The 57,671-nt window shown below is 70.2% G+C and carries 50 protein-coding genes (1 of these 50 running past the window's edge); 33 read left to right on the forward strand and 17 right to left on the reverse strand.

All coding sequences use genetic code 11. The features are described from left to right. The 8 genes from ABD209_RS01795 to ABD209_RS01830 all read left to right on the forward strand — a co-directional run. The coding region (locus ABD209_RS01795) for a hypothetical protein (protein WP_344061248.1) at positions 1–405 on the forward strand (405 nt) is incomplete at its 5' end. Positions 406–1,110: 705 nt separating this feature from the next. Further along, the gene (locus ABD209_RS01800) at positions 1,111–2,565 is read left to right on the forward strand and encodes a cytochrome ubiquinol oxidase subunit I (RefSeq protein WP_344061251.1); all 1,455 of its coding nucleotides are present in this window, start codon (positions 1,111–1,113) and stop codon (positions 2,563–2,565) included. 15 nt (positions 2,566–2,580) lie between these two features. Continuing rightward, positions 2,581–3,630: a cytochrome d ubiquinol oxidase subunit II gene (gene cydB, locus ABD209_RS01805; RefSeq protein ID WP_344061253.1), complete on the forward strand. Its 1,050-nt coding sequence runs from the start codon at positions 2,581–2,583 to the stop codon at positions 3,628–3,630. A 16-nt stretch (positions 3,631–3,646) separates the two neighbouring features. After that, positions 3,647–7,321 carry a thiol reductant ABC exporter subunit CydD gene (cydD, locus tag ABD209_RS01810; protein WP_344061256.1) on the forward strand — a complete coding sequence of 1,225 codons (3,675 nt, stop codon included), beginning with the start codon at positions 3,647–3,649 and terminating at the stop codon, positions 7,319–7,321. 105 nt (positions 7,322–7,426) lie between these two features. Continuing rightward, complete coding sequence (locus ABD209_RS01815; RefSeq protein WP_344061259.1) at positions 7,427–7,921, forward strand: low molecular weight protein-tyrosine-phosphatase; 495 nt, start codon at positions 7,427–7,429, stop codon at positions 7,919–7,921. A 135-nt stretch (positions 7,922–8,056) separates the two neighbouring features. Beyond that, on the forward strand, positions 8,057–8,659 hold the full coding sequence (locus tag ABD209_RS01820; RefSeq protein WP_344061262.1) for a VOC family protein: 603 nt from the start codon (positions 8,057–8,059) through the stop codon (positions 8,657–8,659). Positions 8,660–8,807: 148 nt separating this feature from the next. Continuing rightward, positions 8,808–10,226: an adenylosuccinate lyase gene (gene purB, locus ABD209_RS01825; protein WP_344061265.1), complete on the forward strand. Its 1,419-nt coding sequence runs from the start codon at positions 8,808–8,810 to the stop codon at positions 10,224–10,226. Between the two features lie 130 nt (positions 10,227–10,356). Beyond that, positions 10,357–10,992, forward strand: a complete 636-nt coding sequence (locus tag ABD209_RS01830; protein WP_344061268.1) for a VOC family protein — start codon at positions 10,357–10,359, stop codon at positions 10,990–10,992. Between the two features lie 9 nt (positions 10,993–11,001). Here ABD209_RS01830 and ABD209_RS01835 read toward each other — a convergent pair whose 3' ends face one another. The 3 genes from ABD209_RS01835 to serS form a co-directional block, all read right to left on the reverse strand. Beyond that, positions 11,002–11,808: a TrmH family RNA methyltransferase gene (locus ABD209_RS01835; protein ID WP_344061270.1), complete on the reverse strand. Its 807-nt coding sequence runs from the start codon at positions 11,806–11,808 to the stop codon at positions 11,002–11,004. Beyond that, positions 11,802–12,626 (reverse strand): HAD family hydrolase, encoded by an 825-nt coding sequence (locus ABD209_RS01840; RefSeq protein ID WP_324386691.1) that lies wholly within the window; start codon positions 12,624–12,626, stop codon positions 11,802–11,804. The genes ABD209_RS01835 and ABD209_RS01840 overlap by 7 nt, the downstream gene beginning before the upstream one ends. A gap of 108 nt (positions 12,627–12,734) precedes the next feature. After that, positions 12,735–14,000, reverse strand: a complete 1,266-nt coding sequence (serS, locus tag ABD209_RS01845) for a serine--tRNA ligase (RefSeq protein WP_324386690.1) — start codon at positions 13,998–14,000, stop codon at positions 12,735–12,737. Positions 14,001–14,155: 155 nt separating this feature from the next. On the opposite strand from serS, the gene ABD209_RS01850 reads away from it, so the two are divergent. The 3 genes from ABD209_RS01850 to ABD209_RS01860 are packed head-to-tail and all read left to right on the forward strand — an operon-like array spanning position 14,156 to position 17,757. Beyond that, positions 14,156–14,734, forward strand: a complete 579-nt coding sequence (locus ABD209_RS01850) for an RNA polymerase sigma factor (RefSeq protein ID WP_344061275.1) — start codon at positions 14,156–14,158, stop codon at positions 14,732–14,734. Further along, positions 14,731–15,231, forward strand: coding sequence for a hypothetical protein (locus tag ABD209_RS01855; RefSeq protein WP_344061278.1), 501 nt, complete (start codon positions 14,731–14,733; stop codon positions 15,229–15,231). Before ABD209_RS01850 ends, ABD209_RS01855 begins: the two co-directional genes overlap by 4 nt. Positions 15,232–15,237: 6 nt before the next feature. After that, complete coding sequence (locus ABD209_RS01860) at positions 15,238–17,757, forward strand: CHAT domain-containing protein (protein WP_344061281.1); 2,520 nt, start codon at positions 15,238–15,240, stop codon at positions 17,755–17,757. A gap of 39 nt (positions 17,758–17,796) precedes the next feature. On the opposite strand, the gene ABD209_RS01865 is transcribed toward ABD209_RS01860, so the two are convergent. Both ABD209_RS01865 and ABD209_RS01870 read right to left on the reverse strand, forming a co-directional pair. Then, positions 17,797–18,456 carry a LysE family translocator gene (locus tag ABD209_RS01865; RefSeq protein ID WP_344061284.1) on the reverse strand — a complete coding sequence of 220 codons (660 nt, stop codon included), beginning with the start codon at positions 18,454–18,456 and terminating at the stop codon, positions 17,797–17,799. Beyond that, entirely contained in the window at positions 18,449–18,988 is a 540-nt protein-coding gene (locus ABD209_RS01870) for a DinB family protein (protein ID WP_425564527.1), read from the reverse strand. Before ABD209_RS01870 ends, ABD209_RS01865 begins: the two co-directional genes overlap by 8 nt. On the opposite strand from ABD209_RS01870, the gene ABD209_RS01875 reads away from it, so the two are divergent. Further along, on the forward strand, positions 18,972–20,321 hold the full coding sequence (locus ABD209_RS01875) for a diacylglycerol/lipid kinase family protein (protein ID WP_344061290.1): 1,350 nt from the start codon (positions 18,972–18,974) through the stop codon (positions 20,319–20,321). The genes ABD209_RS01870 and ABD209_RS01875 overlap by 17 nt on opposite strands. A gap of 92 nt (positions 20,322–20,413) precedes the next feature. Here the strand turns inward: ABD209_RS01875 and zwf are convergent, their stop codons facing one another. Beyond that, a complete protein-coding gene (zwf, locus tag ABD209_RS01880; RefSeq protein ID WP_344061293.1) occupies positions 20,414–21,841 on the reverse strand; it encodes a glucose-6-phosphate dehydrogenase in 1,428 nt (475 codons plus the stop codon). Between the two features lie 93 nt (positions 21,842–21,934). On the opposite strand from zwf, the gene ABD209_RS01885 reads away from it, so the two are divergent. Together ABD209_RS01885 and ABD209_RS01890 are read left to right on the forward strand one after the other, a co-directional pair. After that, positions 21,935–22,762, forward strand: coding sequence for a patatin-like phospholipase family protein (locus tag ABD209_RS01885; protein WP_344061296.1), 828 nt, complete (start codon positions 21,935–21,937; stop codon positions 22,760–22,762). Beyond that, entirely contained in the window at positions 22,759–23,748 is a 990-nt protein-coding gene (locus ABD209_RS01890; protein ID WP_344061299.1) for a 1-acyl-sn-glycerol-3-phosphate acyltransferase, read from the forward strand. Before ABD209_RS01885 ends, ABD209_RS01890 begins: the two co-directional genes overlap by 4 nt. A 231-nt stretch (positions 23,749–23,979) precedes the next feature. Here ABD209_RS01890 and ABD209_RS01895 read toward each other — a convergent pair whose 3' ends face one another. Further along, positions 23,980–25,386, reverse strand: a complete 1,407-nt coding sequence (locus ABD209_RS01895; RefSeq protein WP_344061302.1) for an IS1380 family transposase — start codon at positions 25,384–25,386, stop codon at positions 23,980–23,982. A 354-nt stretch (positions 25,387–25,740) separates the two neighbouring features. Between ABD209_RS01895 and ABD209_RS01900 the strand changes: the two genes are divergently transcribed. The 5 genes from ABD209_RS01900 to ABD209_RS01920 all read left to right on the forward strand — a co-directional run bounded on the left by ABD209_RS01900 (position 25,741) and on the right by ABD209_RS01920 (position 29,082). Beyond that, a complete protein-coding gene (locus ABD209_RS01900; protein ID WP_344061305.1) occupies positions 25,741–26,520 on the forward strand; it encodes a ParA family protein in 780 nt (259 codons plus the stop codon). 34 nt (positions 26,521–26,554) lie between these two features. Next, positions 26,555–27,613 (forward strand): NAD(P)-dependent alcohol dehydrogenase, encoded by a 1,059-nt coding sequence (locus tag ABD209_RS01905; RefSeq protein ID WP_344061308.1) that lies wholly within the window; start codon positions 26,555–26,557, stop codon positions 27,611–27,613. Positions 27,614–27,883: 270 nt separating this feature from the next. Further along, positions 27,884–28,195: a hypothetical protein gene (locus ABD209_RS01910; RefSeq protein ID WP_344061311.1), complete on the forward strand. Its 312-nt coding sequence runs from the start codon at positions 27,884–27,886 to the stop codon at positions 28,193–28,195. After that, positions 28,192–28,794 (forward strand): histidine kinase, encoded by a 603-nt coding sequence (locus tag ABD209_RS01915; protein ID WP_344061314.1) that lies wholly within the window; start codon positions 28,192–28,194, stop codon positions 28,792–28,794. The genes ABD209_RS01910 and ABD209_RS01915 overlap by 4 nt, the downstream gene beginning before the upstream one ends. A gap of 9 nt (positions 28,795–28,803) precedes the next feature. Next, entirely contained in the window at positions 28,804–29,082 is a 279-nt protein-coding gene (locus ABD209_RS01920) for an ATP-binding protein (RefSeq protein ID WP_344061317.1), read from the forward strand. Between the two features lie 76 nt (positions 29,083–29,158). Here the strand turns inward: ABD209_RS01920 and ABD209_RS01925 are convergent, their stop codons facing one another. After that, positions 29,159–30,646: a DEAD/DEAH box helicase gene (locus ABD209_RS01925; RefSeq protein ID WP_344061320.1), complete on the reverse strand. Its 1,488-nt coding sequence runs from the start codon at positions 30,644–30,646 to the stop codon at positions 29,159–29,161. 185 nt (positions 30,647–30,831) lie between these two features. Between ABD209_RS01925 and ABD209_RS01930 the strand changes: the two genes are divergently transcribed. Further along, positions 30,832–31,512 carry a ferritin-like fold-containing protein gene (locus ABD209_RS01930; protein ID WP_344061323.1) on the forward strand — a complete coding sequence of 227 codons (681 nt, stop codon included), beginning with the start codon at positions 30,832–30,834 and terminating at the stop codon, positions 31,510–31,512. Positions 31,513–31,582: 70 nt separating this feature from the next. Here the strand turns inward: ABD209_RS01930 and ABD209_RS01935 are convergent, their stop codons facing one another. The 3 genes from ABD209_RS01935 to ABD209_RS01945 form a co-directional block, all read right to left on the reverse strand. Next, on the reverse strand, positions 31,583–31,861 hold the full coding sequence (locus ABD209_RS01935; RefSeq protein WP_324388068.1) for a GlsB/YeaQ/YmgE family stress response membrane protein: 279 nt from the start codon (positions 31,859–31,861) through the stop codon (positions 31,583–31,585). Between the two features lie 172 nt (positions 31,862–32,033). Continuing rightward, positions 32,034–32,255: a DUF3107 domain-containing protein gene (locus ABD209_RS01940; protein WP_324388067.1), complete on the reverse strand. Its 222-nt coding sequence runs from the start codon at positions 32,253–32,255 to the stop codon at positions 32,034–32,036. A gap of 123 nt (positions 32,256–32,378) precedes the next feature. After that, positions 32,379–32,963 carry a TetR/AcrR family transcriptional regulator gene (locus tag ABD209_RS01945; protein ID WP_344061328.1) on the reverse strand — a complete coding sequence of 195 codons (585 nt, stop codon included), beginning with the start codon at positions 32,961–32,963 and terminating at the stop codon, positions 32,379–32,381. A gap of 121 nt (positions 32,964–33,084) precedes the next feature. On the opposite strand from ABD209_RS01945, the gene moeB reads away from it, so the two are divergent. Genes moeB through ABD209_RS01960 form a run of 3 tightly spaced genes read left to right on the forward strand, consistent with a single transcriptional unit; the run spans position 33,085 to position 41,068 of the window. After that, on the forward strand, positions 33,085–34,221 hold the full coding sequence (gene moeB, locus ABD209_RS01950) for a molybdopterin-synthase adenylyltransferase MoeB (RefSeq protein ID WP_344061331.1): 1,137 nt from the start codon (positions 33,085–33,087) through the stop codon (positions 34,219–34,221). Between the two features lie 59 nt (positions 34,222–34,280). Then, positions 34,281–37,451, forward strand: a complete 3,171-nt coding sequence (locus ABD209_RS01955; protein WP_344061334.1) for a PD-(D/E)XK nuclease family protein — start codon at positions 34,281–34,283, stop codon at positions 37,449–37,451. 5 nt (positions 37,452–37,456) lie between these two features. Next, on the forward strand, positions 37,457–41,068 hold the full coding sequence (locus ABD209_RS01960; RefSeq protein WP_344061336.1) for an ATP-dependent helicase: 3,612 nt from the start codon (positions 37,457–37,459) through the stop codon (positions 41,066–41,068). 69 nt (positions 41,069–41,137) lie between these two features. Here ABD209_RS01960 and ABD209_RS01965 read toward each other — a convergent pair whose 3' ends face one another. After that, a complete protein-coding gene (locus ABD209_RS01965) occupies positions 41,138–42,187 on the reverse strand; it encodes a phosphotransferase (protein ID WP_344061339.1) in 1,050 nt (349 codons plus the stop codon). Between the two features lie 122 nt (positions 42,188–42,309). Between ABD209_RS01965 and ABD209_RS01970 the strand changes: the two genes are divergently transcribed. Next, entirely contained in the window at positions 42,310–44,766 is a 2,457-nt protein-coding gene (locus tag ABD209_RS01970; protein ID WP_344061342.1) for a GcvT family protein, read from the forward strand. Between the two features lie 154 nt (positions 44,767–44,920). Here the strand turns inward: ABD209_RS01970 and ABD209_RS01975 are convergent, their stop codons facing one another. The 3 genes from ABD209_RS01975 to mce all read right to left on the reverse strand — a co-directional run bounded on the left by ABD209_RS01975 (position 44,921) and on the right by mce (position 48,253). After that, positions 44,921–46,249, reverse strand: coding sequence for an AI-2E family transporter (locus ABD209_RS01975; RefSeq protein WP_344061345.1), 1,329 nt, complete (start codon positions 46,247–46,249; stop codon positions 44,921–44,923). Positions 46,250–46,331: 82 nt separating this feature from the next. Next, positions 46,332–47,672: a crotonyl-CoA carboxylase/reductase gene (ccrA, locus tag ABD209_RS01980; RefSeq protein WP_344061496.1), complete on the reverse strand. Its 1,341-nt coding sequence runs from the start codon at positions 47,670–47,672 to the stop codon at positions 46,332–46,334. A 134-nt stretch (positions 47,673–47,806) separates the two neighbouring features. After that, complete coding sequence (mce, locus tag ABD209_RS01985) at positions 47,807–48,253, reverse strand: methylmalonyl-CoA epimerase (RefSeq protein ID WP_344061348.1); 447 nt, start codon at positions 48,251–48,253, stop codon at positions 47,807–47,809. 191 nt (positions 48,254–48,444) lie between these two features. On the opposite strand from mce, the gene ABD209_RS01990 reads away from it, so the two are divergent. The 4 genes from ABD209_RS01990 to meaB all read left to right on the forward strand — a co-directional run bounded on the left by ABD209_RS01990 (position 48,445) and on the right by meaB (position 51,348). Next, entirely contained in the window at positions 48,445–48,867 is a 423-nt protein-coding gene (locus tag ABD209_RS01990) for a hypothetical protein (protein WP_344061351.1), read from the forward strand. Positions 48,868–48,873: 6 nt separating this feature from the next. Then, positions 48,874–49,083: a helix-turn-helix transcriptional regulator gene (locus ABD209_RS01995; protein ID WP_324388702.1), complete on the forward strand. Its 210-nt coding sequence runs from the start codon at positions 48,874–48,876 to the stop codon at positions 49,081–49,083. 87 nt (positions 49,084–49,170) lie between these two features. Next, a complete protein-coding gene (locus ABD209_RS02000) occupies positions 49,171–50,367 on the forward strand; it encodes an acetyl-CoA C-acetyltransferase (RefSeq protein ID WP_344061356.1) in 1,197 nt (398 codons plus the stop codon). Positions 50,368–50,391: 24 nt separating this feature from the next. Next, positions 50,392–51,348, forward strand: a complete 957-nt coding sequence (gene meaB / locus ABD209_RS02005) for a methylmalonyl Co-A mutase-associated GTPase MeaB (RefSeq protein WP_344061359.1) — start codon at positions 50,392–50,394, stop codon at positions 51,346–51,348. Positions 51,349–51,506: 158 nt separating this feature from the next. Here the strand turns inward: meaB and ABD209_RS02010 are convergent, their stop codons facing one another. Further along, the gene (locus ABD209_RS02010; protein WP_344061362.1) at positions 51,507–52,505 is read right to left on the reverse strand and encodes a CorA family divalent cation transporter; all 999 of its coding nucleotides are present in this window, start codon (positions 52,503–52,505) and stop codon (positions 51,507–51,509) included. A 159-nt stretch (positions 52,506–52,664) separates the two neighbouring features. Between ABD209_RS02010 and ABD209_RS02015 the strand changes: the two genes are divergently transcribed. From ABD209_RS02015 to ABD209_RS02035, 5 genes are all read left to right on the forward strand, one after another. Further along, entirely contained in the window at positions 52,665–53,285 is a 621-nt protein-coding gene (locus ABD209_RS02015; protein ID WP_344061365.1) for a hypothetical protein, read from the forward strand. Then, positions 53,282–54,310 (forward strand): DUF8094 domain-containing protein, encoded by a 1,029-nt coding sequence (locus ABD209_RS02020; protein WP_344061368.1) that lies wholly within the window; start codon positions 53,282–53,284, stop codon positions 54,308–54,310. Before ABD209_RS02015 ends, ABD209_RS02020 begins: the two co-directional genes overlap by 4 nt. A 65-nt stretch (positions 54,311–54,375) precedes the next feature. Then, the gene (locus tag ABD209_RS02025) at positions 54,376–55,287 is read left to right on the forward strand and encodes a tetratricopeptide repeat protein (RefSeq protein WP_344061371.1); all 912 of its coding nucleotides are present in this window, start codon (positions 54,376–54,378) and stop codon (positions 55,285–55,287) included. Positions 55,288–55,362: 75 nt separating this feature from the next. Beyond that, positions 55,363–56,109 carry an esterase family protein gene (locus ABD209_RS02030; RefSeq protein WP_344061374.1) on the forward strand — a complete coding sequence of 249 codons (747 nt, stop codon included), beginning with the start codon at positions 55,363–55,365 and terminating at the stop codon, positions 56,107–56,109. A gap of 40 nt (positions 56,110–56,149) precedes the next feature. Continuing rightward, complete coding sequence (locus ABD209_RS02035) at positions 56,150–57,406, forward strand: ATP-grasp domain-containing protein (protein ID WP_344061377.1); 1,257 nt, start codon at positions 56,150–56,152, stop codon at positions 57,404–57,406. A gap of 100 nt (positions 57,407–57,506) precedes the next feature. On the opposite strand, the gene ABD209_RS02040 is transcribed toward ABD209_RS02035, so the two are convergent. After that, on the reverse strand, positions 57,507–57,671 hold the 3' portion of the coding sequence (locus tag ABD209_RS02040; RefSeq protein ID WP_344061380.1) for a TIGR01777 family oxidoreductase. It continues 726 nt past the right edge of the window; the window shows 165 of its 891 coding nt (coding positions 727–891); the start codon falls outside the window, past its right edge; its stop codon occupies positions 57,507–57,509.

Genomic DNA, 57,671 nt, shown 5'->3' on the forward strand with positions numbered 1-57,671 from the left:
GGGGACCCGGACACCGCCCGCCGCTTCTACACCGACGGCCTCGACATCGCCCGGGGGCTGGCCCAACGCGAACCCGGGAACACCGGCTACCAACGCGACCTCTCCATCAGCTACGAGCGACTGGCCGACCTCGCGTTGCGCGCCGACGACGGCGCAACCGCTGCGCAGGACGTTCAAGAAGCGTTGACGCGGCGCTTCAGTCTGGTCGAGCGCGAACCGAGCCGCGAGGACCTCCGGGTGGAACTCGCCTACACGCTCTTTCTCGCCAGTTTCCTCGGCTTCACGTTCGGGGACGATGCGAGATCCGCCAAGCAGGTGGTCGTGGAGTTGTTGGTTCCGTTCGACGACGCCGGTCGGCTCGGGCCGCGGGGGCGGCAGCTCCTCGCCTGGGCGCGCGGCGACTGAGTCAACGCTGACCGGCGGCGTTAGACCGCGACAACGGCGATCAGCTCATAGGCCTGGGTCGCCAGCGCACTGAGGTCGGCGGGGTGGGCCGCGACCACGGCCGCGAGAGCGAAGATGGCGCCGGCACGCCCCGTTGCGGTCCGCTGGTAGGCGGCTGCGCGAGCGGTCAGTTCGTCATCGACCTTGCGGGACTAGGCAGGCCCGCATTTGGCGCTCGGGGGAGAAGTCGCGCCGCGGATCACCAGTCAGGTACTCAGTCAGGACCACGGCAGGCACGTCCGTCGGCACAACGCCTGGCGCGCAAGCTCAATCAGTCGCCCTGGTGACCAGCCAGGCACTGACCCCCCTCGCGTCGAGGACAAGGGTCAAGACGGTTCGGTCGTGGCGAGGCCGGCGCCCGCCACCGCCGCATACCATCTCGGGCCGGGCGAGGCGTTCCGAATGGCGGTACGACGGATTCGATCGGACAAGTGATCCCGCCCACACCGGGCTACCGGTCGGTAACAGCGAGTACGCCGGCATACCACCACCGGTATGCCTGGTGATCAGCGCGAACATCGGTGGAAGCGCTACCAAGGCCGCTGACCTGCGCGTGGCTAGGTCACGCAGGTGGGCCTCAGCAAGCTATACCTTGCCTGAATTCACCCGGCCATGCGGCATACGGTCAATCGTCACTCATCGGACACGACGACCGGAGCTCAACTCATGGATGCCCTGGACCTGGCGCGATGGCAGTTCGCCATCACGACCGTCTACCACTTCCTCTTCGTGCCGATCACCATCGGCATGTCCGCGATCGTCGCCTACTTCCACATCCAGTGGGTGCGCACCAAGACGCCGGAATACCTACGCTTGGCGAAGTTCTTCGGCAAGCTGTTCACCATCAACTTCGCCCTCGGGCTGGTCACCGGCATCGTCCAGGAGTTCCAGTTCGGGATGAACTGGAGCGACTACAGCCGCTTCGTCGGCGACATCTTCGGCGCGCCGCTGGCCTTCGAGGCGTTGCTCGCGTTCTTCCTCGAGTCGACCTTCCTCGGCCTGTGGATCTTCGGCTGGGGCCGGCTGCCCGAGAAGCTGCACGCCCTGACCATGGTCGCCGTGCACATCGGCACGGTGCTGTCCGCCTACTTCATCCTCGCGGCCAACTCCTTCATGCAGAACCCGGTCGGCTACAAGTTCAACCCCGACTCGGGCCGCGCCGAGATGACCGACTTCCTCGCCGTGCTGACCAACAAGGTCCAGCTGGTGACCTTCCCGCACGTCATCACCTCCTGCTATATGACCGGCGGCGCCATGGTCATGGGCGTCTCGCTGTGGCTGATGCTGAAGAAGAAGCACGCGGCCGACCACTCGATGTATCGCAGGTCCGCGCGCATCGGCGCCTGGGTCTCGCTGGTCGCGAGCATCGGCGTGATGGTCACCGGCGACATCCAGGGCAAGATCATGACCGAGGTGCAGCCGATGAAAATGGCTGCGGCAGAGGCGCTTTACGAGACCAAGACCAATGCCGGCTTCTCGATCTTCACGATCGGCTCGCTCGACGGCTCGAAGGAGATCTTCTCCATCCGCATCCCGGGCCTGCTCTCCTTCCTCGCGACCGGCAACTTCCACGATCAGGTCGAGGGCATCAACCAGATCCGCCCGCAAGAGCAGGCGCTGGCCCAGAAGGTCACCGAGCGCTACGGCGCCGAGGTGGGCAAGCTGGCATACGACAAGACGTACACGCCGAATATCCCCGGCTCCTACTGGAGCTTCCGTCTGATGATCGGCCTCGGCGCCCTGTCCAGCCTGCTCTCGCTGATCACCCTCTGGGGCACCCGCAAGGACGCCAGCCCGGCGAGCAGGTGGTGGAAGCACATCGCGATCTGGAGCCCGCTGCTGCCGGTCTTCGCGATCAGCTTCGGCTGGATCTTCACCGAGATCGGCCGGCAGCCATGGATCGTCTACGGCGTGATGACGACGGCCAGCGGCGTCTCACCGTCGGTCTCGGCCGCCAATGTCTTCATCTCGATGGTCGTCTACACCCTGCTGTATGCCGCGCTCGCCGTCGTCGAGGTCAAGCTCTTCACCGACTACGTCAAGAAGGGTGCCGAGGCGGTCGAAGAACCCAAGTCGCCCGACGAGATGTCCGACGACAGCCAACTGCAGTTCGCGTACTGAGAAAGGAGAACTGACATGGACCTCGCAGTGATCTGGTTCCTTCTCATCGCCGTGCTGTGGACCGGCTATCTCGCCCTCGAAGGCTTCGACTTCGGCGTCGGCATGCTCCTGCCGATCCTCGGCAAGGGCCGTGACGCCGACGACACCGAGAAGCGTCGCCGCGTCATGATCAACACCATCGGCCCGGTCTGGGACGGCAACGAGGTGTGGATCCTCACCGCGGGTGGCGCGACCTTCGCCGCCTTCCCGCACTGGTATGCCACCTTGTTCAGCGGGTTCTACCTCCCCCTCCTGCTGATCCTCGTCGCGCTCATCGTGCGCAATATGGGCTTCGACTACCGCGGCAAGCGGGCGTCGGCGACCTGGAAGGCCCGTTGGGATCTCGCGATCATCGTCGGCTCCTTCGTCCCCGCGCTGCTGTGGGGTGTCGCGCTGACCAATGTGGTGCGCGGTGTGCCGATCGATGAGCACATGGAATACACCGGCAACCTGTTCACCCTGCTCAACCCGGTGGGCCTGCTCGGTGGCCTGACCTTCGTCGCCCTCTTCCTGACGCACGGCGCCTACTTCATCGCCCTGAAGACCGCCGGCCCGATCCGCGAGGACGCCCGCGCCTTCGCGACCAAGTCGGGGCTGGCCGCCGCCGGGCTCGCCGTCATCCTGCTGCTCGTCCTGGGCATCACCCGGGGCAGCATCTGGTCGTGGCTGACGACCGTTGTCGCGGCCGTCGCGCTCCTCGCGTCGATCGCCTCGAACCTGCGCGGCAAGGAGGGCTTCGCCTTCACCGGCACCTTCGTGACGATCGCGTTCGCGGTGGCGACGTACTTCTTCATGCTCTACCCGAACGTGATGCCGAGCTCGACCAAGGACGCCTGGTCGCTGACCATCCACAATGCGTCGAGCACCGACTACACCCTGAAGATCATGACGATCGCCGCCGTGGTCTTCACCCCCATCGTCCTGCTCTACCAGGGCTGGACCTACTGGGTCTTCCGCAAGCGGATCAGTGTGGAGCAGATCCCTGCTGCACAGGATCCGGGCCACGTGCCCGCCGCCGTCCGATAGGTCTGCCGGCGTCCTTGTGAAGCCCTTCGACCCCGAAGTCTTCTCCACCGTCCCCGAGACCCGCCGCCCCTTCGTGGCCTTGGGGGTGGTGGGGATCCTCCAAGGGGTCGCCACGATCGCGACCGCGTTCGCCCTGACCGGCGTCGTGGTCGCGATCGCGCGTTCCGCCGATGTGCGTATGCCGCTCACCTGGCTGGTCGTGCTCTTCGCCGCCCGCGGGCTGCTCGCCGCCGCCGCCGAGTATGTCGCGGCGCGCGCCGGCGCGGTCGTCTCGACGGCCCTGCGAGCGCGACTGCTCGCTGCGTGGGCGGGGCGACCGGACGGCATACGGCCCGCTGCCGCAACGCAATTGACGCTCGCCACCTCCGGATGCGCAAGCGTCGAGCCGTATGTCGCGCGCTACCTTCCCGCCCTCGTCGCCGCCGCGATCGTGCCGGTGGGTGCGGTCGTGACGCTGGCAATCGTGGACTGGCCGAGCGCGCTCGTGGTGGTGTTGACGCTGCCGCTGTTGCCGCTCTTTGCGGCGTTGATCGGGCGGGCGACGCAGGACGAGACAGCGCGGCGCTGGCGGGCGCTGGCCGACCTCGGCGGGCACTTTCTCGATGTCGTGCGCGGGCTGCCGACGCTGGTGAACTACGGCCGCGGCGAGCGGCAGCTGGGCACGATCCGGGCGGTCTCGCAGGAGCACCGGGTTGCGACCATGCGCACGCTGCGGATCGCGTTCTTGTCCTCGGCGGCGCTGGAGTTGCTGGCGACGATCTCGGTGGCGATCGTCGCCGTGCTGTGCGGCGTGCGGCTGGCCGACGGCGCGATGCCGCTGTCGATGGCGATGGTCGCGATTCTGCTTGCGCCGGAGGCATATTGGCCGATCCGCCGGGTTGGGCAGGAGTTCCACAGCGCGGCGGACGGGGCGCAAGCGCTGGCCGAGATCCAGGCGGAGCTGAGTGCCCGTGACGGGGCGGCCGCGGCCGCCGGAGCGGGCGAGGCCGGAGCCGGGGTGGCCGCTGACGATCGGCGAGGCGCCCTGCCGGCACTGGCAGCCGTGGAGATGCGCGAGGTGACCTATACCTATCCCGGGGCGCCGGAGCCGGTCCTGGCCGGTATCGACCTCGACGCCGGGCCCGGACTGACCGCGATCACCGGACCCTCGGGGGTCGGCAAGACCACCCTGATCGAGTTGATCGCCGGTCTGCGCGCCCCCGACTCCGGGACCGTCACGGCACCGCCCTGCCATGTGGTGACGCAGCGGCCTTACCTCCCGACCGGCACCCTGGGCCGTGCCCTTGCCCTGGGCAATGGCGCCGCGCCACAAGCGATTTGGTCGGCGCTTCGCGACGTCGGGCTCGACGGCTTCGTCGCTGGCCTGCCCGATGGGTTGGAGACCGTGGTCGGCGACGACGGCTTCGGGCTGTCGGCCGGCCAGCGGGCGCGCATCGGCCTGGCCCGCGCGCTGCTCGCCCCGGAGTCGGTCATCCTGCTCGACGAACCGACCGCCCACCTCGACGACGCGAGCGTGGCGATCGCGCATACGGCCATTGCGCAGTTGGCGACGCGGCGCGCGGTGCTGGCGATCACCCACCGGCCCGAGTTGGTCGCCCTCGCCGACCGCGAGATCCGCGTGGCTTCCGAACGGGTCCCCCTGTCCGCGGAACGGGCCCGGCCGGGATCCGCGGACGCGAGCGCTTCACCCCGCGGTGACTTGGACGCCGGCCCGCGAGGTAGTTCAGGCGCCGCCCGCGGCGCGGACACGAGTCACGGCGCTGCGACAAAACCTCTGCTAGCAGAGGTTGCGTCAGTCAGCAGTCCGTCCGACACGGCCGCGGTCCAGCGACTTGTGCACGGCGAAGGGGGATCGCAGCGCACAACCGCCGCCTCGGCTGGCGCCGGCCGCAGTCGGCGCCAAGCACCCCCCGAGCGCGTCCCGCTCCCCGCGCTTGGCCTGCCCGACCTGCGCACCCTGCGCCTGACCCGCCCGCTCCTGGCGGCCGGAGTCATCGGCGGCCTGGCCCTGGCCAGCGGGGTTGCCCTGACGGCGACATCGGGCTGGCTGATCGTCAAGGCCGACGAGCGCCCCGTCATCCAAACGCTCCTCGCCGCGATCGTGGCGGTGCGGACCTTCGGCATCTCTCGGCCGGTCTTCCGCTACTGGGAGCGGCTGGGCACCCACGATGCCGCCTTCGCCGATCTCGCCGAACGCCGCGTCCAGACGTATGCCGCGCTCGTTCCCCTCACGCCGGCCCGCCTCGGCCGACGGGGCCGATCCGACCTGCTCACGGGCGTGGTCGACGATCTCGACGACATCGTCGGCGCGCAGATCCGCGTCACCGTCCCCGGCTTGTCCGCGCTGATCGCTTGGGCGATCACTGTCGCCGTGACCGCCGGTTTCGATCTGCGCATCGGGGCCTGGGTGGCCGCCTTGGGCCTGGTCGTGCTGGCCATTGCCCTGCTGGCCGAACGCCTCGAGGCCGTGGGAGCCGCCCAACTCCTGCGCGCCCGCGCGGACGTCAATCGCGTCGCGGCCACCCTGACCGGGCAGGCAACCGAGATCGCCGCCATCGGTGCCGGGCCGGCCGTGCTTGCCGAGCTCGAGGCCGCCTCCCGAGCCTGGGTCGACACCACCATGCGCCAGGCCCGCGGCCGAGCGCTCGCCGCCGCCGGGATCCTGCTCGCCGTGGGAGCGACGACGCTGGCCGTGGCCGTGACCCTGGCCGGCGACACCCGCCATACCGCCCCGGTCGCGGCGATGCTGGTCCTCGCCCCGGTCGCCGCCACCGACGCCCTCACCCCGCTGGCCGAAGCCGCTCGTGCCCTCGCCCGCGCCCGCGGGAGTGCGACCCGCCTGCGTGGCGTGCTCGATCAGGAGCCTGCCGTCGCCCAAGCCCTCGACCCGCAAGCCGGCGGCACCACCGGCAACCCGCAGGACGCCGCCTCACGAGCGCGCTTGGATACCAAGGCAAGGGCAAGCAATCGGGCGAACACCAGCCCCGGGGTGGGGGGTGACAACGGGGGTGGGGCGGACACCGAGGCGAGCGAACGGCATACGCCAATCGCGTTGCGCGACATCAGCGCTCGATGGACGCTCGAGCGGCCCCTCGCCCTCGCGCCGATCGACCTCGACGTCCCCGCCGGCACCCACCTCGCGATCGTCGGCCCCAATGGCGCCGGCAAGTCGACCCTGCTCGCCGTGCTCGCACGCCACCTCGATCCGGAGTCCGGGACCTACTTTCTCGACGAGACCGATGCCTGCCGTATGCCGTTGCCCGCCGCCCGCGGCCGGCTCGCCGTCGTCGACGACAGCCCCTATGTCTTCGCGTCCACCCTGCGGGAGAACCTGCGCTTCGCGGCCACCGAACCCACCGATGGCGCGCTCATCGAGGCGCTGGAGCGGGCCGGGCTCGGCGCGTGGTTGCGCGGACTGCCCGACGGTCTCGAAACCCGACTCGGCATCGGCGGGCGCGGGATGTCTGGCGGCGAGCAGGCCCGCCTCGGGCTGGCCCGCGCCCTGGTCTCGCAGCGACCGGTGGTGTTGCTCGACGAGCCGGTCGCCCATCTGGACTCGGCGACCGCCCGCGCCGTGATCGACGACCTGCTCTCGGCCTCGGACACCCGCACCGTGATCATGGTCAGCCACCGCGAGGACGGCCGCGACGGCTTCGACCGCGTCCTGGCCCTGCAGCCGCCGCTGCCCTGACCCCAACTGCCCAGGCCCGGCAACCTGCGGGCACGGACCGGAGACTTCTCAGGAGAGACCGAGGCGGCCACGAAGCACCGACATGGGCACCGGGAGAATGGCCCGGTGACCTACCGGATCTGCGTCGTCTGCACCGGCAATATCTGCCGCTCCCCCATGCTGGAGTTCCTCCTGCGCGAAGCCTTCGAGGACGCAGGCCTAAGCGACCGTGTCGCGGTGGATTCGGCCGGCGTCTCAGCCGAAGAGGCCGGCAATCGGGCGGACTCCCGCACCCTCGCCGCACTGCGACGGCACGGGCATACCGACCATGGGGGCCAGGCCCATCGGGCCCGCCAGATTCGCCCGGCGTGGCTCGCCGATCGCGACCTGATCCTCGCTGCCGACCACGGACACCTGAACCGGCTCCGACGCCTGGCCGGGGGCGAGCCCACCGACCACATCCGCCTCATCCGCTCCTTCGACCCGGACGCCGTCGCCCGCGGCAATCTCGACGTTGACGACCCGTGGTACGGCCGCGATGTCGACTTCGACCGCACCTATGCCGAGCTGACCGCCGCTGTCCCCGGCATCGTCGACCACGTCCGCGCCGCCCTCCCCTGACCCGTCCGTGTTCCACGCTCCGAACGAGGGATGCCCGTCGAGTGGCCGGTTCAGGTGCGTCGGACGGGGGGCAGGCCGAGGTGCGAGGATGGGCCCGCCGGGCCAGCCCGCGCCCGGCCCTCCCCCAGATGAACGATGCCGTCGGTCTGGACCAGCTATCTCGCCGCCGACTCCGCCGACGCGTGCGCCGCGGCCGTCACTGCGGCGGGCGGCACGCTGATGATGCCGGCCTTCGACGTGGGCGATGTGGGCCGCATGTTCGTCGCCGTCGACCCGTCCGGCGCCGCGTTCGGCGTCTGGGAGGCCAAGGCCCACACCGGCGCGGGCGTCTTCAACGAGGACGGCGCCTACTGCTGGAAGAAGCTGCACACGCTGAACTACGACGCGGCGCGCGATTTCTACGCCAAGGCCTTCGGCTACTCCTTCACCGACATCGGCGGCGACGGCTTCACCTATTGCGTCTTCGCCCTCGACGGCGGCGGCCCCGAGTCGGCCATCGGCGGTGTCGCGGACGACGCCAACACCCCGGGCGCCGAGATGCCCTATTGGCTGACCTGGTTCCAGGCCGACGACGCCGACGCCATGGTCGCCAAGGTCGAGCAGCTCGGCGGTAGCGTGATCATGCCCGCCGACACCAGCCCCTTCGGCCGGATGGCCATCGTCACTGGTCCGGAGGGCGAGGTCTTCGGGATCATCGACCCGACGACCACGCTCGCCATGGACGAGGCCGCCGTCTAGCCGGCCCGCACCGGCGGTGGGGTGGGCGATCGCGTCCACCCCACCGACCACGCGCACCGACCCGCCGTCCCCGGCCCGCGGTCCGCGGCCATGCGGCGCGCATGGACGGCCGCCCAACGGCCGGCCACCCCGATGGCAGGATGGATGTATGCCGAGCCTCGCCGATGCGCAGGTCGCCCTGGGTGCGCTCGACGGTCGTTACCGCAGCGCCGTCGCTCCCCTCGTCGACCACCTCTCCGAGCCCGCCCTCAACCGCGAGCGACTGCGCGTCGAGGTCGAGTGGCTGATCTACCTGACCAGGCACCAGGTGATCCCCGGGTGCGGCACCCTGACCGCGGACGAGCAATCCGCCCTACGCGCGATCCCCGCCCGGTTCGGCCCCGACGACATCGCCGAACTCGCCGCGATCGAAGCCGAGACCCACCACGACGTCAAGGCCGTCGAATACCTGCTGAAGCGGCGCTTCGCCGCCCTGCCCGGCCGCAGCGAGGACGATCCGCTCACCGAACTCATCCACTTCGGGGCGACCTCCGAGGACGTCAACAACGTCTCCTACGCCCTGATGATCCGTGGCGCGATCACCCAGGTCTGGCTCCCGGCCGCCCGCGCGCTCCTCGCCCAGGTAGAGGCGATGGCGGGCGCGTTGCGCGCGGTGCCGTTGCTCGCGCATACCCACGGGCAACCCGCCACCCCCACGACCATGGGCAAGGAACTCGCCGTCCTCACCTGGCGCCTGGGCCGGCAACTCGGCCGCATCGAGCGCGCCGAATATCTCGGCAAGTTCAACGGCGCCACCGGCACGTATGGCGCACACCTGGCTGCCGTGCCCGATGCCGACTGGCAGCGCATCAGCGCGGAGTTTGTCGGCTCGCTCGGCCTGACCTGGAATCCGCTGACCACGCAGATCGAGAGCCACGACTGGCAGGCGGAGCTCTATGCCGACCTCGCCCGCTTCAATCGCATCCTGCACAACCTCTGCACCGACGTCTGGACCTATATCTCGCTCGGCTACTTCGCGCAGGTCCGCGGCCAGGGCACCATCGGGTCCAGCACCATGCCGCACAAGGTCAACCCGATCCGCTTCGAGAATGCCGAGGCGAATCTCGAAGTCAGCAATGCCCTCCTCGACGTCCTCGCGGCCACCTTGGTCACCTCCCGGCTGCAGCGCGACCTGACCGACTCCTCGATGCAGCGCAATGTCGGCACGGCGATCGGTCACTCGCTGCTCGCCCTCGACAATGTCGCCCGCGGCCTGTCCGGCCTGGACGCCGACCCGGGCGCCATGGCCGCGGACCTGGACGCGAACTGGGAGGTGCTCGCCGAACCCATCCAGTCGGCGATGCGTGCTCTCGCCGCCCAAGGCGTGCCTGGCATGGCCAACCCGTATGAGCGCCTCAAGGAGCTCACACGCGGGCGTCGCATCGGCGCGACGGAGTTGCGGGAATTCATCGAGGGGCTCGGCCTGCCCGCGGATGTCGCGGCCCGGTTGACGACGCTGACCCCGCAGACCTACGTCGGTCTGGCACCCCAACTTGTCGACCGCGTGGTCCCGCCGACCACCGGCTGACGCCCCCGCCGACGCGTCACTGTCGCCCCGCGGCCTTGACCGATCAAACGTCGATTGCGCGGCTCTGCCACGGCCGCAGCCGGTCTGGACGTGGTCAAGAGCACCCTTTCGCGTGTGTAACGATGAGGGAATGCGCGTGGATCATGTGTCGTATGCCGCTGAATCCGACGGCTTGCAAGCCACTGCCGAACGCCTGGCTGCGAAGTTGCACGTCGAACCCGTCGAGGGGGGCGTGCACCCGCGTTTCGGCACGCGGAATGTGATCCTGCCGCTGGCCCACGAGCGCTATGTCGAGGTCGTCGAGGTGCTGGATCACCCCTCGGCCGACAAGGCTCCCTTCGGCCAGGCCGTGCGCGCGCGCAGTGAGCTCGGCGGCGGCTGGCTGGGCTGGGTCGTGCGCGTCGAGGACCTCGCCGATATCGAGCAGCGCCTCGGCCGCGCCGCCGTCGACGGCAACCGCCGCATGCCGGACGGTCGCGAGTTCAAGTGGCGTCAGCTCGGCGTCCGGGGCCTGCAGTCCGACCCGCAGCTGCCCTTCTTCGTCCAGTGGGACAGCGGCTCTCCGCACCCCTCCGATGACGCGCACACCGACGTCACCATCGACTCCCTCGAGATCGGCGGCGACCCCGAGCGCGTCAAGGACTGGCTCGGTCTGCCCGCCGAGACCACCAGCTCGGTGATCCAGTTCCACTTCGTCGCGCCGCACGGCACCCCCGGCCTGATGTCGGTCACCTTCAACACCGCCGAGGGCGACGTCACCGTCTGACCGTGCGTTTCAGCCGCGCTGCCGCACCGCCTCGAAGAGGACGATCGCGGCGGCCACGGAGGCGTTGAGCGAATCGGCCTGGCCGGCCATCGGGATGCGCACGTGCACGGTCGAGGCGACGAACAACTCCGCATCCAGGCCGTACTTCTCCGAACCCACCGCCACGGCGATCCCGCCGGTCAGATCCGCGTCCGTATGCCGGTCCACGGCGTCGGGCGTCGTAGCCACCACCGTGAGCCCCCGCTCGCGCACCCAGCCCATGGCCTCAGCGGTCGATGCCGAAGCGACGGGCACCGAGAAGACCGTGCCCTTGCTCGACCGAATGACATTGGGGTTGCCCCAGTCGGTCACCGGGTCGGCCGCGATGACGGCGGCCACTCCGGCGGCATCGGCGGTTCGGAGCATCGCGCCGAGATTGCCTGGCTTCTCGATCCGCTGAGCGAGCAGCACGAGCGCGCCGGCCGGGACATCCAGGGCAGCCAACTCCACGCCCGGCTGCGGCACGATGGCCAGCAGCCCGTCCGGCCCCTCGCGGTAGGCCGCCTTCTCGAAGGCGGCTCGGCTGCACTCGAAGACCCGCGCACCGCGCTCGCGGGCAACCGCGACCAGGTCGGCCCCCGCCGTCCGGTCACCCATCAGCTCCGGGCAGTGGAAAATTGTCGTGGGCGCGACTCCGGCGCCAAGCGCGAGGGCCAGCTCCTCAGCCCCTTCGAGGCGGGTGCAGCCGGCAGCCTCGCGATCGCGGCGGTTGCGCAGCGCCAGCACGCTCTTGATCCGCGGGTTGGCCGCCGAGGTCAGCAGCACATCGGTCAGCAACTCGCGACCTCGCTCCCCCGGGCGACCCCGGGCAGGGTTAACAGCACGGCGGGCGCTCCGTCGTCATAGACCGATGCGGTGACTTCGTCGGCGACCTCCCTGACCTCCTCCGGCGCATTGCCCATCGCGACCCCCCGGGCCGCCCACCTGAGCATCTCCAGGTCGTTGCGCTGGTCACCGATCGCGACCGTGTGCATGGGTTGGATCGACAATCGTCGCCGGATCAGCTCCAGCGCACTGCCTTTCGAGACGCCCTCCGGGTTGATGTCGAGCCAGGCCGAGAAGCCCACCGCGTAGTTGACGCCGTGCAGGCCGATCCGGTGCGTGAGCTCGACGAAGTCGTCACTGGTCCCCGTCGGGCTGCGGAAGGTCACGCGCGTCACCGGGTCCGCCAGGAGTTCTTCCCACGGCACGATCGTGACCACGCCTTCGAGCGGGTCGGGGAAGGGAGCACTGACCTTGAACCCGACGCCGAGATCCTCGACGGCCACAACGGCATCCGGCCAGGCGTCATGCAGCAGGGTCAGCGCCGGGCCCGGGTCGAAGGTCACGGCCTCGATAACCTCGTAGCCGCTCGGCAACGCCGGATCGAGGTCGATGGTGACCGCGCCATTGGAGCACACGGCATACCCGCGCTCGATGCCGAGGCGGGCCAACACCGGCAGCGTGCCAAGCACCGAGCGACCGGTGGCGATCACGATCTGGTGGCCGGCGGCCGCAGTCGCGGCCACCGCGTCATGGACGGCGGGCCGCAACTCGCCTTCATGCGTCAACAAGGTGCCGTCGATGTCGAGAGCGACCAGGTGCGGCGGGTGCATGACCGAAACGCTAGCGGGTCTCAGTCCCGCGCCCGCCACGCCTGCCTCAGGTCCAGTCGCCCCGAAGACCGCCATCACGATCAGGGTCTCGCGTGGCTCCCGAGCCGGTCAGTCGGCGCTCAAGACCTCCAGGCCGACATAGGGCTGCAGGGCCGCCGGCACCCGGACCGACCCGTCCGCCTGCTGGTGGTTCTCCAGGATCGCCACCAACCAGCGGGTGGTCGCGAGAGTCCCGTTGAGAGTGGCGGCGACCTGGTTGCCGTGCTCGCCCTTGACGCGTGTGCCGAGCCGGCGCGCCTGGAAGGTCGTGCAGTTCGAGGTCGACGTCAGCTCGCGATAGCGCCCCTGGCTAGGCACCCAGGCCTCAGAGTCGAATTTGCGCGCCGCGCTCTGCCCCAGGTCGCCCGCCGCGGTGTCGATGATGCGGTAGGGCACCTCGATCTTGGCGAGCATCTCGCGCTCCATGTCCAGCAGGCGCTCGTGCTCGGTCTCCGCCTCGGCCGGGTCGCAGTAGACGAACATCTCGATCTTGTTGAACTGGTGCACCCGAATGATGCCTCGGGTGTCCTTGCCATAGCTGCCGGCCTCGCGGCGATAGCACGTCGACCAGCCGGCATACCGCTTCGGACCGCCGCGCAAATCGAGCACCTCCCCTGCGTGATAGCCCGCGAGCGCGACCTCGGAGGTCCCGGTCAGATAGAGGTCGTCGGCCTCGAGCCGGTAGACCTCGTCCGCGTGCCGGTCGATGAACCCGGCCCCGCGCATGACCTCCGGGAGCACGAGGGTGGGCGTGATCATCGGGACGAACCCGTGCTCGATCGCACATGCCATACCGGCATTGAGCAGGCCAAGTTCGAGACGGGCGCCCACACCGGTGAGGAAGTAGAAGCGCGCCCCGGCGATCTTCGCCCCGCGAGCCATGTCCAGAGCCCCGAGGCCCTCAGCGAGTTCGAGGTGATCCTTCGGCGCGAACCCCTCGGCCGCGAAATCTCTTGGCGTGCCGACCATTTCGCGCACCACATAGTCGTCCTCACCGCCGGCGGGGACGCCCTCAACCACGACATTGCCGATCGAGGCAAGCAACTCATCCCGGTCGGCAGACAGCGTCGCGGCGCTCGCCTGCAGGTCCTTGACGCGGGCAGCGAGGGCCTTGGTCTCGTGCAGCAGGCGCTGCTTCTCCTCGCCACTGGCCGCGGCGACCTGCTTGCCCAGAGACTTCTGTCGCGCACGCACCTGCTCGAACTCGGTCAGGGCGGCGCGCCGCCGCGCATCGGCGTCGAGGACCTGGTCAACGGCCGCGGGATCGTCGCCACGCGCAACCTGGCTGGCCTTGACCCGGTCGGGGTCGTCGGCGAGGAGTTTGATGTCGATCACCGGGTCAGCCTATCGAGGGGCCGGATCGTCCTTCCGCGCCTTTTCACGCCTCACGCGGTCCTTGACGGATTCTCCCAAAGTGCTGGTATGACCGCGTCAACGGCAATATCGTGAAGGCGTCAACTCCTGCTTCGCGCCCGAGTTCGGAGGTCCGCATGACCATTGCCGTCTCCTTGGCGACGCGCGCCGGGACCGCTTTCGGGGCCTACCGCGAGGGCGACACCGGGCGCCTGGCCGAGTTGGTCGACCTGCTGTCCCCGATCCTGTGGCGCGCCGCCCGGGCCCAACACGTCTGCGCGGCCGACGCGGAAGAGATCGTCCAGGTCGCCTGGCTGCGCCTGCTCGATCACGCCGACGACATCGTCGAACCGGCCGCGGTGCTGACCTGGCTGATCGTGACAGTCAAGCGCGAGGCCTGGCGCCGCAGCGGACGAGCCACGCACGAGGTCAGCACGGACCTGCACGACGCCGTAATGCCGGAGACGACCCCCGGGCCCGAACACCAAGCCGTGCTCACCGAGCGGCAGCGTGTGCTCTGGCACCATGTGCAGCGTCTCTCGCCCACCTGCCGCCACCTCTTGTGCGTGATCGCCTTCGCCGAACGCCCGGACTACGACTCCGTCGCCCGCGCCCTGGGCCGGCCCGTCGGCAGCATCGGCCCGACGCGCGGCCGCTGCCTGGCCAAACTGCGCAATGCCTTGGCCACCGACCCCGAATGGTGCGCTGAGCCATGATCGTCAACGATGACGACGCCCTCGACCTCGCCGACGAGGCCCTCCTCACCGACCTTCGTGAACTCGCCGAGGCCGCCGATCCGATGCCGGCCGGGCTGCCCGAGAACGTCAAGTTCGCCCTCGCGGTCCGTATGCTGCAGGCCGAGGCCGCCGCGATCACCCACGACGCCGCCCTCGCCGTCCGCACCGCCGGCCCCTCGACAACCGCGTCCATCGCTTTCAGCGGCCGCACGGTGGAGTTGCTCGTCAGCGCCTCCGACGAGCCCGACGGCAGGCTGCGGATCGACGGGTGGGTCACGCCGACCCAGGTCGTCATCGAGGCCCACGCCGGAGCCGTCGGGCCGAGCATCGACCGGGCCGTCCCGGTCGCGCGTGTCCAGGCCGATGACCTCGGCAGGTTCGTCCTCAGCAGCCTGCCCGAGCGACGACTGATGTTCGTCGTCCGCTTCGCCGACCCGCACCAGGCCCCGACGATCACGCCCGTCGTCGAATTCTGATTCGGCGTGCCATCGTTGGAATCCCTGGAGGGATTGCGTCGAGAGGCGTTGCGGCAGAACAACAGCGGGCGTCACCGGGAGGCGGCGGCGACCTATCGACGCTTGCTGCGGCAACTCGACCGTTACGACGCCGCCGCAGGTGTGATGCCGAACCCCGGGGCCCGGACGCTGCGCGTCCGCGCCCTGATCGGGATGTCTTTCACGATGACCCTGTCCGCGCGCCCGGTCGACGCGCTCGCCCTGCTCGACCAGGCAGAGAACATCGCCGGCGACCGAGGCGACCTGCGCTCCATCGTGCATCGTCAACGCGGTGTCGTGCTGGCCAACCTCGGCCGCGTCCGCGACAGCCTCCACGAGTTCGATCTGGCGGCGCGCGACGAGGGCGCGCTCACGGACATGGACGTGATCCTCCTGCTGATGAACCGCGCTCTCAGTCACGCCCATCTCGGCCACGCGGCGCAGGCCGCTGCCGACACCGACCGACTGCTCGACTTGGCCGATCCCGAGCGGTTCCCGGTCGAACGCTTCATGGGCACCTATAACGCCGGGATGATCGCCTATCTCGCCGGTGACCTCCCTGGCGCCTTGGAAACGATGCACCGCGCCGACACCATGGCGGTGGAGGTGCCGCGTGCCCCAGGCCGGCTGGACCATGCGACGGTCCTTTTGGATGCGGGCCTGGCAGCCGACGCGATCCGTGTGGCGGACAGTGCCGTCACCGAGGCGGCGGCCCACGGCCAACGCCTGTTCGTTGCTCAACTGCATACCTTGCGCAGCCGGGCATTTCTCCTGCTCGGCCGCCCCGCTGACGCCTATGCCGCAGCGTCGGCGGCACTTGCTCAGCTGCCTCGGGGCAAGGGGGCGGTCGAGCCCCGAGCTGCAGCGCAACTGACCGCCCTATCGGCGCAACTAGACCGTGGCGATGCCCCCCGGCCGATCGCGCGTCGTGCGGAGGCGATTCTCACCCAAGCCCTGGAGTCCGGAAGCGCCAACGTGCTGGCTGCCCAGCTGGTGGCCGCCGAGGCCTGGTTGGGCATCGACCCGGCGCGTGCGCAGGCGGTCATCGAGGGGTGGCAGACCGAGCTCGTGGTCTCGCTGAGCAACCGGCTGCGTCTGCGGCATGTCAAGGCAGCCAGCGCCATCGCCCGAGGCGACCAGCCCACCGCCCGGCGGGTGTTGCGCGCCGCCGCGGCCGACCTGCGAGCCGGTCAACGCACGGTGGCGAGCCTCGACATCGGGGCGGCGAGGGCACTGCATACGGTCCCCCTCGTCACTCTCGACATCGAGGTGGCGTTGCGTTCCGGACCGGCCGCGGTCTTCGCGGCAACCGAGAGATGGCGCATCGCCACGGCGCCGATGGCCGCTGTCCGCCCGCCGGCGGACGACGAGACCGCGGCGATGGTGGCCCGTTTACGCGCCGCGCACGCCCAGCTCGCCGAGGCTCCCCCGGATGCCGCGCCGGGACTGCGCGCAGGCATACGGGATCTCGAGCGAGCCGTCCGTATGCGCGACTGGAGTTCGCGACCCAGCGCGAGTTCCCTTGCGCCAGAGCATCAAATCACTATGTCTCTGGCACGCGAGCGCCTGGCGGCGGACGGCAGCGTCGCGGTGAGCCTGTTCACCCACGACGGCGTGATCCATGCCCTGGTGATCGGCGATGGACGCCCGCGCATCGAGGCAGGAATGCCGGCGGCACGTGCGGAAGAGCTCGGCCGTCGGGTGATGGCCGACCTGCGAATGGTGACGACGACCGCCGCGGCGCGGCGACTCGGTTCGGTCCGTGCCGCCCTCGCCGCCGAGCTCGCCGAACTCGATGCCGGGCTCCTCGGCACGCTGCGCATCGGTGACCGGCCGCTGCTCATCCTGCCCACTCGGTATGTCAGCGGGCTCCCCTGGGCGCTCCTGCCCCGCTTGGCTGGGGTGCCGGTTCTGGTCGCCGGATCCGTCACCGCGGCATTGACGCCCGCGCCGCCGGCGCCGGCCCGTCCCGCGGTGCAGATCCTCACCGGCCCCGGCTTGGGCACCGGCGAGCGCGAGGCTGAGGCTGTCGCCGGGGCCTGGCGCTCTCGAGGAGATGTCCATGTCGACTCGAATGCGTCCGGCGCCGCCCTTCGGCGCGCGCTCGGTTCTGGCACGCATGTGCACATCAGCGCCCACGGCCGCCACGAGGACCAGAGCCCGTTGTTCTCCCGGCTCGATCTCGCCGACGGCCCGATCTTCGCCTACGACCTCCAGGATGGCGGCATCGCCGCCCGATCGATCGTGTTGTCCGCGTGCGAGATCGGCGGATCGACGAGCGGCCCGGGCGAGGGGTCGATCGGGTTCGCCAACACCCTGCTGGCGCTGGGCGCGTGCAGCGTGGTGGCCGCGGCCACCCCGGTCCCCGACGACCTGGCCACCGACGTCGCGGGCCACCTCCACCGTGGCCTGGCGGCTGGTGCCACCGTGGATGTCGCTCTCGCGTCCGCGATTGCGGCGAGCGGCCACGACGCCGGCGTGTTTGGCGCCTTCGGCCGCCGCTGCTGACCGAGCCCGGCGGTCGATCAGCACGCCGGGCACGAAAGGTCAGCTTGTCGGTGCGGGCGCCGGGCGGCCCGTCAGGGCCAGCGCGCAGGCGAGGAGGATCATCATCACGCCGCCGGCGGCGTTCATCCGGGCCAGACGGCCGGGCGAGTTGGCGAGCCAGTCGCGGGCCCGGCCGGCGAGCACCGCCACGATGCTGTCGCTGGCCACCGCGACGGCAAAGAAGGTCAGCCCGAGGATCACGAGTTGCATCCAGACCGGCCCATGGCCGGTCGTGACGAACTGCGGGAGGAGCGCGACGAAGAAGACGATCGTCTTGGGGTTGGTCGCGCCCACCAGGAAGCCGTCCCGCAAAGCATGCGCGGCGTGCCGCTGCGGCCGGGTATCCATCTCTCGCAAGGCTCTTGACGCGGCATCGCGGTGCCGGATCGTGGAGATCCCGAGATAGACCAGATAGAGCGCGCCGACCGCCTTGACCACCGCATACGCCGTGGCGCTCGATGCGACCACCGGCCCGAGGCCCGCGGCGATGAGCAGGATCTGCGTCAGGATGCCGGTGGCATTGCCGAGCACACTCAGCAGCGCCTCACGGCGACCGGCCGAGATGGCGCGGCCGATCACGAAGAGCAGGCTGGGCCCGGGGATCGCGGCGAGGACGATGCTCGCGACGAGAAACGCAAGCCAGCGCGACGGGTCAGGCACGGACGTCCCAGAGGTGATGCACGAGGTCGTGGACGAGGTAGGTCCCCAAGGTCGCGACCGTGAACGAGGACCCATTGCTGCGCAGACCGGGACGCGACCACGCATCGTCGGGGACGCCGGCATACCGGGCGCTGAGCGGGTCCGACGCGGCGGCGATCTCGTCGGCGACGAGGGCCGGGTCGAGCTGCCAATAGCGCCCGTCGAGGGCGGCTTGGTCCTGATCCCAGTTGGCGAAGTGCGGATCATCCTGCGTGAGCACCGCATCGACGCGGCCGAGGAAGACCCGGCAGACATCCCGCACGTGCGCGCCATATTCCAGCGCCGACCACGTCGTCGGGGCCGGGCGATCACGCACGTCCGGCCGCAACAGCACCGCCTGCCAGGGCCGGGTCGCCTGTGCCACAGCCGCGGCGATGTCACCCGGCGCGATTGCCGAAGGATCGAAACCGCAGTCCGGGCAGACGCGATCGAGGGTCCAGGTCCAGTCCTTCTCGTCGGGCGGCGGGGTGATGGGGGTGCTCACACGCACCATGCTGACGTATGCCGGCGCCCGCGCGCTGGTAGTTTCATCCTCCGTGCCTCCTGCCGCCTGGTTGGCGATCGCTCTGCTGGTCTTCGCCGTGCTCTTCGCCGTCGCGCTGTGGCTCGGCCTCCAACCCGCCCCGGAGCGGCACGCCGCGCGTCCGCACCGGGACCGGTTCCGCCGCGAACCGGAACCGCCGAAGCGCAAGCGGATGGCGGTGATCGTCAACCCGACCAAATTCGACGACCTGACCGCTGTGCGTGACCGCCTCGCGGCTGCGGCCGCGGCGCTGGACTGGGATCCGCCGCTGATCCTGGAGACAACCATCGAGGACCCGGGCTACGGTCAGGCCCGCGCCGCCCTGGCCGAGAGCGTCGACGTGGTCGCTCCGCTCGGCGGAGACGGGACGGTACGGATGGTGGCGAGCGCCCTGGTGGGCACGTCCACGCCGCTGGGCCTGCTGCCGGCGGGGACGGGCAATCTGTTGGCGCGAAATCTCGAGTTGCCCGTGACCGACCTGGCCGAGGCTGTCCGGTTGGCGTGCACCGGGCGCAACCGCCCGATCGACGTGGGCTTCGTTGCGCTGCAGGAGGAACCGCTAGGCACGGGCGGCCACATTCCCGCATCTGGGGAGGACCAGACGGCGCCCCATGACCCCGCTGGTGCGGACGGCGGCACAGCAGCGGGCGGAGCAGCGGGCGGAGCAGCAGCGGCTCGCCCCACGGCGGGCGCAGCAGCGGCTCGCCCCACGGCGGGTGGGCCAGTGGCTCGCCCCACGGCGGGTGGCGGAGCAGCGGGCGGCGCGGCGGACGACGGCGAGGCGGCCGGCCGGCATACCGGCGAGCAGCCGTTCCTGGTGATGGCCGGGATCGGCCTGGACGCAACGATCATGTCTGACACCACCGAGGCGGCCAAGGCGAAGCTTGGCTGGTCGGCCTATGTCGCGACCGGCTTGCGCAACTTCCTCGGGCCGCGGCTGAAGGCGCACGTCAGCGTCGACGGCGGGCCGGCGCAGGCTGTCCATGCGAGCACCATCCTGATCGGCAATGTCGGCCGGATCACCGGCGGCATCAACCTGATGCCCGAGGCCGAGGTCGACGACGGCATCCTCGACTGCGTCGTGCTGGCACCCAAGGGCTTGCCCGGCTGGGTCAATGTCACGGCCCGGGTCATGACCAAGAACCGCGGCGAGCGCACCGAGCAGATCCACCGCTACTCCGGCCGGTCCTTCGAGGTGACGACGGAGGTTGAGCAGCCCGTGCAACTGGATGGGGATGTGGTCGGGGCGACCCGGCGCCTGACCGTCCGCGTCGCACCCGGCGCACTCCTGGTCCGCACCTGATCAACCCGTGCCGGTTCGGGTGCGGAACGGGGTGCCCAGCGAAGGATCGACGTTGGGTGCCAGCTCGACGTGGGCGAACGTCGCGGGGTGCCTCAGCTCGGCTCGCGCCAGCGCCGTTCGAAGGGCAGGCGCCAGCCGAAGGGCGAGATCAACTGGTGGATCTGGTTCGGGCCCCAGGATCCCTGGTCGTAGGGCCGCACGATCGGCGGGTTGTCCAGCAGCGGTTGGCTGATTTCCCACAACCGCTCCACGCCATTGGCCGACGTGAACAGCGTGGAGTCGCCGCGCGCCGCGTCATAGATCAACCGCTCGTAGGCCTCGAGGACCGACCCAGCCCAGGTCGTGTCCTTCATCGCGAACTGCATGGAGAGCTTGTCCAACCGATAGCCGGGGCCGGGGCGCTTGCCATAGAAGGACAACGACATTCGCGGTTGGTCGGACAGGTCGAAGGTCAGGTGGTCGGGGCCGTGGTCGCCCACTCCGGAGCCGCCCGGGAACATCGATCGCGGCGGCTCCTTGAACGCGATCGAGATGATGCGCGCGCCCTCGGCCATCCGCTTGCCGGTGCGCAGATAGAAGGGCACGCCGGCCCAGCGCCAGTTGTCGATATAGCACTTCAGCGCCACGAACGTCTCGGTCTCGGAGTCGGGCGCGACGCCCGGTTCGCCCCGGTAGCCGACATACTGGCCGCGCACGACATTCGCCGGCTCGATCGGCGACATCGAGCGGAAGACCTTAGTCTTCTCGCGGTTGATGGCCGCCGGCTCCAGGGCCGTCGGCGGCTCCATCGCGGTGAAGGCGAGCACCTGGAAGAGGTGGGTGACGACCATGTCGCGGTAGGCGCCGGTCGTCTCGTAGAAGTTGGCGCGCTGGGTCAGGCCGAGCGTCTCGGGGACGTCGATCTGAATGTGGTCGATATTGTTCCGGTGCCAGATCGGCTCGAAGAGCCCATTGGCGAAGCGGAAGGCCAGGATGTTCTGGGCCGCCTCCTTGCCCAAGAAGTGGTCGATCCGGAAGATCTGCGCCTCGTCGAAGACTTCGTGCAACTGGGCGTTGAGTCTGCGGGAGGACTCGTAGTCGGTGCCGAACGGCTTCTCCATGATGATGCGCGAGCGCTCGACCAAGCCTGCCGCGCCGATCATGTTGACGGCGGCGAGCGCGGCCTTGGGCGGCACCGACAAGTAGTGCAGGCGCAACTCGTTGTCACCGGGGAGTTCCTCCTCCGAGCGCAGCACCGCATCGCGCAGCCCCTCGGGGCCGGCGGCGAGCGGGACATAGTCGATGCGCTTGGCGAACGCCTGCCAGTCCTCGTCTTTCAGGGTGCGCGTGCTGTGCTCCCGGATGGCTGCCAGCGCCAGGTCACGGAAATCGTCGACCGACATATCGTCCAGCGAGGTCCCGACGACGCGCATGTCGAGGAGCAACTTGCTCTGGAAGAGATGGAGCAGCCCGGGGATGAGCTTGCGCTTGGCGAGATCGCCGGTGGCGCCGAACAGAATGACGGTCAGCGGAGCAGCCATTCCCACATCTAAGCGGTCCGGGCGGTCATTTCGCTACGGCTGGCACGGCATACGGGCAACTGCGGCGCGGCCCCGGAGCCTAGGGTGGGTCCGGTGAGCCCCCACGTCGCCTTCGTCCTCGGCGGTGGCGGCGTGCTCGGCGCCTCCCAGGTCGGTATGGCGCGTGCGCTTGCCGAGGCCAGCGTGCGCCCCGACCTTGTCCTCGGGACGAGCATCGGGGCGCTCAATGGCGCCTTTCTGGCCGCGAGTCCCGATGTCGCCGGCGCCGCCCGCCTCGAAGACGTATGGCGCAAGGTGACCCGAGAGGGCCTGTTCACGCAGCGCCCGGTGCGGCAGGTGGCCGGTATCGCACGACACCCCACCCACGTCCTGACGCATGCCGCGCTCACAACGTTGATGGAGCGCTATTTGCCGGCGACGTGTTTTGCCGACCTCGAGGTGCCCTTCCAGTGCGTCGCCGCGCAGATCGAGGGGGCCCGGGCGGTGTGGTTCGATCACGGCCCGGTGGTTCCCCCGGTGCTGGCATCGTGCTCGGTGCCCGGGCTCTTCCCGCCCGTGCGGATCGAGGGCGCGCACTATCTCGACGGCGGGCTGGTGCACTCCATCCCCGTCGGGCGGGCCGTGGAGATGGGCGCCACCGAGATCTATGTGCTGCAGGTCGGGCGAGTCGAGCAGCCGCTGTCTGTGCCGACGCGGGCCTGGGAGGTCGCGCAGGTGGCCTTCGAGATCTCCCGGCGGCATCGTTTCGTCGACGAGATCGACGCAGTGCCGGAGTCGGTGACCCTGCACGTCCTGCCGACCGGATCCTCGAACGCCCCGACGATCGCCTTGGCCCAGGCTCGGCGCGGGCGGATGAACGACCGGATGGAGGCGGCGTATGCCGCGACCACGGCCTACCTGCAGGGCCGGGAGGAGGGATGAAGGGCATCGGGGCGCCACCGAGGATCGTGCGCTGGCTGCTGCGGTTGCTGTGGCCGGTGATCGCGATCGTCGTGACGGTGATCTGCGTGCCGCTGCTGCCGGTCGCGGCCCTGCTGTCCCTGGTGGATCGGCGGGCGCGGCTCTTCCGGGCGGTCGGGCTGATTCTGATCACCGTCTGGCTCGACCTTCAGCTGCACCTCGGTTGCTGGCGGCTGTGGCTGACCGAGCGCGGCTCGCCGACCTGGCACGGAGATCACGAGAAGCTGCTCGTCGACGTGCTCGACACGGTGCTGCGCGTGGGCCGCAAGTGGGTCAACTTCGAGGTCGTGCTCGACAACACCATGGACTTCGGCGAGCCTGACCGGCCGCTGCTGGCCTTTGCGCGACACGCGGGGCCTGCCGACTCGCTGGCCGTCGCCTGGTTGCTGTCACGCACCGCGGGGCGGCTGCCGCGGATCGTGCTCGCCGACGCGCTGCGCTGGGATCCCGGGATCGACCTGATCCTGACGCGGCTCGGGTCGTCCTTCGTACCGTCGCTGTCCGGGGCGGGCGACGACCGGCTGACCGGAGTGCGGCGACTGGCCGATTCGCTGGCGCCGAAGGATGCCCTGCTGATCTTTCCCGAGGGCGAGAACTGGACGCCGGAGCGCCGGGCCCGGCTGATCGACCGCCTGCGCGAGCGTGGCCAGGCCGCGCGGCTACGCCAGGCCGAGGGGCTGCGGCGGGTGCTCCCACCCAAGACCAACGGCGTCATTGCCACGTTGACGGCGCGCCCGGACGCCGATGTCATGGTCATCGCCCATGCCGGGCTCGGCAACCTGACCGGGCCGCGCGCGCTCTATGACGCGATCCCCTTCGATCGCCCCTTCCTCGTGCACACCTGGACGTATGCGGCGTCCACCGTCCCCCGCGAGCCCGAGGCCATCGGGGCCTGGCTGGCCGACCGCTGGGCCGAAATCGACGCCTGGGTCTCCGCCCACGAGTGAGCGCCCGCCCGCCATTCCTAAACTCTGCTAGCAGCAGTCAGGGCTCCTCCAGCAGGGTAGACCTTGCTGGAGGTCACCTAAGCCTCGATCCGTGGATTGGCTTTTGGGTTCGGGGCGTGGGGTGGGGTGTGGGGGTCGTGCTGGGGGTGGGCAGGGGTGTGCCGCTGGTCTGCCCAGCTCTTTCACGGGGGTCTGCGGTCGGGCCTGTGGGGGGCCGGTGGGTGAAGGGGCTCAGGGCGTGGCTGGTGGGTCGTGGCCGAACACGCCGCGCCAGATGGTGAGCCACTGCGTGGCCCAGGGCCAGTGTTCGGGGAGGTGGAGCACGCGCCGGCGTTGAGGGCGGGCGATGCGGGCGGGGACGTTGACGATGCGGCGGCGCAGGGTTGCTCCGCGGGCGACGGCGAGGGTGCTGTCGGCGAGGGTGGCGGCGGCGCGGAGCAGGTTGTGGGTCATCGCTGCGCAGATGGCCCAGGCGTGGTTGGCGGCGAACCGTCCCGAGGGCAGGTGGGCCAGGGGCCCGTCGATGAGGTCGGCGAAGACGGTCTCGATGATCGCGTGCCGGCGGTGGGTCAGGTCCGCCTCGGCGAGGGGGAGGTCGCTGTTGGTCAGGAACGGGTGGTGGCGCCACACCGGGAACAGTTCATCGAGCTTGGCCTGGTCGCGGACTCGGCGCACGACCAGTCGCGCGGTCACCGGGGTGTCGGTGGTGGCGAACGCGGTGAAGGAGGTTTCGGCGACTTGCGCGTCGGAGATCAACGCGCCGGTGTCCGGGTCGGTGACCGCGCCGGGATAGTGCACCGGTATCCAGGCGTCCTCATCGATGGCGGCGATGGCCCGGCAGACCGCGGCGTTCTTGGCCAGCACCACGGAGAAATGTGCCCCTTCCTTGACGCAGGCGGCGGTGACGGCGCTGGTGCCGTACGCGGAATCGCCGCGGACCAGGATGGCCCCGGTGGCACCGGCCGCGCGGGCGGTCCTGATCGCGTCCCGGACCATCGAGCCGGCAGCCCGTCCGGAGCCGGCGTTCCCGGCCCGCAGCCGGATCCCGGCGATCACCGGTGCCGCGGTCTCGGTGCTGCTCGTGACCGCCAGCGGCGACAGGCCTCGCCGCAGCACCTGCTTGCCCGCGATCTTGGTGTGCCCGAAGCTGGCGCCCTGCTTGGCGTGTCCGTACACCGGCCGCAGCAGCGAGTCGATATCCACGAACGCCACCTGCTCGATCCCCGGCAGCAGATCGGTCCGGCCCGCCAGGGCAAGCAGATGGGCACGCGCAGCCGAGGCCAGCTGACTGGCGTGACCATGGGTGAACTCGCGCAGGAACTGCCCCAGCGTGGCCGGCGCATACACCTGCCCGAAGATCCGCCTCATCCCACCGGAACGGACCACCTGTAAGTCATCGATACTGTCCGCACCGGCGGCCATCCCAGCGATGATCGCAGCGACCTTCCCGCCCGGGTTCACCCCGGCCGAGGCCACCCGCGCCGGCGTCAGCGTGGCCAACGTGACCCGGTCAGTGACCAACTCCGAGAGTCCGGCCTGCTCGGCCAACGCCATCACCGGGACCAGCCCGGCACACCAGAGGAGATGCTCATCATCGAACACCGGTACCGCCCTGGACCACACCTGCGGTAGTTTCACTTCCAGTGCCTTCTGTGCGCGGACCGAATCAGGACTTCAACTACCCCGATTCTCCCGCCACAGAAGGCATTCCACGATCAGACCCGCCGCCCCCACCCCAAACAACCCGATCCATCCACGGATCGAGGTTTAGGTGTCGTCCAGCAGGGTCTACTCCTGCTGGAGGAGCCCGAACCTGTGCTAGAGCAGAGGTTCGGCACGCCGGACGTATGCAGCGGATCACGCCCGCAACCACCTCGCCGAGGCGTGTCCTTCCCCGCCAGGGACCGATCGGCCCCGCAGACTGGAACCCGAAACCCGCCACCCGACGGCCGGCGGCCTCGAATGGCCCGGCCACCGAAAGGGCCCAGCCTCGTGCCACCACGCAAGCGCGCCAGCGCCACGATCATCGCCCTCGCGAACCAGAAGGGCGGTGTCGCCAAGACCACCTCGGTCGCCTCGCTCGGTGCCGCCTTCGCCGAGCTCGGCAAGCGCGTCCTCCTCGTCGACCTCGACCCGCAGGCCTGCCTGACGTTCAGCCTGGGCATCGACCCCGAATCCGTCGAGGCGTCCATCCACGACGTCCTCATCGGCGCTCGTGCGCTGAACGAGGTCGTCGTGAGCGCCGCCGACGGCGTCGACCTGGTGCCGAGTTCGATCGAACTCGCGGGCACCGAAGCCGTCTTGCTGGGCCGTCCCGGCCGGGAATACGTCCTGCAGGAGGCGCTCGCGAAGGCGGCCACGGCATACGACTTGATCCTGCTGGACTGCTCACCGAGCCTGGGCGTGCTCACCCTGAACGCGCTGACGGCCGCGCGCGGCCTGATCATCCCGATGCCCTGCGAGATGCTCGGCCATCGCGGCGTCGGCCAGCTTCTGGACACCGTCCGGGATGTCAAACGCATCCTCAACAAGAAGCTGACCGTCATCGGTGTGCTGCCGACCATGTTCGACTCGCGCAGCGCCCACCAACAGGACGTCCTCGCCGATGTCGGAGAGCGCTACGGGCTGACCGTGCTCAGCCCGCCGATCCCGCGCACGGTCCGGTTCGCCGAGGCCCCGGCCGTGGGCCGTTCAATCCTCGCCACCGCCCGCTCCAGCAAGGGCGCCCAGGCCTACCGCGCGGTCGCTCAGGACGTCCTGGCCCGCCTCTGATGTGGCGCCGCGGGCGCGGGGCTAGTCTGCCCGTATGCCGTCCACCACTCCTGCCCTTTCCCTCCCGTCCGCCGGTGCGCCCTTCGAGGCCATCGCTCTCGAGCGTCGCGACCTGCGCGACGACGACATCCTCATCGACATCGCCTATGCCGGCATCTGCCACTCCGATATCCACACCGGACGCGATGAGTGGGGTGCCGCGCACTACCCGCTGACTCCCGGCCACGAGATCGCCGGCACCGTCGCCGCCGTCGGCTCCGCGGTGACCCGCCACCAGGTCGGCGACCGGGTCGGCGTCGGCTGCCTGGTCGACAGTTGCGGGGAATGCGAGTCCTGCAAGGACGCGCAGGAGATGTTCTGCACCAAGCCCGCGGTCGGCACCTACAACGCCCAGGGCTATGACGGCGAGTGGACTGCCGGTGGCTACGCCCGTCAGGTCGTCGTCTCCGAACGCTTCGTCGTGCGGATCCCCGAGGCCCTCGGGCTCGATGAGGCCGCGCCCCTCCTCTGCGCGGGCATCACCACCTACTCACCGCTGAAGCGGTGGGGCGCCGGGCCGGGCCGCACGGTCGCCGTCGTCGGCGTCGGGGGGCTCGGGCACATGGGTGTCAAGATCGCCGCGGCCATGGGGGCCGAGGTGACCTCGATGTCGCGCAGCGACGCCAAGAAGGACGAGGCGGCCGCGATGGGAGCAACGCACCACATTGCCACCGGCGATGCCGCGGCGATGAAGGCGGCGCGCCGCTCCTTCGACCTGATCCTGAACACGGTGAGCGCGGACCTGGCGATGGACGACTACCTCAGGCTGCTGAAGCCCAATGGGGTGCTGTGCAATGTCGGCCTGCCCGTCGAGCCGCTCTCGGTCACCCCGTTCGGCCTGATCGGCGGCAACAAGGTGCTGACCGGGAGCAATATCGGTGGGATTGCCGAGACCCAGGAGATGCTCGACTTCTGCGCCGAGCACGCTCTGGGCGCGACCATCGAGACGATCGATGCCTCCGACCCGGCTGCCGTCGACGCGGCGTGGGACCGCGTCGTCGCCGGCGATGTGCGCTACCGCTGCGTCATCGACACCGCGACCATCCCCGGCTGACCGGCACGACGACTTCCGGACGGGCCGAGGCGACCGGCACCGTACGCCCCCATGCGGCATACGGCGCCGGGCCTCGGCCCCCTCAGGCGGCGACCAGACGCTCCCGACCGCTTGCTGGTATGCCGTGTGCTCGGCGTGCGTCGTCGTCCTACCGGTGAGCTTGCTCGTCTCGGCGCGTGGGCGCGTCCCGCCGACGTCACGCCTTTCGCCGGTCGGTCACGGTTCGCCGGGGCAGACCCATGACCGGGGTCACGTGCCTGCCTGGCGCCGGTGACCAAGCGTGTGGTTGTGCGGATGGGTCGTGACGGCAGGCCGGCCCCGGTTTCGCGGCCCAGCGAGCACGTCGACCTCGCGATCGACCATCCCCTCGGGCGGCGGATCATCCTGGCGTTGACCGCCATCCTCTTGCTGGCGACCCTGGCCAGCTTGCTCAAGGGCCGTGGCGCTACAGGTCGAGGATCCGGCGGTCGAACGGCCTTGGGTGACGGCGGCCTGCGTGGGGTGGCCAGCGCCTTCGGCTTCGTCATGCTCCTGCTCGGCGGTGCCCTGCTCGGGCTGATGGGGCGCTTCCGGGAGCCATGATCGCTAGTGCGGTCGTGCTCGCCGCGATCGCTCTGCTCAACCTGCGTCTGCACGAATCGGCGCGGATCATCGCCGGGTCCACCCTCTTGCTGGTGCTCCTCATGCTCCTCATCACCGGGAGCGGTGCCCTCCGGCACGAGCTGCAAGGAGCCCGGATGGTCGCCCTGAGGCGGGGCAGGCGCTTGGCTGCGGCGAACGCCCAGGTGCTGGCATCGATGAGCTTCGAGCGCGATCTGGTCCTGGCGCAAGAACGCGCTCGCTCGGCGCGGGAATTGCACGACGGACTCGGGCATCGGCTGACGCTGACAGCGATGTCGTTGCAGTTCGCCCTGAAGGCCAAGGACAAGGACGCCGGCCAGGCTTGGGCCGAGGTGGACAACGCGTCCGACACGACGGCCGCCGCGCGCGAGGTCATCCGGGGCTGGGCGCGCGCCGCTGGCGCATCGGCGGACGCCGTCGGCGCGGCCGTCACCGTCGAGACGATCGCCGACGCATTCCGCGGGGCGGGGCTGGAGGTGCGCGTGCGGCATACGGGCATGGAGGAGCGGATGCCCGAGCCGGTGGCGGATTTCGTTGCTCGGCTGGTCGAAGAGGCATAGACCAATGTCGTGCGGCACGCGCGCGCGACGTGCGCCGAGGTGGACCTGGCTCAAACGGCCGACGAGATCCGGATCACGTTGCGGGACAACGGGATTGGTCAGGCAGAACCGCACGAGGGGTTCGGGATCCGCTCGCTGCGTGAACGCGCGATGGCCCTCGGCGGCGACTTCGCCAGCGGCGCTGCCCGAAGCGCCCCGCTTGACGACCGGGAGGAGCGGCGTGGCGGCTGGCTGGTCACGTCGAGAGTGCAATTTGTGCCCGTCGACAGGGCACCTCAGTCCAGTTGACAGGCCGGTTCAGCCCCGTCGAGAGGCCGGTTCAGCCCCGTCGAGAGGCCGGTTCAGCCCCGTCGAGAGGCCGGTGTCAGCCGGCCTCGGGCGCTGGCGTGCCGCCGCGGGTGCGGCGCCGGTTGCGGCGGGGCCGGGTGCTCTCGCCGTCGCGGGGCGAGTCATCGGCGGCCCGGCTGGTCGGGCCCGAGTCGTCCGCTCCGCGGCCGCCCCGCCCGGTCTCGCCCCGGCCGCTGCCGCGTCCGCTGCGACCCCGGCCGGGGCCCCCGCTCGACTTCTTGCCGGGGCCCTCGATGTCCTCGATGACCTCGGCGTCCAGCCCGGCGCGCGTTTGAGCGGCGCGGGGGAGGCGGCCCTTGGCGGTGCGGGGGACGGCCAGTTCCTCATAGAGGTGGTCGGAGGAGGAGTAGGTCTCGACCGGCTCGGGGATGCCGAGGTCGAGCACCTTGTTGATCAGGCCCCAGCGGGGCATGTCGTCCCAGTCGACGAAGGTCACCGCGACACCGGTGTGCCCGGCGCGGCCGGTGCGGCCGATGCGGTGGACATAGGTCTTCTCGTCCTCGGGGCACTGGAAGTTGATGACGTGAGTGACATTCTCGACGTCGATGCCGCGGGCTGCGACATCGGTGGCGACGAGCACATCGACCTTGCCATTGCGGAAGGCGCGCATCGCCTGTTCGCGGGCGCCCTGGCCGAGGTCGCCATGGATGGCGGCCGCCGCGAAACCACGCTCGGTCAACTCCTCGGTGACCTTCGCCGCGGTGCGCTTGGTGCGGCTGAAGATGATGGTCAGGCCGCGGCCGTCGGCCTGCAGGATCCGCGAGAGCATCTCGGTCTTGTCCAGCGCGTGGGCGCGGTAGACGAACTGCTCGATCGCCTTGACCGTCGCGCCGTCGTCGCCGTCCTCGTGCATCGCCCGAATGTGCGTCGGCTGCGTCATATAGCGCCGGGCCAGGGCGACGACAGCGCCCGGCATGGTCGCGGAGAAGAGCATCGTCTGGCGGCCCGCGGGGGTCAGCGAGAGCAACTTCTCCACGTCTGGCAGGAAGCCGAGGTCGAGCATCTCGTCGGCCTCATCGAGCACCACGATGCGGGCGTGCCCCAGCGTCAGGTGGCCCTGGTTGGCGAGGTCGAGCAGTCGCCCGGGCGTGCCGACGACGATGTCGACGCCGCGGCGCAGGGCTTCGACCTGAGGCTCGTAGGCCCGCCCGCCATAGACGGTCAGCACGCGCACGCCGCGGTCGGCGCCGGCGCGCTCGAGGTCGGCCGCGACCTGGACGGCGAGCTCGCGGGTCGGAGCCACGGCGAGCGCCTGCGGCATGCCGGGGGCGGGGAGGGCGTCATACGCGCTGTCACCGGGGACGGCGACGCGCTGCAGCATCGGGATGCCGAAGCCGAGCGTCTTGCCGGTGCCGGTCTTGGCCTGGCCGATGATGTCGTGACCCGAGAGCGCGACCGGCAGGGTCATCGCCTGGATTGGGAAGGGAGCCACGATGCCGTGCTTCGCGAGCGAAGCGACGATGTCCGGGTGGACGTCGAAATCGGCAAAAGTCTTCTCTGACACGGAAAATCCTCGATCTTTGGGGACATCGCAAGGGATGCCACGGGCGTGGAGCCGATCGGAGGTCTTCTTCGGCAGCGAGACTCGCTGCGGCTGCCGGCGACGCGCCGACGTTGTCAGGATTCGTGCCGACCGGGCACCTTCTGTCGGGCCGATTCTACCGCCCCTCGGGCAGTACGCTTTCGCACGTGCCCTCCGACCCCCTGGACGATCTCGCCTTCCGTGGGGCGGTCGGCGACGTGCTGGCCGTGCTGGCATACGGCGAGATCAGCGCGTTCTCACGGCTGGCGACCGATGCCGATCTCGCGCCCACGCTGGCCGGCCGGGAGCAACTGGCGCGCCTGGCGATGACGGCATTCGGCAACTATGACCTGCTCGCCGGCCGCCTGCGCGAACTCGGCGTCGATCCCGAGGACGCCGTAGCGCCCTATGTCGCCAGTTTCACTGCCTACCACGAGCGGACCAGGCCCAGCAATTGGCTCGAAGGCATCGTCAAGGCGTATGTCGGTGACGGGATCGCCACCGACTTCTTCCGCGAGATCGCGGCGTATGTCGATCCCACGTCGCGCGCGGTCATCCTCCGTGCGCTCGACGATCAGGTGCGCAGCGACCAACTGCTCGATATCGCTCGCGTGGCGCTGATCGCCGATCCGGTGGTCAGCGGGCGGCTGGCCCTGTGGGGACGGCGGTTGATGGGGGAGGCCCTGTCCCAGGCTCAGCGGGTGGCCGCGGAACGGGAGTCGCTCGCGTCCTTGCTCAGCGGCAGATTCGGCGGCCCGGGCTTCGACCTCGCCCAGTTGGGCGAGATGTTCCAGCGGCTGGCCGAACGGCATACGGACCGGATGGCGCGCCTCGGCCTTTCGGCCTGACCGGGACCCGACGACAGAACCACAAGCAAACGGGCGGCCCGAATCGGGCCGGCCGCTTCGATGCGCAGAGTCAGCGGCGGATCTGCCGGCCGCCCGCGAAGTTGCCATAGGCGACGATCAGGCCCGCGGCGACAGCGATGCTGATCAGCCACGCGAGCCACGGGGCGCCGCCGCTGGCGTTCTTGTAGTCGAAGACGGTCGACAAGATCAGGGTCGTGATCAGCGACCCGAGGATGCCGATGATGATGGTGACGGCCATGCTGATGTTCTGCTTGCCCGGCAAGGCAAGACGCGCCAGCGCGCCGATGATGAGGCCACCGATGATGGCGCCGATGATTGCGGTGAGCACGTCGCCGCTCCTTTCAGAGGTCGCCGGTCGGGCGACTGGCGATCCGGACTATCCGGCTCGCTCCAAGAACCAACAATTGCACGCGTAGGTCTATTTCTCCGGCAGGCGGTCCGGGCAACTTTTCGGCGGGTAACCCGGCCGTCGGCCCTGCCCCACAACGCCAGCGGTCCGATCAGGTGCCGAAACCGACGCGGCCCTTGGCGGACTCACCGATGTCCACATAGCCGATGACGGCGGCCGGGACGATCACGACCCGCCCGCGGGCATCCTCGAGGCGCAACGCGCCGCCGGAGCTGACGGCCTCGGTGACCGCCTGCTCGACTTCGAGCGCGGTGAGTTCGGGCTCGATGACGACCTCGCGCGCGACATTCGCGATGCCGATCTTGATTTCCATATGACCTTCTCGGGCTCGGGGGGGCGGAGGCTCCGCTTGTCTTCTGGTTGGGCAACACACTTTGCCAGGTGGAGATTCCGCCCGGTCCGGGGGTCGTCACCGAGCCTGCGAGTCGGCTCCTGCTCAGTCGGCCGACTCGGCGGAGCGCACCGGCTGACCGCCGACGCCGCGCCAGGCGAGCCGGCCGATGATGCCCACGGCAAGCTCCTTGGGTAGGGCCTGATCCTTCAGCCATGCCCGGGCTGAGACCTGGCCGAGACCGACCAAGCCCTGGGCGACCAGCCGGGCGACCTCGATCGGCAGCTGGGTGTCGAGGACGATCTGCCGGGCCAGGGCCTCGGTGCAGGCCTGCAGAGACCAGTCCAGTCGATCGCGCACCGAGGCGACCTCGACCAGATCCGACTCGAAGACGATGCGATAGGCGGAGTCCTCGCGGGCCACGAAATCGAAGAAGGCCTCGACAACGGCATACACGCGCTGTTTGTGGTTGTCCGTGCTCCTCAGCGCCGACTCCACGACATCGACGAGCGCCTGCGTGTGCACGTCGACCACGGCGAGGTAGAGCTCGAGCTTGCCCGGAAAGTGTTGGTAGAGAACGGGCTTGGACACGCCGGCGCGCTCGGCGATGTCTTCCATTCCGGTCGAGTGGTACCCCTTCTCGACGAAGACTGCCTGCGCGGCTTCCAGGAGTTGGGCTCGACGTTGCATCCGGGGGAGTCGCTGTCCGCGCGTCGTCACCCTCGCATCCGCATCGCGCGCCATGGAACTCACATTCTCGTTTGTGGGAGCGGGTTAGAGGCGCACGATACCAGCCAGTAAGGTGGACGAGATGTCGAGTGCAGCCGAGCGTTCCGGTCGCGCGATGACCGGCGAGGAGCGCCGCCGGTATGCCCGCCAACTGCTCCTCCCGGGCTTCGGATCAGCCGGGCAGGACGCGCTGATCGCCGCCCGGGTGCTCGTCATCGGCGCCGGGGGACTGGGGTCGGTCACCGCCCCGTATCTCGCGGCCGCCGGGGTTGGCACCATCGGCATCGTCGACGACGACGTCGTGGACGAGAGCAATCTGCAGCGTCAACTCCTCCACGACACGGCCTCCGTCGGTATGCCGAAGGTCGCGTCCGCGGCCGCCCGACTCCTCGCCCTCAACCCACTCGTGCGCGTCGAGACGCACCCGGTGCGCCTCACTGCGGCCAATGCGGTCGAGTTGATCGGCAGCTACGACCTCGTCGTGGACGGTGCGGACAATTTCGCGACGCGTTATGTCGTCGCGGATGCGGCGGCATTGACCGGCCGGCCGCACGTGTGGGGGTCGATCTTGCGGTTCGACGGCCAGGTGAGCGTCTGGTGGCCGCCGCACGGGCCCTGCTATCGGTGCGTCTTTCCGGCCGCGCCCCCTGAGGGCAGCGTCGCGTCGTGCGCGGAGGCCGGGGTGTTCGGCTCGTTGTGTGCGGCGATCGGTTCGGTGCAGGCGAGCGAGGCCATCAAGCTGCTTTCCGGCCTGGGGGAGCCGCTGATCGGGCGGCTGCTGGTCCACGATGCCCTGGCGGCAACCTGGTCCACCGTTGCGGTCCGTGCCAACCCGCAGTGCGCGCTGTGCGGTGACCACCGCACGATCACCGCGCCGGTGTCCGCCCCCGAGGTTGTCGCCGACCAGGCCCGCCCGCGGCTCGATGTCGCGGGCCTGGTCACCGCGCTGACGGACCCCGAGACGCTGCTCGTGGACGTGCGCGAGCCGGCGGAGTGGGCGACCGGGGTGATCGCCGGGGCGCGCCTGATCGCGCTTGGCGACCTCGCTGCAGCCGGACTGCCCCGCGATCGCCGCCTCGTGCTCTACTGCGCCGCCGGAGGCCGGTCGGCGCGCGGGGTCGCGACGCTCAGCGACCTCGGCTATCCATCCGTGACCGATCTCGCAGGGGGCATCACCGCCTGGGCCGCAGAGCGGCCAATCGTGGCGCCGACAGGCTGAGCCGGTCGACAACGTGCCTGGTCGGGCCGCCTGTCGGTGGCCCGTGGTGAAATCGCCGTATGCCGTCGACCTCGCCTTCGCTCGCTCCCGGGCTGCTCGCCCTGGATGCCGATCAGGCGCGCGCGGTGGCGCATCGCGGGCCTCTGCTGCGCGTTCTTGGCGGACCGGGCACCGGTAAGACGTCGCTGGCCGTCGTGATCGTGGCCGGTCGGGTGGCATCGGGCGAGGTCGGCGCCGATCGGTGCGTGATCATCGCCGCGAGCCGGCGCTCGGCTGCCCGCGTGCGCGATGCGGTGACCCGACGGATCGGTGCGACGACGCGCGAGCCCTTGGCGCGGACCTTCCCATCACTGGCGTTCGGCATCCTGCGTCGGGCGGCGATCCGCGACGACGCGCCCGCGCCCCGTTTGCTCACCGGACCCGAGCAAGACGCGATCCTGCGAGAGTTGCTCGCCGGCCATCGAGCCGACCGCGAGACCGCCCCCGCGTGGCCGGCGGACATGGCGGAGGCGCTGGGCACCGACGGCTTCCGGTCCGAGTTGCGCGACCTGCTGATGCGAGCGGTCGAGTATGGCGTGGACGCGGCTGGCCTGGCTGAGCTCGGGGGTTTGCACGGGCGGGCGGATTGGGTGGCCGCAGCCCGGGTCCTCGATGAGTACGACCAGGTGACGGCCCTGTCGCGACCGGGGGCTTTCGACCCCTCCTGGCTGCTGACCGGTGCCGGCGACCTGCTGGAGGACGATCCCGAGGCGCTGGCCGGGGTCGTCGCGGACCTCGACCTGGTGGTCGTCGACGATGCGCAGGAACTGACCGCCGGGGCCGCGCGCCTGCTGCGGATCCTGGCTGCCCAGGGCGTGGAGATCGTCCTGATCGGTGACCCGGACGCCGCCGTGCAGACCTTCCGGGGGGCCGATCCGAGCTTCCTGGCCGATCGCTGGCGCGAGTTGGGGGTGGGGCCGACCGTCGTGCTCGGCACCGGCCACCGGCTCACGCCGGCCACGGCCACGGCCGCGGCGCGGGTGGCCGAGCTGATCGGGGCGCTGGGCGGGGGCCGGCAACGGGCCTTCGTGACCGACCCCGGGCCGCCCGGTCCCGAGCCGGACGTCCATGTCTTCCGTTCGGCCGCTCAAGAGGCAGCCCATCTCGCCGATGTCGTGCGTCGCGCCCACCTGATCGACCGGCTGCCCTGGCGTGAGATGGCGGTCGTGGTCCGTGGCCAGGGCCGGGCCGATGTCATCCGGCGGGCCTTGGTGGCCGCGCACGTCCCGGTGGCCGATGCCGAGAGTGGGCTTCCGGTCGGGGCTCAGGACGCCGTCCGACCCCTAGTGGTCCTGTGCCAGGCCGCGGTGGAGCGCGTGGCCCATCGCGAGCGCTGCGCCGGCGAGGCACTGGATCTCGATCCGGACGGCGGCTGGCGCCTCAGGCCAGAGGTGGCCGTCGATCTGTTGACCAGTGCCTATGGCGGCGCGGATGCCGTCACCCTGCGCCGCCTGCGCCGCGCCGTGCGCCGCGCGGCCCTGGATGACGGTCGTGGTGCGCCGGCCGACGTCCTGCTGGCAGCAGTCCTGGCCCGTCCCGGTGATGCGCAGGACCTGGCGGAGGAGACGAGCAGCGGCATGCGGCGCTTGGCCGCCATGCTCGCGGCGGTGACCTCGACGGTGGCAGCCGGTGGCGCGTCTCCGGAGGACGTGCTCTGGGCAGCCTGGTCGGCTGCCGAGATCGCTGACGAGTGGCGCGCGACGGCCCTCGCCGGCGGCCGTGACGGCGCGCGGGCGGACCGCGATCTCGATGCCGTGATCGACGTGCTGGCTCGGGCACGGGACTTCGCCGTGCGGCTGCCCGGGGTGCAGATCGAGACCTTCCTCGATCAGGTCGCCGGATCGCCGTTGGCTGCCGACTCGATCGTCGCCCGAAGCGTCGACCGCGAGCGCGTCGAGGTGCTCACGCCGCACGCCGCCGCCGGGCGTGAGTGGTCACTTGTCGCGGTGGCCGCGGTCCAGGAGGGTGCCTGGCCCGATCTGCGCCTACGGGGTTCGCTGCTCGGATCGGAAGTCCTGGTCGATGTCCTGTGCGGCCGCGAGACGTCGATCCGGGCCTCCCAGACGGTGACTCGGCATGACGAGGCCCGCTTGTTCCATGTCGCGCTGACCCGCTCCCGCGGCGCCGTCCATCTCAGTGCCGTGCGCGCCGACGACGAGTCGCCGTCGAGTTATCTGGACGTCGTCGCGCCGTGGTCCGGGCCGGGGGATCGGCCCTTCACCGAGGTCGAGCAGCCAATGACCCTCGTCGGCGCGGTCGCTGCCCTACGCCGCACCGTAGCGGCTTCACCGACCTCCGACCGGGCGGTGCGGGAGCGGGCCGCGGGAGCGCTGGCGCACCTGGCGCGTGTCGGCGTCAGGGGCGCCGATCCCCGGGAGTGGTGGGGGTTGCGCGAGGTCAGCGACGACCGGCCGCGCGTGGACGATGGGGCCCTGGTCAAGGTCTCTCCGTCGGGGCTCGTCGGCTTCGGCGAATGCGAGGCTCGGTGGCTGCTCACTGGAGTCGGTGGTCAGGGGCCGGCCGTGGGCTCGGCCGCGCTGGGCACGCTCGTGCACGAGGTTCTCGCGCAGTGCGGCGATGCCGATGTGGCGACTTTGGGAGCGCGTCTCGACGACGGCTGGGCTCGCCTCGGCCTCGCTCCAGGCTGGATTAGCCGGGCAAAGCGGGGCGACGCGGGACGCATGCTGGAGCGCGCCGCGGCCTATTTCGAGTTGGCCAAGTCCCAGGGCTGGCGTCGGGTGGCGGCGGAACAGCAGATGAGCCTGGTCCTGGGCCGGGCCCGGATTTCGGGCGTGGTGGATCGGCTGGAAGCCGACGCCGACGGGCGGCTGCGGATCCTCGACTTCAAGACCGGCAGCTCCAAGCCCAAGCGCGAGGAGGTGGCCAAGCACCCGCAATTGGGCGCCTATCAGGAGGCCGTCGAACGGGGGGCATTCGGTCCCGGTGCGGTGTCGGCAGGGGCCGCGCTCGTGCAACTCGGCAAGGCCGGGGGAGTGCGCATCACCAGCGCGGTGCAGGAGCAGGTGCCGTTGGCCGAGGCGGACGAGCCCGGTTGGGCTCGTGACCTGATCGAGCAGGCGGCGACGACGATGGCGGGTGCGACCTACCGAGCCATCCAAGGCACCTGGTGCCGGACCTGTCCGGTCCGCACAAGCTGCCCCGTGCACGCCGAGGGGGCGATGCTGGCGTGAGCCCGATGTCGCGAGCCGCTGATCTGCCCCTGTTCAGCGACCCCCTCCCGCCCGCCCCCGCTGCGCCCAAGGCCGGCGCTGAGCGTGCGGCCCGCCCGCCAACCGATCCAGACTGCCCGGCAACCGATCCGGAACGCGCCGGGGCCGGCGCTGATCGTGCCAGCGCTCGCCGGGCCGACGGCCGGCGGACGGCCCGCCGAAGCGCAGGTAAGTTCGAGGGCCAGGACCCCTTGCTTGTGCTGCCGCCGGCCGCTGAGTCGGGCGCCGACCGTGAGCACCCGGCCACGGATCCCAGCCCCATTGACCGTTCGCCCGGTAGCCGCTCGCCGCTGGCGCGTGTCCGGCGGCCGGGTGGCCCGAGCCTGTCGGCCAAACGGATCGCCGACGCCCTCGGCCAGCCGCGACCCACGGCTCAGCAGCAGTCGGTCATCGAGCAGCCGCCGGGGCCGATGCTCGTCGTCGCCGGAGCCGGGTCGGGCAAGACCGAGACCATGGCCGCCCGCGTCGTCTGGCTGGTGGCCAATGGCTTTGTCGATCCCGATCAGGTCCTCGGCCTGACCTTCACCCGCAAGGCCGCCGCCGAGCTCTCGGCGCGCGTCGTCGCCCGCCTACGCGCGCTCCGGGAGGCCGGGTTGTGGCAGCCGGCAGACGGGACGGCCGACCTCGGTGCGGCGCCCCCGACGATCTCGACCTACCATGCCTACGCCGCGCGACTGGTCCGCGAGCATGCCCTGCGCGTGGGCCGTGAGCCGGAATCCCGCCTGCTCTCCGAAGCGGCGGCCTGGCAGGTCGCGGCCGAGGTGGTCACGGCCTACGACGGGCCGTTGGATGAGATCGGCAAGGCCGAGTCGACCATCACCAACGCCGTGGTCGATCTCGCGGGTGAGCTCGCCGAGCACCTGGTGACCCCGGCCGAACTCGCCGGGTGGCTCAATGCGATCGACACGCGCCTCGCCGCCATCGAGGCCGGCGGGAAGCCACTGCTGTCCGGGTCGAAGGACATGCGGGCCGCGTTGCGCGGACGGCGGGCGCTGGTCCCGGTGCTCGAGCGGTTCGGTGACCTCAAGCGCCGGCGCGGCGCCCTCGACTTCGCCGACCAGATGGCGCTCGCCGCCCGGATCGCGATGCGCTTCCCCGAGGTCGGCATCATCGAGCGCGCCCGGTTCGGTGCCGTGCTGCTCGATGAGTTCCAGGACACCTCGCACGCTCAACTGCAGTTCCTCGCCGCGCTCTTCGCCCCGGATTCGGGCGCGCACCCGGTCACGGCTGTGGGCGACCCGAATCAGTCGATCTATGCGTGGCGCGGGGCGAGCGCGGCCACCTTGGCCCAGTTCCCCGTCGCCTTCGGTGGCGAGGCCACGCCCGTCCTGCCCCTCAGCGTGACGTGGCGCAACGACCGGGGGATCCTGGCCGCCGCGAATGTCGTCGCGGCTCCCCTGCGCGCGCGCTCCCGCGTCCCGGTCACGCCACTCGATCCGGCACCGCAGGCCCCCGACGGCCGGATCGACGTGGCCCGCGCCGAGACCGTCGAGGCCGAAGCCACCGCGGTTGCCTCGTGGATCGGCGCGGAGTTGGCAGGCGGAGCCAAATCGGCGGCGGTCCTGTGCCGCAAGCGCTCGCAATTCGAGCCGGTGATCGAAGCCCTCGGAGCAGCGGGCCTGCCCTATGAAGTGGTCGGTCTCGGCGGCTTGCTGCTCACCCCCGAGGTGCAGGATGTCGTGGCGCTGCTGAGCATCGCCCACGATGCGGCACGTGGCGACCGGTTGATGCGGCTGCTGACCGGTCCGCTCTGCCGGCTGGGCGCGGCCGACCTCGACCGCTTCCATGCCTGGGCCCGATCCCGCCAACAGCCACCGACACCAAACGGCGCGTCTGCCGGCCCGTCGGACCTGTCGGCCGACGCGGCCGACCGGGTCAGCCTGGTCGAGGCGCTCGTCGACTTCGGCCGCGCGACGACCGGTGAACGCGAGGCCGCGGGTGTCAGCGCTACCGGGAGCCGGCGGTTGGTCACGCTCGCCGCGCGGCTCGCCGAGCTTCGGTCGGTGAACGCCGTCGGGCTCGCCGACCTCGTCGGTGCTGCCGAGCGCATCCTGGGCCTCGACATCGAGGTGCTGGCCCGACCCGAGTTCAGCCCAGCGGCTGGACGCGCCCACCTGGATGCTTTCGCCGATGTCGCCGCGTCCTTCGCCGCGAGCAGCGACCGGCCGACGCTCGGCGGCTTCCTCGCCTGGCTCGATGCGGCACTCCTGGAGGAGCGGGGCCTCGATCTCGGCACCATCGACATCGCCCCGGGAGCCGTGCACGTGCTGACCGTCCATGCCGCCAAGGGCCTGGAGTGGGATGCCGTGGCCGTCCCCGGTCTGGTGGAGGCCGGCTTCCCCGTGCACAAGTCCGTTCAGTCGGTCTACGACGAGGCCACACAACAGTGGCGCGCGTCGGAGCCCAACGACGGGGCCTGGACGGTGGGGCTGGACGGCCTGCCCTATGACCTGCGCGGCGACCGAGACGACCTGCCCGGCTTCGACTGGCGCTCTGCCACCGGCGCCAAGGATCTTGACACCCGGCGCGAGGAGTTCCGGGCCGCTGCCGGCCGGCATCTGCTGGATGAGGAACGGCGCCTGGCCTATGTCGCGTTGACTCGGGCCCGGCACCGAATGCTGCTGACATGTGCGGTCTGGGGCACGCAGGCCTCGCCGCGGGTGCCGTCCCGCTTCCTGACCGAACTGCTCGAGCAACGCCCCGACCTGCTGGAGATCGGCACGTGGGTCCCGGACCCGGAGCCCGGCGCGGCCAATCCTCGCCTCGCCGAGCCGATGCGTGGTGCCTGGCCCACCCGGCCACCGACCCCCGCCGGCCTGATCGCGGCCGCTGATCTTGTGCAGGCCGCCGAGCGCGGCGACGGGCCGGCGGCACCCGTCGTCTCCGAACAGGTCGAACTCCTGCTCGCCGAGCGCGAGCGGCGCCGCACGCTCGATCGGGCCTGGCAGGGGACGGCCCCGCCGCGCGACTGGCGCATCCTCGATGCCCTCGACGGGCATCTGACGACGACCGAGCTGGTCCGGTTCGCCGCCGATCCCGACGCCTTCGCCGTCTCGGTCCGGCGACCGATGCCCCAGCCGCCGGCTCCGGCGCTACGCCGCGGCTCGACCTTCCACTTGTGGGTGGAGCGTCACTACCGGCGCGCCGCCTTGCTCGACCCGGACGATCTGCCGGGCAGCGCCGACGACGACGCGCCCGACGAGTACGACCTGGACGAGTTGATCGGCCACTTCCTCGCCGGCCCCTGGGCCGCTCAGGTGCCGATCGAGGTGGAGGTCGCCGTCGAGGCCGTGGTCGGATCGCTCGCCGTGCGCGGCCGCATCGATGCGGTCTTCGCCCGGCCAGGCGGCGGGGTGACGATCATCGACTGGAAGACCGGCCGCCCCCCGGTCGGCGCCGAGGCCCACGCCCAGGCGGTCCAGCTGGCGATCTACCGCGCGGCCTACGCCCGGCTGCGGGGGTTGGACGAGGCCACGCAGGTCGATGCCGCGTTCTACTACGCCGCAACCGGTGAGACGGTCTATCCGGCGCTGCGCTCCGGCACCGACCTCGAAGCCCTGATTGCGACGCTGGAGTGAGGGTCGGTGCGGGCGGCGGCGGAGCGCCGAAAGTCCGCTGCCGGCTCGGGGCTTTCCCTCACCTGGGGTTCAGGGTCGCGGACTCGGTGCTATGCCAGCGGACTTTGCGGCCGGCGGCTCACCCTCCTGGGCTGGGCTGACCGGCACGTCGGACGGCGCCGCGGCCGGCGGTCCGGCCGGCGGTCCGGAGGGCATCAGCTCCGTGTCGTGGACCGCATCGGCGAGCTGGCGCAGCCGATCGGTCGCGTCCTCCACCACCTGCGGATAGCCGGCGGCGAGCGCATCGAAGAGGTCGGTGACATAGCCGAGCTCGGCGACCAGCGTGGCGCGCGTGAGCAGGTGGCGGTCGGGCCGGGTGGCGCGCGCCCGGGCATACGCGCGGGCGATCGCGACCACGGCCGGTGGCGCGACCTCGCGCACGATCGCGGCGAAGTCGTCGGCGGGGTCAGCGACCTTGGCCCGGCGCCAACCGACGACACCCCGGATCGTGGCCTCGCCCTCGTCGTCGAGAGTGACCAGGACGTGCCGGCCCTCCAGTCCCCCGTGCAGGGTGGCGGACGCGAACTGCCAGAGCGCGACATTCTCCAGCGCGGCCTCCCAGCGCGTCAGCAGATTCGCCGGCACCCGGCCGGTCGACGCGGCCCGGTCCAGGTCGGTCAATCGACGCTGCCGGTACTCATCCGGGGTGTAGCTCTCCAGACCCGCGTCCTCGAACAGCGCCGGATCCTGGTCGTGGATGGTGGCGATCAGTTGGCCCAGGGCCGTCGCGATGGCGAAATCGGGCTCGATCGCCGCCAACTTCAGGCCGCGTCCCGGGATCGCCGTGTGCACCAGCGCCCGCCCGCCGTCGGCGGTGCCGATCGACCCTCGCGGCACGGGAACAGACACGGGCAGTCGCTTGGCGACGATCCGGGCCACAGCAGCCCCGGCATTGAGTTCGACCGCGGCGGCCGCCGAGGCCGAGGCCCGCACGATCCAGGAGCGCCCCTCGGTGTCCTCGACCAGTGCCGCGTCGATGGCGGCCCCCGGGTCGACGGGGAAGGGCCCGGCGGCAACCGGGTTGAGGCCGGGCACCGCGGCGCTGGCCAGGGCGGCGAGTTGGGCGGGAGTGCGCGTCACGGGGATCACCGTATGCCGATCCCTCCCCCCGCGCGTAGCCGGCCGCCCGGCCAGCTGCACCCGCTGCCGGGCCCGATGCCCCGCCGAACGAGGCCGTTTTGGGGGTGTCCTAGATTTGGCGGGTGACTCAGGCACTCCCGACACGAGCTCGCATCGTCATCGTCGGTGGCGGCGTCATCGGCGCCTCGGTCGCGTATCACCTCGCCCTCGCCGGAGAGCGCGACGTCCTCCTCCTCGAGCGCGACCGGATCACCAGCGGCACCACCTGGCACGCCGCCGGCCTGATGACCTGCTTCGGCAGCACGAGCGAGACCAGCACGAGCATTCGCCTCTATAGCCGCGACCTGTATGCGCGGCTGGAGGCCGAGACGGGCGTGGCGACCGGTTTCAAACCGGTCGGCCTGATCGAGGCCGCCGCCGACGCGGACCGCCTCCACGAATACCGCCGGGTCGCTTCCTTCCAGCGCCCGATGGGGCTGGAGATCCACGAGATCACGCCCAAGGAGATGGCCGACCTCTTCCCCCTGGCGCGCACCGACGACCTGCTCGCCGGCTTCTATGTCCCCGGCGACGGCCGGGTCAACCCGGTCGACCTGACGATGTCGCTGGCCCGCGGCGCCCGGCAGCACGGCGCGACAATCGTCGAGGGTGTCCGGGCCACCGGCGTCCTGACCACGCCCGAGGGCCGTCTGTCCCGGGTGACCGGCGTCGCCACCGACGCGGGCGACGTCGAGGCCGAGATCGTCGTCAACTGCGCCGGCATGTGGGCCCGCGAATTCGCCCAGGCCAATGGCATCGTCGTGCCCAACCAGGCCGCCGAGCACTACTACCTCATCACCGAGCCGCTGGCGGGGATGAGCCCGGACGCACCGGTTTTCGAGGACCCCGCGGCCTACGGCTATTACCGCGAGGAGGGCGGCGGGATGATGGTCGGCCTCTTCGAGCCGCGCGCCGCCGCGTGGCGCGTCGACAGCATCCCGCGCGACTTCTCCTTCGGCGAGATCCCGCCGGACTGGGACCGGATGACGCCCTTCCTGGAACGCGCGATGTCCCGCGTGCCGGTCACCCTCGAAGCCGGGATCCGCAAATTCTTCTGCGGCCCGGAATCCTTCACCCCGGACCTGCTGCCCGCGGTCGGCGAGGCCCCGAGCCTGCCCGGCTACTTCGTCTGTGCGGGACTGAACTCCATCGGCATCCTCTCCGCCGGCGGCCTCGGCCGGATCATGGCCGACTGGATCCTCACCGGCCGGCCGGACGCCGACGTGACGGCCATCAACCTCGACCGCTTCCGCGGCTTCCAACTTGACCCGACCTACCGCGCCGCGCGCACCGCCGAGATCCTCGGCACCGTGTATGCCGCCCACACCCCCGGTGTGCAACTGAAGACCGGGCGTGGTGTCCACCGCTCCCCGGTGCACGACGAACTTCTGGCCGCGGGCGGCTACCTGCGCGATGTCAGTGGCTGGGAGGGCGCGGACTGGTTCGCCGGGCCCGGCAACACCCCGCAGGCCGAGCCTGGGTGGGGCCCGCAACCGTGGTTCGCCCACTGGCGCGCCGAGCACGAAGCCGTCCGCGAGCGCGCCGGCCTGATCGATATGTCCTTCATGGCCAAGTGGCGCATCACCGGCGCCGACGCGGGCCGCGTGCTCAGGCACCTCAGCGCCGGCGATGTCGACGGCGACCCGGGCGTGATCACCTACACCCAGTGGCTGGACGACGACGCTCGACTGCAGGCCGACCTGACCGTGACCAAGCTCGGCGCGCGGCACTTCGTCGTCGTCGCGAGCGACACGGCATACGGGCACGTCGAGGGCATGCTGCAGCGGGCGGCCGCCGGCCTCGAGGTCACCATCGACGATGTCACGACGGCGCTGGCGCAGTTTGCTATCCAGGGGCCGCGCTCGCGGGAGGTGCTCGCAGCGCTCACCGACGCCGACCTGAGCACCGACGCCTTCCCCTTCCGCGCCGTCCGTCAGGTCACCCTCGCCGGCCGCGCCGTGCTCCTGGCCCGGATCACGTATGCCGGCGAGCTCGGCTACGAGATCTACCTCCCCGCAGGCGATGCCGCGCGCGTGTGGCGCGAAATCCTCGGTGCGGGAACGGCCTACGGGCTCCAGCCGTATGGCCTGAAGGCGCTGGCCAGCCTGCGCATGGAGAAGGCCTACCGCGACTACGGGCACGACATCGACAACACCGACGATGTCTACGAGGCGGGCCTCGGCTTCGCGGTCGCGCTCGACAAGGCTGACTTCCGCGGCCGGGCGGCGGCTCTGGCGGCCAAGGCCGCCCCCGCCCGGCGCCGCCTGGTCCAGATCCTGCTGCGCGACCCGGAGCGGCTGCTCTTCCACGCCGAGCCGCTCTATCGGGACGGGGAGTTCGTCGGCTACATCCGGGCGGCGTCCTACGGTTGGACCCTCGGTGGTGCGGTCGGGCTGGCCATGGTCGAGGCCCCCGAGGCCGTCACGACTGGCTGGCTGGATGAGGGGGAGTGGAGCGTCGAGATCGCCGGCGATCTGGTGCCGGCGCGGGTTTCGCTTCGTCCGCTCTACGACCCGGGCAGTGCCCGCGTTCGAATGTGATCCAGGTCACATCCACCCCGGGCAACCTTTTCGTGCGCTGTGGCGTCTTGGCTTATGACGAGGGTCGCTGGGGGGCACCTTCGCGCGGCGGCGGGTTCGTGGGGACGCGGACCCGCCGCCCTTGACGTCTCCGCGCGGACTCCGGCCGTCGGCGTCACGCGTGCCGCTGGCGGGGCAAAAGGACTTCTTCGTAGAGCAGCAAGAGCCCGGCCGCTACGGGGATGGCGAGCAGCGCGCCAAGGATGCCGAGCAGGGTCCCGCCAGCTAGTGCGGCGACGACGGTGACGGCTCCCGGCACGGCCACTGTCCGCGCCATGATCCGCGGCGCGACGACATAGTTCTCGAGTTGCTGATAGATAAGGTAATAGGTGGCCGCGATCAGGGCCGCCCGGGGCTCGGAGAAGAAGGCCACACCGCAGACCAGCACCGCGCCGATGGTCGCACCGACCATCGGGATGAGCCCGAGGAAGCCCACCATCACCGCGAGCACAGCGGCATACTGAATCCCGACCAGGCGCATCATCACATAGGACGCAAGCGCATTGATCGTTGCGACGGCGACCTGCCCGATGGCGTACGACCCCGTCCGGCGCATGATCTCCTCGGCGAGGGAGATGACCCGCGGGCGCCGCGACGCCGGGACCATGGCATAGACAGCGCCCTTGACGGTCGGTAGTGACGCGAGGAAATAGAGGGTCAAGATCAGCACCGTGAAGGACTGGAAGACGCCATTGGCCAACGCCCGGCCGGCGCCCAGGACGCCGCCGAAGATCTGGCTGACGAAACCCGCGTCGGTCAACCGCGAGTTGATCTCGCTCTGCAGTCGGTCGACGATGCCATAATCCTGATCCAGCCGCTTGACCAGCGAGGAGTTGAGCGCCCGATCGACATACTCCGGGGCGTTCTCCAAGAGCGCCGCGCCCTGGGGGATGACGGTCGGCACCACGAGCAACCCGAGCAGGGCAAAGACGAGAACGACACCGGCAAAGACGGCGCTGACGGCCAGGCTGCGACGCACGCCCCTCTTCAACAGCCACCCGACGATGGGGTCCAGCGCGAGCGCGAGGAAAAACGCCACGACGAGGATCGTGATCGTCGTCGACAGTTTCGCCAGCATCCGCGCCAGGCCGATGGCGAGGATGACACCGACCGCACCGACGAAGCCGATGTAGAGCGGGGAGTAGCGATTGAGCGGGCGGCCGGCCACGCCATACGGGCTGGCCGCGGTGGCGCCGCCTTGAGCATGGGCACCGTGCGCTTCCGCGCCCGGGCCGTATGCCGTGGGCTCGCCCCCCACGGTCGTCCCGCCCGGATCCCGGTCCGATCCCGCAGCGGGCGTCGCCTCGGCAGCCTCGGCCTCCGGCGCGCGAGCAGCCACCCTCTCATCGGCGGGCACGCGTTGATGCGGATGCTGGCTCGCACGCAGGGCGGCCCGCTGGCGGCGCTGGAACTCGGCGTACCGGCCGAGACGCATTCTGGGCATACGCCCCTCACTTCCGCATCGCTCGGCCTGCCCTGACCGCCCAAATCTAAGACACCCCGGGAAGTTCGCCGCTCAGCGTGGGCTACTCGCCGCGGAAGCGGTTGATCTCGCTCTCGAAACGGGCCCGCTTCTCGGGGTCGGTGACGCCCATGCCGGCCTCGGGCGCCAGCGTGAGCACACCGACCTTGCCCTGGTGCAGGTTGTGGTGGACATCCAGTGCGGCCTGGCCCACCTCGTCGAGGGCATAGGTCTTGGACAGCGTCGGGTGGATCAGCCCGCGGTTGATCAACTCGTTGGCCTCCCACGCCTCGCGGTAGTTGGCGAAGTGGCTGGAGATGATCCGCTTGAGGTTCATCCACAGATACCGGTTGTCATACTCGTGCAGATAGCCCGAGGTGGACGCACAGGTGACGATGGTGCCGCCCTTGCGGGCGACATAGACCGAGGCGCCGAAGGTCTCGCGGCCGGGGTGCTCGAAGACGATGTCCACGTCATACCCGCCGGTGAGTTCGCGGATCTTCTTGCCGAGGCGCTGCCATTCCTTGGGGTTCTGTTTGGTGTTGTCCTCGTTCCAGAACTGGTAGCCCTCGGCGCGCCGGTCGATGATCAACTCCGCGCCCATGGCCCGGCAGATTGCGGCCTTGTCGGGGGAGGAGACGACGCAGATCGGCGTCGCGCCACCGGCGAGCGCCATCTGGGTGGCATAGGATCCGAGGCCGCCGGAGGCGCCCCAGATGAGCACGCGGTCGCCGAGCTTCATCGCGGCGCCGTTCTTGGAGATCAACTGACGGTAGGCCGTTGAGTTGACCAACCCGGGCGAGGCCGCCTCCTCCCAGCTGAGATGGGCAGGCTTGGGCATCAGCTGGTTGGCCTTGACGATCGCCAGTTCGGCGAGGCCGCCGAAGTTGGTCTCGAAGCCCCAGATCCGCTGCTCCGGGTCCATCATCGTGTCGTTGTGGCCGTCCGCGTTCTCCAACTCCACGGACAGGCAGTGGGCCACGACCTCCTGGCCGGGCTTCCACAGGTGTACCCCCGGACCGGTGCGCAGCACGACGCCCGCGAGGTCCGAGCCCACCACGTGATAGGGCAGGTCATGGCGCTTGGCATAGGGCGAGAGGCGGCCATAGCGCTCGAGGAAGCCGAAGGTCGGCACCGGCTCGAAGATCGAGGTCCAGACGGTGTTGTAGTTGATCGCGCTCGCCATCACCGCGACGAGGGCCTCCCCGGGAGCGAGGTCGGGGACCGGGATCTCGTCGAGATGCAGCGACTTGCGCGGGTCCTTATCACGGGAGGGCAGCCCCTCGAACATGCCAATTTCGTCCTTGTGGACGGTCGTGCCGCGGTAGCTCTCGGGGACGGGGATCGCGGCATACGTCTCGGCGGTCCGGTCTCCCGAGGTGATGGCATCGAGGATCGTCTGCATGCTCACGGCGTCGTGGCTCCTTGCGGGTGGCTGTGCGGGATGGCGTTCGGGGACAACGGAGATCGCCTGAATTCGGCGACCTCACTAGAACCTATTTCCCGCCCCCGATCAGCGATCGCCGAATGAGATTGGCGTCACGCGTGAGCCTGCTCACCCGCCGGCTCGACGAGTTCAACGAGGATGCCGCCGGCGTCCTTGGGGTGGATGAAGTTGACCCGGCTGTTGCTCGTGCCGCGCTTGGGGGTGTCGTAGAGCAGGCGCAGGCCACGCTCGCGCAAGGTGGCGCTGACGGCGTCGATATCGGTGACCCGGTAGGCCATCTGCTGGATGCCCGGGCCGGAGCGGTCGAGGAACTTCGCGATCGTCGACGCGGGGGTCAGGGGCGCCAGCAACTGGATGCAGGAGCCGGATTCCCCGACCGCCATCATCGCCTCGCGCACGCCTTGCTCCTCGTTGGTCTCCGCGTGCAGCATCCGCATGCCGTATGTCTGCGAGTAGAACGCGATCGCCGCGTCGAGGTCGGGGACGGCCACGCCGACGTGGTCGATCTGGGTGAACAGGTCAGCGCTGGCGTCCGTCATGCCGATCAGCGTATGCCGGTGCTCTCCCGCGGTTGCGCCGCTCACCATGTGCTCTCGCCCACCTCCCCTGAATCGGTGATCACGACAAGTGATGTCAAGGTCGCTTGACAAGGCGCGCGTGTGTCAAGCGTCCTTGACGTCAAGCGCGCTTGACATTCCTCGTCATGTTCGCCGAACCAGGGGGTCCACCCATGTCCATCACCACCCACCTCCGCTCCTGGGCAGCCGCGCTCGCCGCCGGCCTACTCCTCGCCCTCGGCTTCGGGGCGCTCTATGCCTGGCGCAATCCCGAGCGACCGACCGCGGTCGCGTTGACCGTCATGACCGTCATGAGCTGGCCGATCTTCACCGCCGGACTGCAACTTCTCTGGTTCGACCGCGCCGGCACCGACGCCGAACTCGACAAGGGTAAAGACGACATCGAGCGCACCTGGCTCACCGAGGCCGCGGCCAATGCCTTCTTCGGCACCCTTGGCGGCCTGATCGCGATCGACACCATCGGGTCGGCCCTGCAGGTGTCCTGGCTCTCAACCATCGGGCTGACCCATGTGCTCGTCGTCGGTCTCGGCCTGTTCGCCTTGTCCTATGGCTGGGTCCGGCTCGGGAACCGGTGACCGGCCATGGACAACCGAGTCGCGCAGCTGCGGGCCGGTCGCGGGCTCTCCCAGGCGGCCCTCGCCGACCTGCTGGGGGTCTCTCGGCAGACCGTGATCTCCATCGAGCGGGGACGCTTCGACCCCTCGCTGCCGTTGGCGTTCAAGATCGCGGCGGCCTTCGGCTGCCGGATCGAGGACGTCTTCGACCCCGAGGGAATGGCCCATGGGTGGTGAGGGTCACCGCCGCGCGGCGGGCGAGGTGAGGGAAGCGCTCGCTAGCATCGACGGCATACGGCCATCGAATCAATGAAGAGGTTTGGCATGTCCACCGATCCCACCGTCATCGTCGCCGGCGCCCGCACCCCGATGGGCCGCATGAGCGGATCGCTGAAGGGCTTCAGCGGCTCCGACCTGGGCGGATTCGCCATCAAGGGGGCGCTGGAGAAGTCCGGCGTCAAGCCCGAGGACGTCGACTACGTCATCATGGGCCAGGTGCTCTATGCCGGCGAGGGGCAGATCCCCGCGCGGCAGGCGGCCGTCAAGGCCGGCATCCCGATGTCGGTCCCGGCCCTGTCGCTGAACAAGGTCTGCCTCTCCGGCATCGATGCGATCGCCCTCGCCGACCAGTTGATCCGGGCCGGGGAGTTCGAGATTATCGTCGCCGGCGGCCAGGAGTCGATGACCAATGCCCCGCACCTGCTGGAGAAGAGCCGCGATGGCTTCAAATACGGCAATGTCACCCTGCGCGACCACATGGACTTCGACGCCCTGTCCGATGTCTTCACCATGCAGGGCATGGGCGGGCTGACGGAGTCCGCCAACACCGGTGAGCGCGCCGTGACCCGCGAGGAGCAGGACGAGTTCTCGGCCCGCAGCCACCAGTTGGCGGCGCGGGCCTGGAAGGACGGCTTCTTCGACGACGAAGTCGTCGCCGTCTCCATTCCGCAGCGCAAGGGCGACCCGATTGAGTTCAAGTCCGACGAAGGCATCCGGGCCGACACGACGGCGCAGTCGCTGGCCGGCCTGCGCCCGGCCTTCGCCAAGGACGGCACCATCACGGCCGGCTCGGCGTCGCAGATCTCGGACGGCGCCGCCGCAGTCGTCGTGATGAAGAAGTCGAAGGCCGAGGAGCTGGGCCTGTCCTGGCTGGCCGAGATCGGCGCCCACGGCGTGGTCGCCGGACCCGACTCGACCCTGCAGAGCCAGCCCGCCGAGGCGATCAAGGCGGCCTGCGCCAAGGAAGGCATTACCCCCGGCGACCTCGACGTGGTCGAGATCAACGAGGCCTTCGCGGCCGTCGGCCTGGTCTCCGCGCGCGAGCTCGGCCTCGACCCCGAGAACGTCAACCCCAACGGCGGCGCGATCGCCATGGGGCACCCGCTCGGGATGTCCGGCGCCCGCATCACGCTCACCTTGGCCAACGAGCTCAAGCGGCGCGGTGGCGGCATCGGCGCCGCTGCCCTGTGCGGCGGCGGCGGTCAGGGCGACGCCTTGATCGTGCGCGTGCCCGGCGCCTGACGCACCCCGAGGACACCGGCCGGTATGCCGCGTCCGCTGGCCGCGGCCGACCTGGTCGCGTCGGCACGCGCCGGGTCGCCGCGGGCGCTGGCCCGGCTGATCTCGGCGATCGAGAGCGGCCACCCCGGGCTGCCCGAGGTCTTCGCCGCCCTGCCGCCGGGGCCCGGCGCGGCGCACGTCGTCGGGATCACCGGAGCCCCAGGGGCAGGCAAGTCGACGACGACGAGCGCGTTGATCGGCGCGTGGCGCGCCCGTGGGTTGAGCGTCGCGGTCCTGGCCGTCGACCCGAGTTCACCCTTCACCGGCGGCGCACTGCTCGGCGACCGGATTCGGATGGACGAGCACGCCGCCGACCCCGGCGTGTTCATCCGCTCGATGGCGGCGCGTGGACACCTCGGCGGGCTGGCGGCCGCGACGCCCCAGGCCATCCGGCTGCTCGCCGCCTTGGCGTATGACGTGATCCTCGTCGAGACCGTCGGGGTCGGTCAGTCGGAGGTCGAGATCGCCGGGGCCGCGGACACCACCGTCGTCTTGCTGGCGCCGGGCATGGGTGACGGCATCCAGGCGGCCAAGGCCGGCATCCTGGAGATCGCCGACGTCTTCGCGGTGAACAAGTCCGACCTGCCGGGATCGCACCGCACCGTCCGCGAGATCCGGCAAGCCCTGAACCTGACCGTTCGGGCGGATGGCACGGGGACCCGGCCGGCGATCGTGCCGATCAGTGCCCTCGACGGCACCGGCATCGCGGAGCTGGTCGCGGCGATCGACGCGCACCGGGAGCGAGCGGCCGGCACGGGGGAGTTGGCAGCGCGGCGGGCCCGCCGGGCCCGGGCCGAGATCGAAGCCCTGGTGCTGCGCGCGCTCGGGGAGCGCCTCGCGCCGCAGATCACCACGAGCGCGGCCGACGTGGCCGCGGGGCGGATGGATCCGCATACGGCAGCGCACGCGATTGCCGAGGCCATCCTGGCGCGCCGCCCCTGACCTGGAGAATGGCAGCGTTCTGCCACGCTTGCGGGGTTCGTCCAGCGTTGCATCGGTATAGCGATGCAAGGGCCGCCAACCCCGGCAAGGGGAGCCAAAACACTGCCATTCTCGCAAGGCGCCGGGGTCCGGCCACGGCCCGTCCGGCCTGGCCCCGCCTACCACCAGCCCTGGCGGTGGGCCCAGCGCAACAACCACGTCGAGAGCGCGATCATCACGACCAGCAGGACGGCGAGCAACCCCCAATGGGTGTCGGCGTTGACGATGACATTCATCCCCATCACCGACGAGATCGCGGTCACCGGCAAGGTCACGGCCGCGATGACCGCCAACCGCTCGGCCGCGATCGTCATCCGGGTGTCGGTGCGCGCGCGATAGAAGTCGGTCACCCCGTGCAGGAACTCCATCTGCGCCCGGGTGATCCGCTCCAGCCGCAGATATTGATCACGCAGGTCCGCGATCCGGCGCCCATCGGCCTTGGGCGCATCCACCATCAGCCGCCCCACCCGGGCGAACACTTCCGCGCTCTGCGTGGCCATCGTCTGGACGGTCAGGAGCGCGTGCCGCGCGGTGAACAACTCGTCGAGGAACTGCTGGGGGTGATCGTCGTCGGCCTGGGCCATCACCCGCTGTTCCAGTTGACCGATCTCGCCCGCGACGGTGTTGACGATGCGCTCCTCGGCATTGGTCAGCGCGGAGGTCACGGCATACGCCAAGGCGATCGGGCCCTCGGGGGTCAAGCGTCCGGCCAGGAGGCGGGCCGCGATCTCGCGCGTCTCGGTGGTCATGGCGGCCAACTCGACGGCGGGATTGCGCGGCCCGTGCGTGGTGATCAGGTAGTGCTTCCCGACGATCTGGTCGATCTCCAGATAGTGCACGTGGCCGGCCGCGCCGGGCAAGGGCCGGTGCAGCGCGAGATAGACGTAGCCGGGGTAGTAGTGCAGCCGGGCGACGTGATTGCGCTCATAGCAATCGTCGATGACCCGTGGATGGAGGCCAAAGGCGTCGGCGAGCATCGCCCGGTCGTCGTCGTCCGGCTCGGGTACGTCGACCCACACGAAACCGTCGTCGCGCGCGAGCAGAGCAGCCAGTTCGTCGCGGTTCGCCGCCCGCGCGGCGCCCTGTTTGGGCACCCAGATGACGTCATAGGTCGCCACGTCAACAAACCCTATTGCCCACGGGCGGCACCCCTGCCGCCGCCGTGAGGATTTTGTTATCGCCCGCGGCATCCGTCATCGTGGAGTTCATCCAGTGGTCGTCCCGGCGACCGGTGACGTCCGGGCGACGCCCGCCTCCGCGGACGAACGAGCAGAAAGTTGACCCCCCACGTGGCCCTCCTCAAGCGGCTGGCCGGCGCCTTGCTGGTCCTGATCGGCCTGGTCCCGCTCGCCTTCGGCACGTATGCCGCCGCGCGCCTCGGCACCTCAGGCTCGGCGACCTTTGTGGTCAAGGGCGTCGGGACGTCACCCGTACTGCTCACGCCCGACGTGCTCAACCGCACCGACCTGCCGGTCGAGATCGCGCTGACGCCCCGGAGAGGCGCGTCGGCGCTCGTGGTGATCGGCACACCGTCGGACACGCAAGCAGCCCTGGGCACGGCCGGGCACACACGCGTCACCGGTGTCGATGTCCGGGCCGGGCAGGCGACGACGGCCGACACCGCGGGCGGGGCAGTCGAACCGCTGGGTGAGCTGACGTTGTGGCGCAAGACCGAGCAGGTCACCGCGCCGGCGATCGTCACCATGACCCAGGCCACCGCCCCGGAGTCGGTCCTGATCGCCCCCGCGGGTGCCGGCCTGGCGTCGATGGCCTTGACCTGGGCCAATCCCACGTGGTTCTACCAAGCCCTCGTCCTGGCCGCCTCGGGCGGCCTGCTGATGACGGTCGGCTGGCTGCTGGTGCGGCCGGCCCCCAAAGCGAAGGAGCTGGCCCGATGACCAGCATGACGACTCCTCCCGGCGTGACCCATGCGCCGGCCCGACGGCTCACCGCAACCCGGCGGGCGGCCCTCGGCCTGGCGCTGGGCGCCACCGTGCTCACCTCGGCGTGCGGTCTGCCCGATCACGTAGTCGGCCTGCACGACGCGCCGACCGAGACCGTGTCAGGGGCGCCCTTCGGGGAGGCGACGGCGCAGGAGATCACCTCGGCGACCCTGACCGAAGCCGACCGGCTGCTGGCCAGCGACGCCTCCGAGAAGCAGCTGACGGCGATCCTGACCGGGCCCGCCCTGCGACTGGCTCAGGTGGCGCCGCGCTTCCGCACGGGCGACCCGGGCGCGCTGCAGGCCCCTAGCGCGCCGACCATCCTGGCCATCTCCACCGGTCGCGCCTGGCCACGCACGATCCTCGCGACCACCCAGAGCGACGGGGTCCAGCGGGTTCACGTGCTCACCTCGGCCTCACCCACAGCGCCCTTCAAGCTCTGGCTTACCGCGGATCTGTTGGCCGGTGCCAGCATCCCGGCCCTGCCGCCGCTCGGCGACGGCACGACGCTGGTCGGCAAGGATCACGGCCTGGTGGCCTTGCCCACCCAGGTCTTCACTCTCTACGGTCAGCTGCTGAACTCCCCGACCACCAAGGCATCCAGCGCAGTCGTCTCGGCCCGCGACGCCTTCGCCAGCGCGATCAAGGCCAGTTCCGCCCAGCAGATCAAGGCCCTGGGCAAGCTCGGCACCTTCAAGCGGACCAATGCGCCGATCGCCGACAGCATCCTCGCCTTCCGTCTTGCCGACGGCAGCGCTCTCGCCTTCGCGCAGTTGACCCGCACCGACACCGTCAAGCCGACGAGCAAGGCCAAGCGTCTCGATCTGCCGAAGGACCTGGCCACCTTGGCCAAGCGCAAATCGGTGACCGAAGCCCTCCGCCTGACCACGATCGAGACGCTGATCGCCATCATCCCGGTCGAGAAGAAGGCCACCGTCATCGGAGCCGCGGAGCAACTCGTTGGCCTCAACGCGAAATAGCAGACGACCGGCGTCTGAGTCCTACCCGGCCCGAGCGACCCCGGCCACCTGAGAGAATCGCCCGTATGACGCAGCCTTCCGTTCCCACGGGCGCCACACGTGGCGCTGTCGACCTCACCGGACTCCAGCACGATGCCGCTCCGGCTTCCGGCGCGGGCGGCCGGGGAGCGGCGGACAACATCCACGTCGTCGGGACCGACGCCAACTTCAACGAGATCGTCGGGCGTTCGGTCCGGGTCCCGAGCCTGCTGGTTCTGGTCTCCAAGCGCCTGCCCGAGTCCGTCGTCTTCCTCGGCACCGTGATCGACATTGCCCGCAGCCTCCAAGGGCGCGTCCAGGTCGTCAGCGTCGACCTCGACGGCAACCCCGGGCTGCTGCAGACCCTGCGCGTCCAGTCCGTCCCGGTGACCATGGGTTTGTTGCAGGGCCAGGCCATCCCGATGTTCGACGGGGTCGCCACCGAGGCCGAGGTCCGCGCGATCGTGGACCAATTCCTCCAGGTCGCGGTGCAGCAGGGCGTCACCGGCCGGGTCGAGGTCGCGGCGCCCGAGACGCCCGAGGAACTCCCCCCGCTCCACCAGGAAGCCTTCGACGCGATCGAGCGGGGCGACTATGCGGGGGCGCGCACGGCATACGGCAAGGCCTTGGCCCAAAATCCCAAGGACCACGAGGCCGAGGTGGGCCTGGCGCAGGTCGGCCTTCTCGAGCGCACCGCGGACGCCGAGCTCACGGCGGCCCGTGAGGCAGCGGCCGCCAATCCCGATGATGTCGCGGCGCAGACCCTCGTCGCCGATCTCGATCTGCTCGGTGGGCACGTCGAGGACGCCTTCGGCCGCCTGATCGACCTCGTCAAGCGCACCTCGGGCGATGAGCGGACGGCGGCTCGCGATCATCTCGTGCAGTTGTTCGCCGTCATCGGCAATGCCGACGACCGCGTCAAGAAGGCGCGGACGGCCTTGATGAGCGCCCTGTTCTGAGGCGGCCGCGAGACATTCGGCGCGGCCCATCGCGTCCGGTCACCAAACCAAGGCCTTTTGGGGTTGGATGGGCCCATGTCCGAGCGCATCGAACTCCCCGTTCCTGGCACCGACGCCACCCTCGGGGTGATTCGTCACGGGCATTTCGGCCGGCCCATGCTGGTCTTTCCCTCCGAAGCCGGGCGCGCCGAGGACTTCGCCAACAACGGCATGCTCGATGCGATCCGCGGCCTTGTCGACGCCGGGCGGGTGACACTCTTTTGTGTCGATTCCCTCGACGGCTGGACGTGGTCGGCCCGAGACCAGCCGACCGAGGAACGCGCCCGTCGGCACGGCATCTACCACGACTGGCTGGAGCAGTCCGTCCTGCCACACATCGCCTACGAGATGGGCGGCTGGCAGACCGAGATCATCACCTGCGGGGCATCCTTGGGCGCCTATCACGCCGCGCACTTCACGTTGCAGCGGGCCGACGTGGCCCCCCTTGCCATCGGGATGTCCGGCAGCTACGACCCGACCACATGGCGTGGCTGGGGCGACATCGGCGACGCCACCTACTTCGCCAACCCGATGGCGTATGTCCGCGGTGCCGACGGCGACCACCTGAACTGGCTGCGCTCGCGCGCGAGCCTGCTGCTCGTCGTCGGCCAGGGCCCCTTCGAGTGGGAACCCACGAAGTCCTACCCCTCGACCCTCGCCTTTGCCGATGTGCTGCGCGAGAAGGGCATTCCGCACCAACTCGATGTCTGGGGGTATGACAGCGCCCACGACTGGCCGTGGTGGCAGCGCCAACTCGCCCATCACCTGCCCCGCTTCGTCTGATCCACCGTCCGCGCAAGTCCACCGCCAAAGGAGTCACCTGATGTCGACGACGCAACGCGACCACCTCATCGGCCTGCTGCTCGGGGCCGAGGAGGACTGGCCCAGCGCCTTCGAGGCGCTGGCCCGCAAGCTTGGGGTCCTGCATACGGCCGATGGGGCACAACACCGGATCGAGACCGAACGGGTGAGCATCGAGCCGTTCAATCTGCGCGACAAGCCCCGCCAGGACCTGTGCATCGACCGGCTCGCCTATTGGTATTACCACCCTCGAGAGTGGCTGAAGAAGGCCGCGCTAATGGACGATGTCTACCTGCTCAACAGCCCCTTCACCTTCCAGTCGATGGAGAAGCATTCGGCCTATTGCGCGATGCTACGGCTGGGGTTGAACGTGCCCAATACGGTGCTCGTGCCCTACAAGCACCCGGTCGACAATGCCCGCTGGGCCTACACCTCGGCGAAGTACAACCAGCAGTTCGATCTCGACCAGATCGCCGGCGACATGGGCTATCCGCTGTTCATGAAGCCCTTCGATGGCGGTGGCTGGCGCGGAGTGTCGCGCGTGCGCAATAGCGACGAACTCCACAAGGCGTATGACGAGTCCGGCGAGATGCTCATGCACTTGCAGGAATCGATCGACTTCGACGTCTTCGCCCGCGCCCTGACCATCGGGCCGGAGTCGATGGTCATGAAGTTCCGCCCGGACGAGCCGATGCACGATCGCTACGAGGTCTCGCATGATTTCCTGTCGGAAAAGGCGGGCAAGGAGGCGATCGCCATTAGCCAGACGGTCAATGCCTTCTTCCGGTGGGAGTTCAACTCCTGCGAGATGCTCGTCAAGGATGACGTGCTCTACCCGATCGACTATGCCAATGCGTGCCCGGACGTGGCGGTGACGTCGCTGCACTACTACTTCCCGTGGGCGATGAAGTCGCTGCTGAAGTGGTCGGCCTTCTGCGTCGTCACCGACCGAAAGGCCAAGACCCAGGTCGACACCGACCCGTGGTTCGCCGTGGCCGACAATGCCGATCTCGATTACGACGCCAAGATCCTGGCCTATCAGGGGCTCGCGGACCAGCATTTCGACAAGGACCGCTATCTGGAGTTCTGCGCGACAACCCTGCCCAATATCGACGAAATGGTCTATGACTACATCGTCTCGCCCGAGTTCCGCTCGATGCTCACCTCGACGATCCAGCAAACCTACCCCAGGCACGAGTGGGAGCGCTTCGAGGGCCACTTCGGTGGCCTGCTGACGATGTGGGCCGACGACAACGCCCAACTCGCCGGCAACGCCTGACCAGAGCTGCGAAACCGGGTTACCAGCGGGTAGGTGAGTCGAAGCGGGCGCTATACCGCCCGCTTTGTCACACCTACCCACGAGTAGGTGTTGCAGGCTGTCAGCCGGCCAGGGCAGCCGCGAGCACCTCGTCTACGGACGCGTCCCGGTGCTCGAAGCCGGTCGCGAGCAAGCGCTCTGGCAGCACCCGCTGGCTGGCCAGGATCTCGCCGGCGAACTCGCCGACCACGAGCCGGAGGGCAAAACCCGGCGCCGGCAGCACGCT

Source organism: Nostocoides vanveenii (assembly GCF_039531165.1).
Taxonomy (GTDB): Bacteria; Actinomycetota; Actinomycetes; order Actinomycetales; family Dermatophilaceae; genus Nostocoides_A; species Nostocoides_A vanveenii.

What these genes read in the sequence shown, in the direction of transcription:
- ABD209_RS01800 (WP_344061251.1), top strand. Translation starts at nt 1,111, where the DNA reads ATGGATGCCCTGGACCTGGCGCGATGGCAGTTCGCCATCACGACCGTC.
- cydB (WP_344061253.1), top strand. Translation starts at nt 2,581, where the DNA reads ATGGACCTCGCAGTGATCTGGTTCCTTCTCATCGCCGTGCTGTGGACC.
- ABD209_RS01820 (WP_344061262.1), top strand. Translation starts at nt 8,057, where the DNA reads ATGCCGTCGGTCTGGACCAGCTATCTCGCCGCCGACTCCGCCGACGCG.
- purB (WP_344061265.1), top strand. Translation starts at nt 8,808, where the DNA reads ATGCCGAGCCTCGCCGATGCGCAGGTCGCCCTGGGTGCGCTCGACGGT.
- ABD209_RS01830 (WP_344061268.1), top strand. Translation starts at nt 10,357, where the DNA reads ATGCGCGTGGATCATGTGTCGTATGCCGCTGAATCCGACGGCTTGCAA.
- ABD209_RS01840 (WP_324386691.1), bottom strand. Translation starts at nt 12,626, where the DNA reads ATGCACCCGCCGCACCTGGTCGCTCTCGACATCGACGGCACCTTGTTG.
- ABD209_RS01850 (WP_344061275.1), top strand. Translation starts at nt 14,156, where the DNA reads ATGACCATTGCCGTCTCCTTGGCGACGCGCGCCGGGACCGCTTTCGGG.
- ABD209_RS01855 (WP_344061278.1), top strand. Translation starts at nt 14,731, where the DNA reads ATGATCGTCAACGATGACGACGCCCTCGACCTCGCCGACGAGGCCCTC.
- ABD209_RS01870 (WP_425564527.1), bottom strand. Translation starts at nt 18,988, where the DNA reads ATGGTGCGTGTGAGCACCCCCATCACCCCGCCGCCCGACGAGAAGGAC.
- zwf (WP_344061293.1), bottom strand. Translation starts at nt 21,841, where the DNA reads ATGGCTGCTCCGCTGACCGTCATTCTGTTCGGCGCCACCGGCGATCTC.
- ABD209_RS01890 (WP_344061299.1), top strand. Translation starts at nt 22,759, where the DNA reads ATGAAGGGCATCGGGGCGCCACCGAGGATCGTGCGCTGGCTGCTGCGG.
- ABD209_RS01905 (WP_344061308.1), top strand. Translation starts at nt 26,555, where the DNA reads ATGCCGTCCACCACTCCTGCCCTTTCCCTCCCGTCCGCCGGTGCGCCC.
- ABD209_RS01915 (WP_344061314.1), top strand. Translation starts at nt 28,192, where the DNA reads ATGATCGCTAGTGCGGTCGTGCTCGCCGCGATCGCTCTGCTCAACCTG.
- ABD209_RS01940 (WP_324388067.1), bottom strand. Translation starts at nt 32,255, where the DNA reads ATGGAAATCAAGATCGGCATCGCGAATGTCGCGCGCGAGGTCGTCATC.
- ABD209_RS01945 (WP_344061328.1), bottom strand. Translation starts at nt 32,963, where the DNA reads ATGCAACGTCGAGCCCAACTCCTGGAAGCCGCGCAGGCAGTCTTCGTC.
- moeB (WP_344061331.1), top strand. Translation starts at nt 33,085, where the DNA reads ATGTCGAGTGCAGCCGAGCGTTCCGGTCGCGCGATGACCGGCGAGGAG.
- ABD209_RS01955 (WP_344061334.1), top strand. Translation starts at nt 34,281, where the DNA reads ATGCCGTCGACCTCGCCTTCGCTCGCTCCCGGGCTGCTCGCCCTGGAT.
- ABD209_RS01960 (WP_344061336.1), top strand. Translation starts at nt 37,457, where the DNA reads ATGTCGCGAGCCGCTGATCTGCCCCTGTTCAGCGACCCCCTCCCGCCC.
- ABD209_RS01975 (WP_344061345.1), bottom strand. Translation starts at nt 46,249, where the DNA reads ATGCCCAGAATGCGTCTCGGCCGGTACGCCGAGTTCCAGCGCCGCCAG.
- ccrA (WP_344061496.1), bottom strand. Translation starts at nt 47,672, where the DNA reads ATGCAGACGATCCTCGATGCCATCACCTCGGGAGACCGGACCGCCGAG.
- mce (WP_344061348.1), bottom strand. Translation starts at nt 48,253, where the DNA reads ATGACGGACGCCAGCGCTGACCTGTTCACCCAGATCGACCACGTCGGC.
- ABD209_RS01990 (WP_344061351.1), top strand. Translation starts at nt 48,445, where the DNA reads ATGTCCATCACCACCCACCTCCGCTCCTGGGCAGCCGCGCTCGCCGCC.
- ABD209_RS01995 (WP_324388702.1), top strand. Translation starts at nt 48,874, where the DNA reads ATGGACAACCGAGTCGCGCAGCTGCGGGCCGGTCGCGGGCTCTCCCAG.
- ABD209_RS02000 (WP_344061356.1), top strand. Translation starts at nt 49,171, where the DNA reads ATGTCCACCGATCCCACCGTCATCGTCGCCGGCGCCCGCACCCCGATG.
- meaB (WP_344061359.1), top strand. Translation starts at nt 50,392, where the DNA reads ATGCCGCGTCCGCTGGCCGCGGCCGACCTGGTCGCGTCGGCACGCGCC.
- ABD209_RS02020 (WP_344061368.1), top strand. Translation starts at nt 53,282, where the DNA reads ATGACCAGCATGACGACTCCTCCCGGCGTGACCCATGCGCCGGCCCGA.
- ABD209_RS02025 (WP_344061371.1), top strand. Translation starts at nt 54,376, where the DNA reads ATGACGCAGCCTTCCGTTCCCACGGGCGCCACACGTGGCGCTGTCGAC.
- ABD209_RS02030 (WP_344061374.1), top strand. Translation starts at nt 55,363, where the DNA reads ATGTCCGAGCGCATCGAACTCCCCGTTCCTGGCACCGACGCCACCCTC.
- ABD209_RS02035 (WP_344061377.1), top strand. Translation starts at nt 56,150, where the DNA reads ATGTCGACGACGCAACGCGACCACCTCATCGGCCTGCTGCTCGGGGCC.